Annotated in this window: 49 protein-coding genes, 2 pseudogenes and 1 riboswitch; of the genes and pseudogenes, 17 read left to right on the top strand and 34 right to left on the bottom strand. The window is 50.2% G+C overall.

Features of this window, described 5'->3' with window-relative positions; all coding sequences use genetic code 11:
- Positions 1–77 precede the first annotated feature (77 nt).
- The 6 genes from A3849_RS24200 to A3849_RS24175 form a co-directional block, all read right to left on the bottom strand.
- Positions 78–1,148 (bottom strand): ABC transporter ATP-binding protein, encoded by a 1,071-nt coding sequence (locus tag A3849_RS24200; protein ID WP_074113691.1) that lies wholly within the window; start codon positions 1,146–1,148, stop codon positions 78–80.
- 275 nt (positions 1,149–1,423) lie between these two features.
- A complete protein-coding gene (locus tag A3849_RS24195) occupies positions 1,424–2,398 on the bottom strand; it encodes a phosphotransferase family protein (protein WP_074113690.1) in 975 nt (324 codons plus the stop codon).
- A 4-nt stretch (positions 2,399–2,402) separates the two neighbouring features.
- Positions 2,403–3,371 (bottom strand): sugar phosphate isomerase/epimerase family protein, encoded by a 969-nt coding sequence (locus A3849_RS24190; RefSeq protein WP_074113689.1) that lies wholly within the window; start codon positions 3,369–3,371, stop codon positions 2,403–2,405.
- A 36-nt stretch (positions 3,372–3,407) separates the two neighbouring features.
- Positions 3,408–4,472 carry a Gfo/Idh/MocA family protein gene (locus A3849_RS24185; protein ID WP_074113688.1) on the bottom strand — a complete coding sequence of 355 codons (1,065 nt, stop codon included), beginning with the start codon at positions 4,470–4,472 and terminating at the stop codon, positions 3,408–3,410.
- Positions 4,473–4,511: 39 nt separating this feature from the next.
- The gene (locus A3849_RS24180) at positions 4,512–5,609 is read right to left on the bottom strand and encodes a Gfo/Idh/MocA family protein (protein ID WP_074113687.1); all 1,098 of its coding nucleotides are present in this window, start codon (positions 5,607–5,609) and stop codon (positions 4,512–4,514) included.
- Positions 5,602–6,369: a sugar phosphate isomerase/epimerase family protein gene (locus A3849_RS24175; protein ID WP_074113686.1), complete on the bottom strand. Its 768-nt coding sequence runs from the start codon at positions 6,367–6,369 to the stop codon at positions 5,602–5,604. The genes A3849_RS24180 and A3849_RS24175 overlap by 8 nt, the downstream gene beginning before the upstream one ends.
- A gap of 326 nt (positions 6,370–6,695) precedes the next feature.
- Here A3849_RS24175 and A3849_RS24170 point away from each other — a divergent pair, with 326 nt between their 5' ends.
- Positions 6,696–7,529, top strand: coding sequence for an AraC family transcriptional regulator (locus tag A3849_RS24170; protein ID WP_074113685.1), 834 nt, complete (start codon positions 6,696–6,698; stop codon positions 7,527–7,529).
- 40 nt (positions 7,530–7,569) lie between these two features.
- Here the strand turns inward: A3849_RS24170 and A3849_RS24165 are convergent, their stop codons facing one another.
- Positions 7,570–7,833 carry a hypothetical protein gene (locus A3849_RS24165; protein ID WP_074113684.1) on the bottom strand — a complete coding sequence of 88 codons (264 nt, stop codon included), beginning with the start codon at positions 7,831–7,833 and terminating at the stop codon, positions 7,570–7,572.
- Positions 7,834–8,034: 201 nt separating this feature from the next.
- Between A3849_RS24165 and A3849_RS24160 the strand changes: the two genes are divergently transcribed.
- Both A3849_RS24160 and A3849_RS24155 read left to right on the top strand, forming a co-directional pair.
- Positions 8,035–8,352, top strand: a complete 318-nt coding sequence (locus A3849_RS24160; protein WP_074113683.1) for a hypothetical protein — start codon at positions 8,035–8,037, stop codon at positions 8,350–8,352.
- Positions 8,353–8,373: 21 nt separating this feature from the next.
- Positions 8,374–9,054 (top strand): TIGR00266 family protein, encoded by a 681-nt coding sequence (locus A3849_RS24155; RefSeq protein ID WP_074113682.1) that lies wholly within the window; start codon positions 8,374–8,376, stop codon positions 9,052–9,054.
- Positions 9,055–9,177: 123 nt separating this feature from the next.
- Here A3849_RS24155 and fur read toward each other — a convergent pair whose 3' ends face one another.
- Positions 9,178–9,651, bottom strand: coding sequence for a ferric iron uptake transcriptional regulator (gene fur, locus A3849_RS24150; protein WP_074113681.1), 474 nt, complete (start codon positions 9,649–9,651; stop codon positions 9,178–9,180).
- A 206-nt stretch (positions 9,652–9,857) separates the two neighbouring features.
- Here fur and A3849_RS24145 point away from each other — a divergent pair, with 206 nt between their 5' ends.
- Together A3849_RS24145 and A3849_RS24140 are read left to right on the top strand one after the other, a co-directional pair.
- On the top strand, positions 9,858–10,733 hold the full coding sequence (locus A3849_RS24145) for an AraC family transcriptional regulator (protein WP_074113680.1): 876 nt from the start codon (positions 9,858–9,860) through the stop codon (positions 10,731–10,733).
- Between the two features lie 95 nt (positions 10,734–10,828).
- Positions 10,829–11,503, top strand: coding sequence for an S-layer homology domain-containing protein (locus tag A3849_RS24140; RefSeq protein ID WP_074113679.1), 675 nt, complete (start codon positions 10,829–10,831; stop codon positions 11,501–11,503).
- Positions 11,504–11,700: 197 nt separating this feature from the next.
- Here the strand turns inward: A3849_RS24140 and A3849_RS34110 are convergent.
- From A3849_RS34110 to A3849_RS24110, 6 genes and pseudogenes are all read right to left on the bottom strand, one after another.
- Positions 11,701–13,155 (bottom strand): annotated as a pseudogene (locus tag A3849_RS34110) (IS1182 family transposase); the annotation flags it as partial.
- A 249-nt stretch (positions 13,156–13,404) separates the two neighbouring features.
- On the bottom strand, positions 13,405–13,830 hold the full coding sequence (locus tag A3849_RS24130) for a GNAT family N-acetyltransferase (protein ID WP_074113678.1): 426 nt from the start codon (positions 13,828–13,830) through the stop codon (positions 13,405–13,407).
- An 815-nt stretch (positions 13,831–14,645) separates the two neighbouring features.
- Complete coding sequence (locus A3849_RS24125; RefSeq protein WP_074113677.1) at positions 14,646–15,398, bottom strand: amino acid ABC transporter ATP-binding protein; 753 nt, start codon at positions 15,396–15,398, stop codon at positions 14,646–14,648.
- 12 nt (positions 15,399–15,410) lie between these two features.
- Entirely contained in the window at positions 15,411–16,079 is a 669-nt protein-coding gene (locus A3849_RS24120; RefSeq protein ID WP_074113676.1) for an amino acid ABC transporter permease, read from the bottom strand.
- Positions 16,080–16,137: 58 nt separating this feature from the next.
- Entirely contained in the window at positions 16,138–16,989 is an 852-nt protein-coding gene (locus A3849_RS24115) for an amino acid ABC transporter substrate-binding protein (RefSeq protein WP_074113675.1), read from the bottom strand.
- A 343-nt stretch (positions 16,990–17,332) separates the two neighbouring features.
- Positions 17,333–18,853 (bottom strand): DHA2 family efflux MFS transporter permease subunit, encoded by a 1,521-nt coding sequence (locus tag A3849_RS24110; protein WP_074113674.1) that lies wholly within the window; start codon positions 18,851–18,853, stop codon positions 17,333–17,335.
- A 192-nt stretch (positions 18,854–19,045) separates the two neighbouring features.
- Here A3849_RS24110 and A3849_RS24105 point away from each other — a divergent pair, with 192 nt between their 5' ends.
- The 7 genes from A3849_RS24105 to thiE all read left to right on the top strand — a co-directional run bounded on the left by A3849_RS24105 (position 19,046) and on the right by thiE (position 25,004).
- A complete protein-coding gene (locus A3849_RS24105; protein ID WP_074113673.1) occupies positions 19,046–19,702 on the top strand; it encodes a TetR/AcrR family transcriptional regulator in 657 nt (218 codons plus the stop codon).
- Positions 19,703–19,773: 71 nt separating this feature from the next.
- Positions 19,774–19,877: riboswitch (TPP riboswitch) on the top strand.
- Positions 19,878–19,988: 111 nt separating this feature from the next.
- Positions 19,989–20,777: an ABC transporter ATP-binding protein gene (locus A3849_RS24100; protein ID WP_256700893.1), complete on the top strand. Its 789-nt coding sequence runs from the start codon at positions 19,989–19,991 to the stop codon at positions 20,775–20,777.
- Positions 20,761–21,537, top strand: a complete 777-nt coding sequence (locus A3849_RS24095) for an ABC transporter permease (RefSeq protein WP_074113672.1) — start codon at positions 20,761–20,763, stop codon at positions 21,535–21,537. Before A3849_RS24100 ends, A3849_RS24095 begins: the two co-directional genes overlap by 17 nt.
- A complete protein-coding gene (locus tag A3849_RS24090) occupies positions 21,534–22,586 on the top strand; it encodes an ABC transporter substrate-binding protein (RefSeq protein WP_074113671.1) in 1,053 nt (350 codons plus the stop codon). The genes A3849_RS24095 and A3849_RS24090 overlap by 4 nt, the downstream gene beginning before the upstream one ends.
- Before the next feature lie 90 nt (positions 22,587–22,676).
- On the top strand, positions 22,677–23,492 hold the full coding sequence (gene thiM / locus A3849_RS24085; protein WP_256700896.1) for a hydroxyethylthiazole kinase: 816 nt from the start codon (positions 22,677–22,679) through the stop codon (positions 23,490–23,492).
- Positions 23,493–23,520: 28 nt separating this feature from the next.
- Positions 23,521–24,354 (top strand): bifunctional hydroxymethylpyrimidine kinase/phosphomethylpyrimidine kinase, encoded by an 834-nt coding sequence (thiD, locus tag A3849_RS24080; RefSeq protein WP_074113669.1) that lies wholly within the window; start codon positions 23,521–23,523, stop codon positions 24,352–24,354.
- Complete coding sequence (gene thiE, locus A3849_RS24075) at positions 24,354–25,004, top strand: thiamine phosphate synthase (RefSeq protein ID WP_074113668.1); 651 nt, start codon at positions 24,354–24,356, stop codon at positions 25,002–25,004. Before thiD ends, thiE begins: the two co-directional genes overlap by 1 nt.
- Before the next feature lie 63 nt (positions 25,005–25,067).
- Here thiE and A3849_RS24070 read toward each other — a convergent pair whose 3' ends face one another.
- The gene (locus A3849_RS24070; RefSeq protein WP_074113667.1) at positions 25,068–25,610 is read right to left on the bottom strand and encodes a GNAT family N-acetyltransferase; all 543 of its coding nucleotides are present in this window, start codon (positions 25,608–25,610) and stop codon (positions 25,068–25,070) included.
- A gap of 158 nt (positions 25,611–25,768) precedes the next feature.
- Here A3849_RS24070 and A3849_RS24065 point away from each other — a divergent pair, with 158 nt between their 5' ends.
- Together A3849_RS24065 and A3849_RS24060 are read left to right on the top strand one after the other, a co-directional pair.
- On the top strand, positions 25,769–26,206 hold the full coding sequence (locus tag A3849_RS24065; RefSeq protein ID WP_074113666.1) for a MarR family winged helix-turn-helix transcriptional regulator: 438 nt from the start codon (positions 25,769–25,771) through the stop codon (positions 26,204–26,206).
- Positions 26,207–26,229: 23 nt separating this feature from the next.
- Positions 26,230–28,047, top strand: coding sequence for an ABC transporter ATP-binding protein (locus tag A3849_RS24060; protein ID WP_074113665.1), 1,818 nt, complete (start codon positions 26,230–26,232; stop codon positions 28,045–28,047).
- Between the two features lie 95 nt (positions 28,048–28,142).
- Here A3849_RS24060 and A3849_RS24055 read toward each other — a convergent pair whose 3' ends face one another.
- From A3849_RS24055 to desA, 12 genes are all read right to left on the bottom strand, one after another.
- Complete coding sequence (locus tag A3849_RS24055; RefSeq protein WP_074113664.1) at positions 28,143–29,096, bottom strand: hypothetical protein; 954 nt, start codon at positions 29,094–29,096, stop codon at positions 28,143–28,145.
- Between the two features lie 16 nt (positions 29,097–29,112).
- Entirely contained in the window at positions 29,113–29,829 is a 717-nt protein-coding gene (locus tag A3849_RS24050; protein WP_074113663.1) for a pseudouridine synthase, read from the bottom strand.
- Positions 29,830–29,936: 107 nt separating this feature from the next.
- Positions 29,937–30,119, bottom strand: coding sequence for a DUF3934 family protein (locus tag A3849_RS24045; RefSeq protein ID WP_178382789.1), 183 nt, complete (start codon positions 30,117–30,119; stop codon positions 29,937–29,939).
- A gap of 144 nt (positions 30,120–30,263) precedes the next feature.
- Complete coding sequence (gene asd, locus A3849_RS24040) at positions 30,264–31,352, bottom strand: aspartate-semialdehyde dehydrogenase (RefSeq protein ID WP_074113661.1); 1,089 nt, start codon at positions 31,350–31,352, stop codon at positions 30,264–30,266.
- Between the two features lie 126 nt (positions 31,353–31,478).
- A complete protein-coding gene (locus tag A3849_RS24035; protein WP_074113660.1) occupies positions 31,479–32,690 on the bottom strand; it encodes a VWA domain-containing protein in 1,212 nt (403 codons plus the stop codon).
- Complete coding sequence (locus A3849_RS24030) at positions 32,691–35,036, bottom strand: DUF5682 family protein (protein WP_074113659.1); 2,346 nt, start codon at positions 35,034–35,036, stop codon at positions 32,691–32,693.
- Entirely contained in the window at positions 35,033–36,136 is a 1,104-nt protein-coding gene (locus tag A3849_RS24025; RefSeq protein ID WP_074113658.1) for an AAA family ATPase, read from the bottom strand. The genes A3849_RS24030 and A3849_RS24025 overlap by 4 nt, the downstream gene beginning before the upstream one ends.
- A gap of 32 nt (positions 36,137–36,168) precedes the next feature.
- The gene (locus A3849_RS24020) at positions 36,169–38,022 is read right to left on the bottom strand and encodes a HEAT repeat domain-containing protein (protein ID WP_074113657.1); all 1,854 of its coding nucleotides are present in this window, start codon (positions 38,020–38,022) and stop codon (positions 36,169–36,171) included.
- A 51-nt stretch (positions 38,023–38,073) separates the two neighbouring features.
- Positions 38,074–39,513: an SWIM zinc finger family protein gene (locus A3849_RS24015; RefSeq protein WP_074113656.1), complete on the bottom strand. Its 1,440-nt coding sequence runs from the start codon at positions 39,511–39,513 to the stop codon at positions 38,074–38,076.
- A gap of 310 nt (positions 39,514–39,823) precedes the next feature.
- Positions 39,824–40,426: a response regulator transcription factor gene (locus A3849_RS24010; protein WP_074113655.1), complete on the bottom strand. Its 603-nt coding sequence runs from the start codon at positions 40,424–40,426 to the stop codon at positions 39,824–39,826.
- A complete protein-coding gene (locus tag A3849_RS24005) occupies positions 40,423–41,568 on the bottom strand; it encodes a sensor histidine kinase (protein WP_074113693.1) in 1,146 nt (381 codons plus the stop codon). The genes A3849_RS24010 and A3849_RS24005 overlap by 4 nt, the downstream gene beginning before the upstream one ends.
- Before the next feature lie 140 nt (positions 41,569–41,708).
- On the bottom strand, positions 41,709–42,773 hold the full coding sequence (desA, locus tag A3849_RS24000; RefSeq protein ID WP_074113654.1) for a Delta(5) desaturase DesA: 1,065 nt from the start codon (positions 42,771–42,773) through the stop codon (positions 41,709–41,711).
- A 192-nt stretch (positions 42,774–42,965) separates the two neighbouring features.
- Between desA and A3849_RS23995 the strand changes: the two genes are divergently transcribed.
- On the top strand, positions 42,966–43,769 hold the full coding sequence (locus A3849_RS23995) for a leucine-rich repeat domain-containing protein (RefSeq protein ID WP_074113653.1): 804 nt from the start codon (positions 42,966–42,968) through the stop codon (positions 43,767–43,769).
- Between the two features lie 266 nt (positions 43,770–44,035).
- Here the strand turns inward: A3849_RS23995 and A3849_RS23990 are convergent, their stop codons facing one another.
- The 6 genes from A3849_RS23990 to A3849_RS23965 form a co-directional block, all read right to left on the bottom strand.
- On the bottom strand, positions 44,036–45,634 hold the full coding sequence (locus A3849_RS23990) for a response regulator (RefSeq protein WP_074113652.1): 1,599 nt from the start codon (positions 45,632–45,634) through the stop codon (positions 44,036–44,038).
- Between the two features lie 17 nt (positions 45,635–45,651).
- The gene (locus A3849_RS23985; protein WP_083613643.1) at positions 45,652–47,022 is read right to left on the bottom strand and encodes an ABC transporter substrate-binding protein; all 1,371 of its coding nucleotides are present in this window, start codon (positions 47,020–47,022) and stop codon (positions 45,652–45,654) included.
- Between the two features lie 14 nt (positions 47,023–47,036).
- Positions 47,037–48,761, bottom strand: a complete 1,725-nt coding sequence (locus A3849_RS23980) for a cache domain-containing sensor histidine kinase (RefSeq protein WP_074113651.1) — start codon at positions 48,759–48,761, stop codon at positions 47,037–47,039.
- A gap of 65 nt (positions 48,762–48,826) precedes the next feature.
- Positions 48,827–49,675 carry a carbohydrate ABC transporter permease gene (locus tag A3849_RS23975; protein ID WP_372237794.1) on the bottom strand — a complete coding sequence of 283 codons (849 nt, stop codon included), beginning with the start codon at positions 49,673–49,675 and terminating at the stop codon, positions 48,827–48,829.
- An 11-nt stretch (positions 49,676–49,686) separates the two neighbouring features.
- Entirely contained in the window at positions 49,687–50,640 is a 954-nt protein-coding gene (locus A3849_RS23970; RefSeq protein ID WP_074113649.1) for a carbohydrate ABC transporter permease, read from the bottom strand.
- Between the two features lie 97 nt (positions 50,641–50,737).
- Complete coding sequence (locus A3849_RS23965; RefSeq protein ID WP_074113648.1) at positions 50,738–52,096, bottom strand: extracellular solute-binding protein; 1,359 nt, start codon at positions 52,094–52,096, stop codon at positions 50,738–50,740.
- A 224-nt stretch (positions 52,097–52,320) separates the two neighbouring features.
- On the opposite strand from A3849_RS23965, the gene A3849_RS23960 reads away from it, so the two are divergent.
- Positions 52,321–52,533: a hypothetical protein gene (locus A3849_RS23960; protein ID WP_074113647.1), complete on the top strand. Its 213-nt coding sequence runs from the start codon at positions 52,321–52,323 to the stop codon at positions 52,531–52,533.
- A gap of 57 nt (positions 52,534–52,590) precedes the next feature.
- On the opposite strand, the gene A3849_RS33095 is transcribed toward A3849_RS23960, so the two are convergent.
- Positions 52,591–52,758, bottom strand: a complete 168-nt coding sequence (locus A3849_RS33095; RefSeq protein WP_178382787.1) for a hypothetical protein — start codon at positions 52,756–52,758, stop codon at positions 52,591–52,593.
- A 123-nt stretch (positions 52,759–52,881) separates the two neighbouring features.
- Between A3849_RS33095 and A3849_RS23955 the strand changes: the two are divergent.
- Positions 52,882–54,436, top strand: a pseudogene (locus A3849_RS23955) (IS1182 family transposase).
- Positions 54,437–54,590 lie beyond the last annotated feature (154 nt).

Genomic DNA, 54,590 nt, shown 5'->3' with positions numbered 1-54,590 from the left:
TATATAAACTTTAAACCGTTATTTAACGCAAAAAAGCGCCAAGCCCTTAAGGGAGCTTGGCGCTTACATTTAATATATTAATATTCTCCGGCGTTCTCTACCAGAATCGGTTGCGGATAAGCATTGCTAAGGACACGCCGTCTTTTCTTCACCACTTCAGGCGGCTCAACCGCTGGCGCCATTGGATGCATAAGCCAGGATTTCACCAGATGAGAGTCGGACACCTTGTACATTGGAGGTTCTTTCTCCATATCGATCTGCATCGCATAAGTGCTGCGGAGTGCAAAAGCATCGCCCTTCGGCGGCTTGATCAGATCCGGAGGCGTTCCGGGAATCGCAGTAAGCAAAGAACCCTTACTTTCCAGACTTGGCATGGAAGCCAACAGACCCCAGGTATACGGATGTCTTGGGTCATAGAAGATTTCTTCCGCTGTGCCCATTTCAACAATCTGACCGGCATACATTACCGCAACACGGTCAGCCATTCTGGCTACAACCCCGAGATCATGGGTAATGAAGATAATTGCCGTATCAATTTTCTTCTGAAGATCCTTCATCAGATCCAGGATTTGTGCCTGAATCGTTACATCTAGCGCAGTGGTTGGCTCATCGGCAATCAGAAGCTTAGGATTGGCTGCAAGTGCCATGGCAATTACCACACGCTGGCGCATCCCACCGCTGAACTCATGCGGATATTGCTGAAAACGGCGTTCCGGTGAAGGTATCCCTACGAGATTCAGCAGTTCGACCGCGCGATTGTACGCAGCATCCTTGGAGATTTTCTCATGCTTGAACAGCACTTCGGTAATTTGCTTACCAACCTTCATCATCGGATTCAGCGAGGTCATCGGGTCCTGAAAAATCATTCCGATTTCTTTCCCGCGGATCTTCTGCATTTGCTTTTCATTTTTACCAATCAGGTCCTGCCCGTCGAACAAAATCTGTCCGCGCTTGTATTCACCCATCGGCTGGGGAACCAGCTTCATGACCGCCTGCGAAGTTACGCTCTTACCGGAACCGGATTCGCCCACGATCGCCAGTGTTTCCCCTTTATTCACATGAAAGCTTACACCACGGATCGCTTGTACTTCGCCTCCGCGTGTTCTGAATGATATAGCCAGGTCTTTTACCTCTAAAAGGCGCTCCATCCTGTCACCCTCTCGTTTCTTTTCAAATTACGATAATGATTCTCAATACGTAAAAAACACGCAATAAGTATTATTTTATCTATTTACATGTGCTTACGTCAAGAATTTTCTGAAAACCGGCGATGCCGAAGCAAACGCGTTCATCCCTAACAAAATATACACGAACCGCAACAGTATAGCAAAATTACACACGGCCCCGTTCAAGGCCGCTGCTGCATTCCACAGGCAAGAAGACCGGTGTCTCCTGTGAGAACCGGCCTTCCGCTTTTTCACATTTATACTTCCGCTGTGTTCACAAAGTCTTTCAAGGTTTCCTGCAAATTATCAAACGCCCAGCGAATATGATTCTCATCCTTATATTGCCTGGAGTAATATTCGATGACCAGAATCAGATCAAGATACAGGTCGTACAGCCTGATACGGAGCTGCTCGCCCGGACTGTCAAACACCGCACCATAACCCTCCAAGAATGCCGGAGAATTCTCAAAGTGCCGGAAGTAATATTCGAGCAGGACATCCCCCCACAGCGCGCGTTCCCAGTCAATAATCGAGACAATCGCACCGTCTTGGACAAAGATATTGCCATTCCACAGATCCCAGTGAATCAGGCGCGGTTCGGTTACCTCATCAAGTGCAGGCAGATACTTCTCCAGCCCCTGCCTAATTTCGTCATACGAAGACGGGAGCGCAGCCCCCAGTCTTTGACCATCGTCCAGCACATTATGAATCATCTTCGTGAAGGTCTCACGCCAGGTTCTTCCTGTTCCATCAGGAGACTCCCCAAAAAGCCCAAAGTGCCCGCCCTTTATCTCATTTATTAGCCTTTGATAGCGGCCCAGCTCCAGTTCAATGGAGGCCTTCACTTCATCCGTGAGGCTATCTTTGACCTCATTGTAGGGCATCCCTTCAACCTTTTCCATGAAGAAATAAGGACTTCTAATCCATTTGCAGCTCTCATCGAATCCATATACGGCCGGCACCGGAACGCTGCCTGCTGCCAGAACCAGACGAAGTGCCTCCACTTCTGCTCGCATGATGTCTTTTTCGTAGCTCAGCGTTGCTGTCTCTTCAGAGGGTGCGACCTTCAGAATCACGGATCGTCCGTCCGATAATTCAAGATCGTAGGCAGTATTAAAAAAACCTCCGGTCAACTCCTTGCTGCTGATGATCGAAGTATCCTTTCCAAACGTACCCGTTACTAAAGTTCTCAGCTGCTGATCATCCAATTTGACTTTAGTAAAACTCTCCATTTGTTTAGACCCACCACATATCGGCAAGCGGTTCCTCAATTAGTACCTGGCGGAGATTGTCTACCGCTTTGGAGAATCCTTCTTCAATAGACATCAGTCCATCCTCGTGCTCAATACTGACCACATAATCATAGCCAACCAAGCGGAGCGCACTGATGATATCCGCCCAGACCTTCACATCATGGCCATAGCCCACCGAACGGAACTGCCAGGCCCGGTCCAGCATATTTGTATAAGATTGCATGTCGGTCAAACCATACATATTCACATTTACCGGATCAATCACGGTATCTTTGGCATGGAAATGATGAATTGCACCCTGACGTCCCAGGATATGAATGGCCTGCACTGGATCAATGCCCTGCCACCACATATGGCTCGGATCAAGGTTCGCGCCGATCACTTCACCTGCTGCCTCTCTGAGACGCAGAAGAGTAGCGGGCGTATGCACAGAGAAGCCTCCATGCAGCTCAAGACCAATCTTCACATCATGCTGCGAGGCAAACGCGCCCCATTCTGTCCAATAAGGGATCACTTTGTTCTCCCACTGCCAGGTCAGAATCTCCTGGTAGTCATTCGGCCATGGAGCTACCGGCCAGTTCGGGTATTTTGCATTTTCATGATCGCCCGGGCAACCCGAAAAGGTGTTCACAACAGCAACACCAAGCTTCTGCGCCAGTTTGACCGAATTGACAAAATCCTCGTGATCCTTACGGGCAAGCTCTTTTTGCGGATGCAGTGGATTACCGTGGCAGCTCAGTGCACTAATCATCAGACCGCGAGACTCTACCGCATGCTTGAATTCTTTGAGTGCAGTCTCATTCTCCAGCAGGAGCTTGGGATCACAGTGGCTGTTACCCGGATTGCCTCCAGTGCCGATCTCTACAGCCTTAAGTCCTTTGGAAGCTACATAATCCAGCGCGTCCTCCAGCTTGCGACCGCCGAAAAGCACCATAAATACTCCAAGTTTCATTGTTCTGCCGCCTCTCATTCATGATAAGCATTCATTTCAATATACGTCAAAATCCTTAATGGTCTGATTGGTTTCAGCCGCTGCAAATATCGCCTCGATCAGCTTCAGCACCCGCATGACCTCAGCATTTTTGACAATCGGCTCTGCCGTTCCCTCAATGACATCGGCAAAATTGGTATAGAAGCTGGAGGACAGTTCCACTGCTGTCGGCAGCACATCTGTAACCGTCGCCCCTTCTGATGGTGGAGCCATGGTCTTCGTAAGGCCCACACCGGCGCGGATTGGGGTAGGCTCCCGTCTTTCGCTCTCCTGGTTGCGGGTAACGATCCGTCCCGTTAATGACCAATCTTCAATAATTCCGGTACCTTCAGTACCTTTTACATACCATCTTGGCAGCGTAATAAAGTTGGTTGTTCCTACTTCCACGACAGCCTTGATGCCATTCTCAAATTGCAGCAGCGCCTCGAAGCCGTCATCCACTTCATTGCCCAGAATGAAGCTTAAGCTGCTGCTCACGCTGGTCACTTTACTGTCAATCATGAACAACAACTGATCCAGCAGATGAACACCCCAATCCAGCAGCATGCCACCGCCCTGTGCCTTCACGTGCCGCCAGTCACCGGGGATGCCATTGGCTCCGTGCACACGCGATTCAAGCTGGAACAGAGGACCGATCGTGTTATGCTCATACATTTCCTTGATGATCCTGAAGTCTTCGTCCCACCGGCGGTTCTGATGCACCATCATGATACGTCCGGCGGCTTCAGCCGCCTCAAGCATTTCATTGAATTCATCCGAGGATAATGCCACCGGCTTCTCGCAGACCACATGCTTACCGGCTCTAAAAGCTGCAATGGCGATTTCTTTGTGTACATCATTAGGTGTGGCAATCAGTATGGTTCCAACCTTCGGATCAGCCAGAACCTCCTCATAGCTGGCATAAGCCGTATATCCCGCTTTTACCGAAGCACTGCGGCGTTCCTCCAGCAGATCGAACGTTCCGGCCACCTCCAGGCGGCCGTTCTCCTCAATCAATTGTGTGTGATAGCTTCCCATTCCGCCATAGCCAACGATGACGATTGTATGCTTCTGTGAACTCATGGTCTCCACTCCTGTTTCGATAGACGTTAACTTTGCCAGTTATTTGTCTGAACTTTCGTCAAAATACACCGCACGGCCAGTCCGTGCCGATTCATAGATTGCTTCAAGAATTTGCGTAACTACAAAAGCTTGCTCCGGTTTTACAACGGGTTCTTTGTCTTCAATTACTGCTTCCAGCCACAAGCGGGCTTCACGATCTGCTTCACTCTCCGCTTCTCCGCTGTAGAAGGCTACACCGCCGGAGGAGAGATCCACTTTGGTCTCGTACAGACGTCCCGCACGCTCTCCATTCAAACGGAGACCATCCTTCATATCTGCCCCGCCTTCTGTGCCTGCAAGTAAAGTTTGAGCTTCACGGAACTCGGACACATTCAGTGCCCAACTGGATTCCAGAGAGATAGTCGCTCCATTTTCCATAGTAATAAATCCAAAGGCGGAATCTTCTACCTTGAATTGTTCAGGATCCCAAGGACCGAAGGCATTTGCCGCGTTTTTCTTCTGTCCCAGCTTGTGGAATGTCGAACCGACTACCATCCGAGGTTTATAATTATCCATCAGCCACAGGGTCAAATCAAGCGCATGTGTCCCGATATCGATCAGCGGGCCTCCTCCCTGCTTCTCTTCATCCAGAAATACTCCCCACGTAGGAACCGCACGGCGGCGCAGCGCAATAGCCTTGCCGTAATAAATCTCACCCAGTTCTCCACTCTCACAGAGGCCCTTCAGATATTCACTGTCCGAACGGAAGCGGTTCTGGTATGCGATGGAGAGCTTTTTGCCTGTACGGCGTGCAGCATCCAGCATTTCCTGAGCCTGGGCTGTTGTCTTTGCCATTGGCTTTTCACACATTACGTGTTTGCCGGCTTCAAGCGCTGCTACCGAGATCACGGAATGACTGTCATTAGGCGTACATACATGAACGATATCAAATCCGCCTTTTGCCAGAAGCTCCCGGAAATCTGTGTAGACCGCTGCATCCTCAGTCCCATAAGTTTTCGCCGCTTCCTGTGCACGTTCCTCTACGATGTCACAAAAAGCCACCATTTCGGCATTTTTTTGACGGGACAGACTTGGCATATGTTTGCCGTTTGCGATACCACCGCAACCGATAATAGCAATTTTGAGTTTGTTAGACATGAACTTTTCCTCCTTGATTGGCATATGATTTAACCCATTTCAGGCTGTCCGCTACACTTTCAAGCGCTGAACGGCTGCAATAATCCTGTTCTACTACGGCCCATTCCGCACCCGCTGCATCAGCGGCTTCCAGAATCGCAGCCAGATTCACTTCCCCTTCGCCCAGTACAACCGTCTCTGCCGATCCGTCTTCGCGTTTTTTCATATCCTTCAGATGGATAATCGGCAGTCGTCCGGCATATTTGCTGATATATTCTACCGGGTCATAGCCGCCATAGTATACCCAGCACGTATCCATTTCCACTTTCAGCACATCGGCAGGCACTTCCTCGAAGATACCGTCAAAAGCGGTCCGTCCGCCGAATTGCTCCGTGAATTCGAAATCATGATTATGATAAGAAAGAACGGCGCCGCGAGCGCTGCACTTCTCTCCGATAATCCGCAAATTCGCTGCAACCTCTTCCCAATTGCGCTGCTCTTCAGTCAGATAAGGCACAATCAGATTGCGGTTGCCAATAGCCAGATTGAAGCTGATTTCCTGCTCCGTGTCATTCAGCATTGCATCATATGGACGATGTGCGCCGAGCGCAGTAAGACCCGTTTCCTGAAGCAGCACAACCACTTCTTCTGCCGTCCGTCCAAAGAAATGATAAAATTCCACCCCGGCATATCCAAGCTCCGCTACCTTGCGGAGTGTTCCTTCAAAATCCTGTTCCAGTTCTTCTCTCAGCGTATACAGCTGCAAGCCGATCTTCAGCATGTTTACCTCACTCCTAATGGTTTGGATTGTACTTCCATATCTATCCTGCTTCTTATCGTCCCTGTGGTGCCACATCACATGACTCACCTGAACAAAAGGGCTGCAAGCAACTGAATGCCCAATATCTGTCTCCCTTATCCCTCATGTTCCATATGCGTACCTATGTAGCTTTCAGAGCCGCTATAAAGCCCCCTCCACATTATTTATATGTTTTTTGCTCAGGTCCATAGTAATATGAAAGCGTATATAATAAAATGAAGAATATGATTAAAACATGAACAATCTGCTTATCATTTCAATACCCTATTCCATCACCAGGAGGACCTATGACACAAACAGCACCTTGCCATATCCTGTCAGCAGGATTCTCAGTGCACCGCAAGCCATTCCATATGTCGGGTGGTGACAGCGTCCAGTATTATCTCCTGCGTCTGCAGACTGAAGGACGTAGCCGGACCATGGTTGATGGTGTTCTCACCACCGTAGAGAGTGGCGATCTAATGTTGTTCGCTCCAAGCGATCCTTATTATCTGAGCATCGACAAAGAGAGCTATCCCGTGGGGAAGCCCCGCATTGAAAGCGGCGACTATCATATTTTCTGCGGAGGGCCCTGGATTGAAGAATGGTGGACCCGCAAACAGCGCCCGTTGGTTCTCCCCATGCCGCTCAGCGACTATTTCCTGGGCCTGTTCCGCCAAATCGTGCTGGAGCAGCGCCGTTTATCCAATCCTTCACCAGAGATCTCAGCTTGTTATCTGCAGATCTTATGCCTTGAAATCGACCGCCTGATGTCTGAACAGCCAGCGATTTCACCCAAAGGCTATCTGGCGTACCGCATGAAGCAATATGTCGAGGAGCATGCGGCTTATCCGTTCCGTCTTGAGGATGTGGCCGGACATGTGGATATATCGGTCTCCCGCGCGGTTCATCTGTTTAAGGAGGCTTTTGGCACCACCATTGTCAAATATGTAAACGACGTCAGGCTGGATATGGCACGGGAACGGATCACCTTCAGCCCTATGCCGCTGGAGCATGTCTCTGAGACATGCGGCTTTGCAAATTATACTTATTTCCACCGTTTATTCCGGGGACGTTTCGGGATGTCACCCAAGCAATACCGTGCCTATAGCCGGCAGACCGAAATGGCCTCACTGCCGTAATCCGAACCTGCCTGGGTCTGTACTGGCGAATCAATGGTATTTATACCTTGGATTTCGTCCAATACTTCTGAATCACAACAATGGTGAATTTAGCTATATTCTCCAGACATGCAAAAGGAGCGCCATCCTGAAAGATCCGCTCCTTGTGTTTGACTTTATTCAGTTTCTGCTGCTTGCTTGGGGTGACCCGGACATGCTGGGATATCACGCCGTACTGATCATTTTGCCTGCGGTTTCGTTCCGCGCACCAGGTGCCGGAGCGTTCTGCCCTCAGCAGAGCTTTTTGTGTTTTTGTGCGTGCCATATGCGCTTGCACTCCTTTTGAAATCTGAATGTTCAACAGTTAGGTATCTGGGCTGCTGATATTTTAACTTTAACATATTCGCTTGAGGATTTCCCTGTAAAGTTGATTATAATCATTCTGCCTGCCGGCGTCCGCTTGCACAAGCAGCTCCGGGTACAGTATTCTTGATGGTACAAGTATATCCCTAAAAAGGAAGATTCCATGAAGAATCATGAACGTCCGAGGATCATTACCTTATGCGGTTCCACCAAGTTCAAACCTCAGTTCGAGGCTGCTAATGCCGCTTTAACCCGCCAAGGCGTAATCGTGCTGAGTCTGGGATTCTTTGAACAGAGCGAAGGCATTCATATTACAGCAGATGAGGCGCATCTGTTCGAACAGCTCCATTACAGCAAAATCAAAATGTCAGATGGAATTATGGTCATTCATGTGAACGGGTATATCGGTGAAAGTACACGCAAAGAGATTGAGTACGCCCGCCGGACGGGCAAAACAGTGGAGTACTGGGAAAGCCAGTAACTACAGATGCGGAGGGAATTCATGAAATACGATGTATTGTACGAAGGTGCTTTTGCTATGCTTAAGGTGTATTTGAATCCTGGTGAAAGTGTCAAAGCAGAGATGGGTGCGATGGTCGCCATGTCCCCCACTGTGGAAATCAGAGGTACTGTCGACGGCGGCCTGATGAGGGGACTGGGAAGAATGCTGAGCGGGGAAAAGTTTTTCTTCCAGGAACTGACGGCAACAAGAGGGCAAAGTGAAGTCCTGCTCTCTCCGGGATCCATTGGTGACATTCAGGCCATAGAGCTGGACGGATCGTACAAGCTATATGTGCAAAAGGACGGATTTCTCGCCGGAACCCATGGCATTCAGGTCAATACAAAAATGCAGAATCTGACGCGGGGGCTGTTCTCCGGGGAAGGATTCTTCATCGTTGAGATCAGCGGCAGCGGCACCGTGTTCCTCTCATCATTCGGAGCGATACATGCCATTAACCTGGAACCGGGCGAGGAAATGATTATTGATAACGGACATCTGGTGGCCTGGCCGGATTATATGGAATACAAGGTGGAAAAAGCAGCCTCCGGCTGGTTAAACAGCTTAACAAGCGGGGAAGCCCTGGTCTGCCGGTTCCGCGGCGAAGGTGTTGTGCTGGTGCAGTCCCGCAATCCGGGCAGCTTCGGAACATGGATCAAATCTTTTGTACCCAACAGGCCCTAAAAAAATCAAAAACGGCATTTCAGAGCGCAATGATCAGGCTCTTGAAATGCCGTTTCCACTTGTGGGCAGAAATTCCACCAGCTATATCATTCATCTGCTAGATGCCTCATACCAGCGCCAACCTCATGAGACCGCCTGGCAATCCTTTTCTCCTTTGCAGCCGCTTCGTTTGCATGTATTGTAGGTGCCTTTGAAGTCGAGCCGGTGGTCCGTAACATTGAACCCATATTCCTGTTCCAGCCGGAGCTCCAGGTCTTGAAGCCAATCTTCCTTAATTTCCTCCAGCCTGCCGCATACATTGCAAATCAGGTGATGGTGCATATGGGCATGATCGTCACCGCGCAAATCATATCGTGCTACCCCATCGCCAAAATTCATCTTTTCCACAATATGAAGTTCACATAGCAGTTCCAGAGTCCGGTACACCGTCGCAAGACCAAGATGTGGATAGCTGGCCTTAACCAGCATATATACTTCTTCCACACTTAAATGGTCCTTCTCATTATCCAGCAGGACTTTGACAATGGCTTCTCGCTGAGGAGTCAATTTATAGTTTTGTGCAGCAAATTGCTGACTGATATTAACAATCGGGTTCACCTTGGGTCTCCCACCTTTCCGGAAGCGAGGATTGCGATTATAATTAGTAATCGTTACGAATTAAGCATAACAAAAATACCCACCAAAGAAAAGGGCCTGACATGATTATACCATTACGTATTGAATTTTCGCACAAACCATCAAAAAAAATTATTAAGAATATTCCATAATAGACTTTGTACTCTACATGTAAGGGGATGAATCGGATGAGTTATTATCACAGAATTCAGCTGTCACTGGACTACATTGAAGATCATTTGCAGGACGAACTGCAGATTGCTGAGATTGCTGGCAAAGCGTGCTTTTCACCCTTCCATTTCCAGCGTATGTTCCTGGCGGTATCCGGCTTCACCGTACACGAATATATTCGCAAGCGGCGACTTACCGAAGCGGCGAAGCTGCTGCGTCACACCAGCGAAAGTGTGCTGCAAATTTCCCTGGCCTGCCAATATCAGTCCCAGGAAGCCTTCACAAGAGCTTTTCAAAGCTACGCAGGTGTGACTCCTGGCAAGTACCGGAAATCTCTGGATCTGACCACCGAATCCCTGCACAAGATCAACTTTCTGGAGCTGCCAAAAAACACCAAAGGAGATGTAGAACGAATGGACAAACCAACCATGATTCAGCTAGATGACACCCCTATTATCGGCTATAGATACAAAACCAGCCTGGACGGAGACGGCCACTATGAAGATATTCCCGGATTCTACGATGATTTTGGACGAAACGGACGGTTTATGCCTATCCCGGATAAGGTTTCTCCGGGAATGTCCTACGGTATCTCATGTGATTATAAGGACAACGGCGACTTCTCCTTCGTCGTAGGTGAGGCAGTAACGGAAAGTGCAGAATTGCCGGACAGGAATTATGTGCGATTGGTTCTCCCCGCAGGAAAGTATGCGATGTTCAAAGCTTATGGACCCGCCTCACTCACTGCAACGACCCGCAACTATATTTATGGAACCTGGCTGCCGAATTCCGGCTATGAACGTCGGGAAGGCCCCGATTTCGAAATCACGGATGTGGTGAACTCTTCTTTTCCTGAGCACATGCGCATCACGATTTATATTCCCGTAGTCTAAATTTAGCGGTCTGCAACCTTTCCATATTCTGTCGCGTCTAAGGAGTTGAATAAGGCCAAGCGGCCTGCATCCTATAGACAAAGGTGGACAACAATATGAACTTCAAAAAGAGCGCTTTTGCAGCGATCACCAGTGTATCGCTTCTTACTTTCTCAGTCGCCGGCCCCATCTTTGCCGCTGACAGCAGCTTCAAGGATATTGACAGCGTTACCGGCAAAGACAAAATCATTTCCCTAAAGGATCAAGGCCTGATCAAGGGCATCTCTGACACCCAGTTCCTTCCGGGTTCCAAAGTAACCACCGCTCAGGGCATACAGTTCATCTCAGGCGGCCTTCAGCTAAGCCTTGCGGCTATCGACTTCAACAAGGCGCCGCTCGCAAGCAACACGTTCACCAAGGTGAAAGACAACGCCTGGTACGCGGAAGCTTTTATCAACGCCCACTACAACGGGATTGAAATTCCTGCGGATATCGACCCAGCGAAGCCAATGACCAAAGAATTATTCACTAATCTGCTGATTCAGGGTATAGAAAAAGTGGGCAATCTGCCAATGATCAACATTGTCCCAGCCGACATTTCAGATGCGGATGCCTTGAACCCGTCTTTCCAGGGCAGCATTCAGCGCTCGCTGAAATACAAGATCAACACTCTGGATGAAGGCGGCAAGTTCAATCCGAAAAGTGAAATTACACGTGCTGAAGCAGCTGTTATGCTCTATAATGCTCTGGAATACCTGAAATCCAAAACGGATATTGTTCCACAAAGCTAAATACAAAGTAGACCCTTTTGCTCGTTCTGTCCTGCTAATGGCATCCCCATTGGCGCACCAAGTGGAAACGGCTTCGCCGTCCTTTTAAAAACATATGCTTCCGAAGCGGGGGTGTCCCATAAGTAGAATTTTCTACGAATGGGACCGTTCTTTTGTTTTAAAAACCGTAAAACGATAGCAAGGCAGCGATTCTCCCGTTATTGGAGGATCGCTGCTTTGCGTTTTTGGTCATTGGCTGCTTGCTTTAGCAGATTATGGGCAAGGGCAAGCCAACCGACTTCGAGGGTCACTTTCTCCATCCCTCGAAGCAGGAAGCGCCGGAATCCCCGGTTATTCTTCAGTTGTTCAAACACACTTTCCGGTTCCGTCATCCTCCGCACAACCAAGGCGTAACCGTCTTCACTCCGTAAAATTTCCCAAGCCTGTTTCTGGTATCGCAGTCGTTCCAAACTGACGACGACTTCCCGATTTCCTGTCGACCTTGTACAACGTTCCTTCAGTAGGCAACCGTCACAACTTTCGCTACGATAATGACGTTTTCGAATTTCATATCCACTCTCTAACGTTTCCTTGCTTACCTTGCGGAAATGCAGCATTTGTCCGGCTGGGCACTTCCATGTATCCTCGGCTTCATCGTACGTCCAGTTCTCAATCTTTCCAATATTCTCTTTCCACGCTTTGCTCTTTTCTTTGTGGTAGCTACCGTATTTGACCACGGCCTTCACGTGTTCGTTTTCCAAATACGCATAGTTCTCTTCACTACCGTAGCCTGCATCCACAATCACTGTCTGCGGAAGTTTCCCCAAGATCCGCCTTGCTTTTTCCATATGCGGCCATAAACAACGGGTATCGGTAGGTCTTGGATGTAGACTGTATGTTAATATAAACTGGTATTCGGTTCCGATCTGTACATTGTAACCCGGTTTGAGCTGACCGTTTCGTATGTGATCTTCCTTCATCCGTATAAAGGTTGCATCCGGGTCTGTCTTGCTGAAGCTGTTCCGGTCACCGAGCAGTACTTGGTACTGTTCGTACTTTAACAGCCTGGGCATCAAATCCTTGCGAAGCCTCTGAACGGCTTTTTTCAGTGGTTTGTCCTTGGGCTTCTCCAGCAGTTGCGACTCTAGCGCCTAGGTCATTTGTTCGAGTTTCTCCCTGCCGATCTCGGCGGACTCGCCAAGTTCGCTCAGGTCCTGGCCACGGTGTTCCTGTTATTCTTGTTTCTCTACGGCCTCAATATCGACAAACAATGCATGTACCTTTGCTTGCAGCTTGGCCTTATGTTTACTAACAGCTTTACCCCATACGAAGGTGTAGCGATTGGCGTTCGCCTCGATTTTGGTTCCATCCACAAAATAATGCTCCAGGGAGATGTATTTCTCGTCCGCCAGAAACTGAAACACGGCGGTAAATACGGTTTCAAGGACGTCCTTCATCCGCTGAGAACGAAAGCGGTTAAGCGTGTGGAAATCCGGGCGCTGCCGTCCCACCAGCCACATAAAGGGAATGTTTTCTCGGACCGCTTTGGCGATTTGCCGGGAGGAATAAATGCGCTGGGTGTAGGCGTAGATGATTACTTTGGTGAGCATTTTGGGGTGGTAGCTGTCGCGGCCGCCGCCAGGGTAGGCAGCGTCAAAGATGGCGTCGTCTATGTTAAAAGAAAATAAAGTGTTAGACTGTATTTGTTGATTTGACACGGTTTCTGAGTTTGATAATCGTTAACTTTTAATAAATAAGTATAAGACTGACTCATTAAAAGTAGCAGCGGCAGAACAAGGACTGCCGCTATTGTTATTAAACAAATGTTTCCCGTTAGTTGAACGGCTTTTGGGTACTCTGAACCACTCGCTCTCTTTAGCTCTCTATTAAAACTTTGCTGTTTGTTTACTAAAAGTGGTCTGTCATTTGTCTAACATTTTTGAAAAGTACTTAGGAGCCTCCTTAAAACCTTGTCTCTCATAAAATTTATGAGCATCTATTCTTCTGGAATGACAATGAACTTGGATACTGTCACATCCCCTTTTTCTGGCAGAGGCAGAGGCAAATTCCTCTAATTCCTTTCCAATTCCTTTACTTCTAATAGAAGAGTCCACAACAAAATAACTAATTGATGCGATATCTCCTTTCATACCCAATTGTGGGATATAATGCAGGGAAATACAGGCAGTAACCCTTCCTTCAGCTTCATAAACCATCAATTCTTCATTGGGGTCAGCAAGAAGCCTTTCCATGTTCTCTTTAATAAAAAATTCGGTGTCCGGGTAGCCTAATTGCATCAATAATTTGGATATATCTTTTCTATCCTCCAATTTCGCAACTCTAATCATAGATTTCATCTCCATTCATTTCTCACTTTATAAGGTGTCGCTCGACATAAATCTCTATCGGTAACCCATTCATCGAAATCATAGTATTATATTAGCGAAATTACTAGAACCACGGTGTGGCTATTTCTTTGCAGGTGTGGTTTGATGTTTCTGGATTTTATTGAGCTAACGTTCTCCGTTAGAATGAAGCGTCAGCTAGTCTAATACTTTGTTTTCCCAGTCTAACACTTTATTTTTCAGTCTAATACTTTATTTTCTTTGGACAGTCTAATCGATTGACAGCAGCATTTACGACACGAACGAGGTGGTTTTCGGGAATATCTTCTTCCATATCCATTGGCAAGTAAAGTTTGTCCATGGTATATTGAATGTACAAAAGAAACCTCTCCTTGATTGAAAATGGTTGGCCGCACTTCCATTTTACCAAAGAAAGGTTTCTTTTTTTATGATTTTAGAAGGATTGTAGATACGGTTCCCACTTAAACAGCGGAGAGAACGGAATGACCTGCGGAAAAGCGGCAGCGTTCGCCTTGGTCTCCGGATTTTCACCGCTAAGGGGAATGAAAAAATCTGGAGACCACAGCGATTGGAACAACGTTTCGTTCGCGGAGCGTCCTCACCAAGCGCAACCGTCTATCCAACTCTAAAAACAAGGGGCGTCCCAGCCATTTCATGGCTTATGGGACACCCCCTCAGGTATCCGTTTCAGCGAGAAATAGAAGGATGATTTATAGTGTGAAACATGTAAATCCTTATATTTGCAAAAAGGCAGTCCCGGACTTTCTTCCGGACTGCCTTTTTTGTTAATAACCAGATTAGATGTCCTCTCCGCTAAGCCGGTTCAGGAACTGCAGCGCACGCGGATTTGTTGTATGCTCCAGCACTTCAGCCGGTGTCCCCTGCTCCAGGATCACACCGTCATCCATCAATATAATCTGATCCGCCACATCCGCGGCGAATTTCATCTCATGGGTAACAATCACCATCGTCATGCCTTCGGCGGCAAGCTGCTTGATTACCTTCAAGACCTCGCCTACCAGCTCAGGATCAAGTGCCGATGTAGGTTCATCGAACAACAGCACTTCAGGTTCCACAGCCATCGCCCGCGCAATAGCTACACGCTGCTGCTGCCCGCCTGATAATTGATGCGGGTAAGCATCCACCTTGTCTGCAAGGCCAACCTTGGTGAGCAACTCGATGCCCTTCTTGCGGGCTTCCTCTTTGGAACGTTTCTGAACGGTAACCTGGCCCTCCATCACATTCCCCAATGCGGTCATATGCGGGAACAAATTATAGGACTGAAAGACCATTCCGGTCCGCTGGCGGAGTGCAAGTATCGAACGCTGGGGGATTTTGCCGCCGGCTGTGAAATTCAGCTTCAGATCAGCCAGCGACAGGCTTCCCTGGTCTGGCTGTTCCAACAGATTGAAGCAGCGGAGCAGCGTTGTTTTTCCAGATCCGGAGGGGCCTATAATAACTAGTACTTTGCCATGTTCAATGGTGAGGTCTACACCCTTCAGCACTTGGAGGGAGCCGAACGATTTGTGCAAGTCACGAATTTCAATCACGGGTACTCCTCCTTATCTCGCCGAGTAACGGTCGAGCCGCTTCTCCAGGTAATTTTGCAGAACGGACAGCACGGAACAAAACAGCAGATAAAACAGAGCCGCTTCACAGTATAACAGCAGCGGTTCATAGGTGGTTGCCGTAATCTGCTGCGCTGTTTTGAAAATCTCAACATAAGTGATTGTCGCTGCAAGCGAAGTGTCCTTAACAAGGCTGATAAAAGAATTGGACAACGGTGGAACCGAAACACGTGCCGCCTGAGGGAGAATAACTCTGCGCAGCGCCTGTCCCCGTGTCATTCCGACAGAGAATGCTGCTTCCCATTGGCCTTTATGTATAGACAGAATCGCGGCCCGCACAATCTCGGAGGAATACGCGCCCACGCTCAGCGTGAATCCTATCGTAGCAGCAATAAAGGGATCTAGTATGATGCCTACCGCCGGCAAGCCGTAAAAAATAATAAACAGTTGCACCAGGAGAGGTGTGCCCCGGATTATCCAAACGTAAAAGCGGGCGATTAGCTTCGGCAGGGTCCATGGGGACAGACGGATCAGTGCGGTCAATACTGCCAGCAGAAGCCCCAAGATAAATGAAACGACAGCCAGCGGAATGGTAAAAGCCACCCCGGCTTTGAGCAGGGGCAGCATCGAATCAAGGAAAATTTGTATTTTGCGGTCATCCATAGTTCAGACATCCTTCTCTAGACTATGGGCGGCCTCGACCGCCCTCGTCTACCTGTTATTATTTGGAAACGTCAGCGCCAAAATACTTCTCGGAAATCTTCAGGTATGAACCGTCACTCTTCATAGCTGCCAGAGCTTCACTCACAGCGGCTACCAGTTCATCGTTGCCTTTCAGGAAGACAGCCGCACTCTGAGAGCCCTCTGCAATTTCGTCAACAACCTTTATTTTCACATCCGGTTTCTGCTTCTTCAGATCCAGATAAGACAGACCGTCATTCACAGTTGCATCAATGCGCCCAGAGGTCAGCAGGTCAATAGCTTGATTAAAACCGTCTGTTGCCACAATCTCCGCTCCGTTCTTACGGGCGATATCGGACAGATTACTGGTCATAGACTGGCCGGCTTTCTTGCCTTTCAGATCAGCGAAGGTCTTGATATCTTCATTCTTCTCGCCCACAATCAGCACAGCTTTGGAGACAATATAAGGTTCCGAGAAATCGTACTTCACCTTGCGTTCGTCAGTAATGGAAACTTCATTAAAGATAACATCAAAGCGCTTCGCGTCCATCCCGGCAAAAATGCCGTCCCACTGGGTTTCGAAAAATTCCGCTTGTACTCCCAGCCGCTTGGCCACCTCTTCAGCGATCTCTACGTCAAAGCCGGTTAGCTTGCCGGAAGCATCATGGAAGGTAAATGGTGCATAGGTGCCCTCGGTCCCAATACGCAGCTTACCGCTGGCTTTGATGGCCTCCAGGCTGTTTTGTTCCGCTGGCGCTGCAGCTCCTTCAGTGGGTGCTGCCGAAGACTCGGCTGCTGAATTTTTGCCTCCGGCATTATTGTTATTATTGCCGCAAGCAGCTACAAGCACCACAGTAAGCAGCAATAGGATAGTCAGACTAAGTTTTTTCATAAATCGATAACCCCTCTCGTCTCATTCTCTGTATGTACCGGATGTTCATCGGCAAGTTGAATAGTAACACCGTCACATCAGCGGAGTCAATAGTTTTTCCGATAATAAACATCGGAATTATGATGTAAGCGTTTGAACCGCTATTCTCCTTATCTTAAGCCTGCCGGTATTGAGATAGCTTACCCCATAACATGTTAAATTCCCCAGAGAAATCAGGTACAAAAAGTGGAAACAGCTTCGCAGTCTTAATAAAGCCTATACAATAAAAAATCCCCGCAGCACCTGAATGCTGAACGGAGAAATTCACACTAACCCATATGTTATTTAACTGTATTTACAGAAACTAACCATGCATCATTTCAGGCTGCACCTTTGACTTCGAGCCGTCTTCGCCGCCCCTGCGACCTCTCCGCAGGAGCAAGCCCAGCACAGCACCGCCCAGAGCAACAAAAATCATAATGTGAAAAGTATCATCAAATCCTCTGGCAAGAACGGTTTGTGTAGCCAACTTCAAAGCTTCAGGCGAAGCTTCTGCCGCGCTCTTGCCGGCTGCAGCGGCAGCCTCTTTCATTTCCGCCCCGCGCGCTGCCGCTCTTGAGGTCAGGATGGTTACCAGTGTGGAAACAGCCAGAGAGTTGATTACCTGCTGCATGGAATTGGTCAAGGAAGTGACGCGGTTAACCAATTGACTTGGCGCCTTATTGAGCAGATGTGTATTCATTGGCATTACCATCATTCCCATGCCTGCACCGCACATGATCAGCGGCAGAATCAGGTCCTTGCTCTGTGTCGTAAGATCCACATGAGAATATTGGTACAACGCACCTGAAACCAGGCTGAGTCCGCACACCACCAGCCAGCGAACTCCGATCTTGTCGAACAATATCCCGGCTATGGGCATCATAAGGCCAGAGGCAATCGCCTGGGGCAGCAGGGTAAGTCCCGTATCAAATGCCCCGAAGCCGCGGGCCTGCTGAAGAAACTGCGGGAGCAGAAACAGCGCACCGTACAAGCCGAACTGTGCAATCCATTGTACAACTATCCCTGTGCTGAAATCGACCGAACGCAGAATACGCAGTTCCAGCAGCGGTGTCTCCGAACGAAACTCTGTAATGACAAAAGCGATTAAGGCCACAGCACCGAGGGATAGACCGATCAGAGTTTTGTCCGAAGTCCAGCTGTCCGCTCCCTGGCTCACTCCGTAAGACAGAGAAGCAAAGGCAAGGGGCCCAAGAATGATTCCAAGCTTATCCATCCCTGGTACCTGGCTGCGTTCCGATTGAGGCAGCTTGCGGGAACCAATCAGAAGACAAATGATCCCGATGGGAATATTAATGAGGAAGATCCAGCGCCAGGAATGATACTCTACCAGCCAGCCGGACAGCACGGGACCGATAGCCGGAGCGAACAGCACCGGAATACCCATGATCCCCATGACTACGCCTACCTTACTCTTGGGTGCCAGTTTGTATACATATGCCATCCCGACAGGAAGCACACAGCCTCCGCCCAGACCCTGCAGGACGCGGAACGCAATCAGCCATTCTGCACGGCTTGGTGTTGCACAGAGAATTGAACCCATAGTGAATACGATAACTGCAGTCAGAAAAACAGTCTTGGCCCCGAAGCGGTCAGACAGCCAGCCGGACAACGGGATCACCGAGGCCTGGGCCAGCATGTACCCGGTCACAATCCATTGCAATGTATTTAAATCCGTATTAAAATCCTTGACCAGCGTTGACAAAGCCACATTCATAGCCGTACTGTCGAGCACCACCATGAATACACCTGCAATGATGGCCAGCAGCGGAACCAGAATGCTTGACAGGCGAAAATCGGCCTCCGGTTTAAGCGATTGCTCCATTCTCTGTCTCCTCCTGAATTGAACTGCGCAGATGGACTTATTGACCTCAGCACAGCTTAATCGATATAATATATCTTCGAACGGACAACTGTCCGATAATACTTTTTTCAGTCTACGGACAATTGTCCGCTCTGTCAATGGAGTTCACATATTTCCTGTAAATATATACTGTATTTCTGAAAGGAGCCTGTCATGAACCCGAGAGAACAAGGCAGCAATCCATCCTCAAACCTAACACCACCACCAAATCCATCCTCCTCCCGGAATAATCAGGACCCTTATGTCCAGCGTATTCTTGAAGCCGCCCGTGCGCTTTTTACTGAGAACGGTCTGGAAGCAGTCAGTATGTACGGCATAGCCAAGCGGGCAGGAATCGGCCAGGGTTCGCTATACCGCAGATTCACGGACAAAGGTGAAATTTGCTCTGCCCTGCTCTCCACCAGCTCCGATCGTTTTCTTGCCCGATTGGAGCAGGAGCTCCAAGCCACTGAAGGAGTGGGCAGTTCCATCGGGGAGCTTCGGAGCAGTATTGAACAGGTTGTAGAATTCATAGACCAGCATGCTGAGCTGCTGCAGATGATTAAGTCTGAGTTCACGGGCAAGAAACAGCTTACCCAGTTTGAGCATCCGATTTTCCAGCGGCTACACGCAGTTATGGCCGAGCGTCTGCGGCGGGTTGCTGATGACGGCAAGCTGATTGCTATTGATCCCCATTTTGCCGCAACTTCTCTGATCGCGGTCCTCAGCCCTGATCTTTATCTCTATCAGCAGAAGCTTCACGGGTCGGGCAAAAAGGATATCCTGGAAGGGATTCTAACCCTATTCGTAACTGGACTACAGCGGTCCTGAGCACACTTTCTTTTGACAACATTCTGGAATATGCTATATTTGTTAGCAGTTGCGAATATAATATTGACCTGCTATTTCACTAGGGGAGTCTAATGACTGAGACGAAGCCTTAAGCTTCGGACCCTTGGAACCTGATCTGGATCATACCAGCGGAGGGAAGTGGAACAGAATCGATCAGCAGTGCCGCTTCAAGCCTACTGCCTGAACCTTTCAGACCCATTTGCCTCCCCTGGAGACGGATGGGTCTTTATTGTGCTTCCGCAGTCCCGGAAGCAGATGCGTGCCAATGAAAGGAGGCTTAATACATACGAGTATGATCTCAATCACTAACCTGTCCTATGCTTTCAGCGCTTCACCGCAGACTCCGGTATTCAGTGGACTCTCGATGAACGTCCGCCGGGGCGAATTCATTTCCATTGTCGGTGCCAGCGGCTGCGGAAAAAGCACCCTGTTCAAAATCATCGCCGGTCTGCTAAGGCATACAGATGGCGAACTCAAAGTTCACGGTATGATCTCTGACGATCCAGCGTCGCGTCTGGGCCAGGTCGCCTATATGCCACAACAGGATCTGCTGCTGCCCTGGAGAACCGTGATGGACAACTGCCTGCTGCCCTGGGAGCTGAAGCGAAAGAGCAGCAAAGCAGAAGCTGTAAAAAATATCCGTGAAATGCTCGACCGGTTTGGCCTTGAAGGTACAGAGCGGCTCTACCCGCAGGAGCTGTCCGGGGGGATGCGTCAGCGGGTCGCAATGCTCCGCACCCTTGCCGCCGGAAATGAGCTGATGCTGCTGGATGAGCCTTTTGGGGCACTGGATGCCATAACCAAGCGCGAACTGCACCGCTGGCTCCTGGAATTGTGGGGCAGTCTTAAGCAAACGGTTCTGTTCATCACCCACGATCTGGAGGAGGCGCTGCTGCTCAGTGACCGGATTTACCTGATGTCTGGAGGCAGCGGTGGTGTACAGGAATTCTTGGTGGATATCCCGCGGCCCAGACATTACCGGATGAACTATGAACCGAAGTTTATTACTTTGCGGGAGAATTTGGAGCGGAGGCTGCATGAGAGTATCTATTAGCAGAACCTTTCTGCGCGAATATGGCCCCTTTGCCTTACTGGTACTGTTCACCCTAGCTTCCTGGGAGTGCGCTGCGCGGCTAAAGCTTGTTCCAGCCTTCATTCTCCCGGCTCCAACGGCTATATGGACGGCACTGATGGAGCAGAACGGGCTGCTCTTCGGTGAGCATTTACCCGCCACACTTCAGGAGGTTTTGCTCGGCTTTGTTCTGTCGGCAGCCTGCGGCATGCTACTGGGTACGGGAATGCACATGTTCACTCCGCTCGAAAAGGCGTTATACCCCTTGCTGGTGATCAGTCAGACCATTCCGCTTATCGCTCTGTCACCCATTTTTATTATGTGGTTTGGTTATACCCTTTGGAGCAAGGTTGCGGTGGTTTTTCTCACTGCCTTTTTCCCGGTGGTAGTAGGGACCTTTGACGGTCTGCGTAAAAGCGGTGCTATGTACAAAGAACTGTTGCTCACACTCGGTGCGTCCCGCTGGCAAATTCTGCGAAAGACCCAGATTCCGCCTGCACTGCCCTCTTTATTCTCTGGTCTCAAGCTCTCTATGGTCTACTGCGTCATTGGCGCGACGATCGGGGAATGGCTGGGCGGAAGCCGGGGGCTCGGTTATTTCAGCCGCCGGATGGCGGGCAATCTGCAAAGTGCGGAAATGTTCGCCGCAGTATTTCTTTTATCTGCACTCGGAATCATTCTGTTTCTATTTATTGTGCTGCTCGAAAAAATTATTTTGCAGAAAAGAGGCATTCATCGATGAAACTGTTCCCTTCTGAACCTCCCTTTAGACAAAGGAAACTCCCTGTGCTTCCGTTATTGCTGCTTCTGTGTCTGGGACTTGCTGCAGCAGGCTGCGGGAACAGCAATGATAAGTCTGAAGCCAGCTCAACAACAGCAGATCAAGGCGGGCAGCCCCACAAGCTGACGATTATGCTCGACTGGTATCCGAACGCAGTCCACTCCTTTCTGTACGCGGCCCAGCAAAACGGATATTTTGCCGACGAAGGGCTTACAGTGGATATTCAAATGCCCGCCGACAGCAATGATGCCCTGAAGCTCGTAGCTGCAGGCAAGGTTGATCTGGCCCTAAGCTACCAGCCGCAGGTGCTGATGGCACGGGGTGAGCAGATTCCGGTGAAGTCCGTTGCTGCGATCGTCAGACATCCGCTAAATCATCTGATGGTTCCGGCTGACAGCGGGCTCAAGAGCCCAAAGGACCTGGCAGGTAAAAATGCCGGATACTCCTCGATCCCGCTCTATGAAGCTATGCTGAAAACCATGGTCAAAAGCGATGGCGGAGATCCTGGAGCAGTAAACCTGACCGATGTGGGTTTTGACCTGATTCCAGCCATTACAACCGGGCGTGTCGATGGCATTATTGGCGGATTTATTAATCATGAGCAGTTGATTCTGGAAAAGGAAGGCCACCCGGTTATTTCGCTGAACCCAACCGATTACGGTGTCCCCGATTATTATGAGCTAGTCTTGGTCGCCAGCGACCAAGGCCTGCAGAATTCTGAAGGCTATATCCAGAAGTTTATCCAGGCAGCACGTAAAGGACAGCAATTCGTTGCGGATCACCCGCAAGAGGCGCTTAACCTCCTTCTGGCTCATGAGGATGCAACGGCTCCACTCGACAAAGACATCGAGTCCAAAAGCCTGGAGCTGCTGCTGCCCCTGATGGACGCCGGTAGTGAGCCGTTTGGCTATCAGGACCCTGTATCATGGGAAAAGGTACAAACCTGGCTTAGTGATAACGGGCTGCTGAATGGCGAGGTAAAGACCGGTGAGGCTTTTATTAACTTGTAAATGAGAATTCAGATGTGCTCATATAACTAAATCTACGCTTCCTGAGCGAGTTTTGGACGAAGTAATTTCATAGAAGCAAGGCTGACAAAAATTTTAGGAGGAATACTCATGTCTTACTTATCCAAAGTGCGGGATAGTAATCCGCTGGTGCATAACATTACAAATATTGTGGTCGCGAACTTCAGCGCGAACGGGCTGCTGGCACTGGGGGCTTCGCCTTTTATGGCGGATGCGCATGAAGAAGTTGCGGATATTGCCGCTATGTCTGGTGCTGTAGTGCTAAATATCGGTACACTCAATGACTACGCCATTGATTCGATGCTAATTGCCGGACAGGCGGCGAACCGTCATCATGTGCCGGTCGTACTTGACCCCGTAGGTGCCGGAGCCACTGCTTACCGCACCGAAGTAACCCATAGGCTGGTCAACCAAATGCAGATCACCGCACTGCGCGGCAATGTCGCTGAAGTTGCCCATGTGGTAGGCGAGAGCTGGAACATCAAAGGTGTGGATGCCGGCACCGGAGACGGTGATGTGGTGGCATTAGCTGTAAAAGCTGCACAGAAGCTGAACTGTGTGGTGATCATCACCGGCAAAGAGGATGTTATCACAGATGGCAGGACCACCTACGTAGTCAGCAACGGTCACCCTGTATTGACTAAGGTTACCGGCACCGGATGCCTGCTCAGTGCAGTCGTCGGCGCTTTCCTGGCAGCAAGCGGCGGCGCCTGGCTGGAAGCAGCTGTAGAAGCTATATCCTTCTATGGCGTTGCCGCTGAAATTGCAGCCAACCGTTCAAGCCACCAGGGAGTCGGCAGCTTCCAGATTGAGTTCCTGAATCAGCTGGCTCTCGTTACCCCGGAAGTATACGCAGAGCGCTCCCGCATACAGCGTCTGGAACAATGATATCAGCTTCATGGAAGGAGACCTTGCTATGACAGAATCTACAAGGAATAAAATATTCAAAGCCTTGACAATTGCCGGTTCCGACTCCGGGGGTGGGGCTGGCATTCAGGCCGATCTTAAAACCTTCCAGGAGCTGGGGGTATACGGCATGTCCGCGCTTACTGCAGTTACCGCACAGAACACCTTAGGCGTTCAAGGCGTATATCCGCTGGAAGCGGATGCCCTTGCCGCGCAGCTTGATTCCATTGGAACCGATCTTACACCGGATGCTGTCAAAACCGGTATGCTGTTCAGTAGCGGACTCATCCGTGTAGTTGCTGAAAAGGTACGCCAATATGGCTGGGACCATCTGGTCGTTGATCCGGTCATGGTCGCCAAAGGCGGTTCTCCCCTGCTTCGGCAGGAAGCCGTGCAGGCACTGATCCGCTATCTGCTGCCACTGGCCCTGGCTGTAACACCCAATATTCCTGAAGCAGAAATTCTGTGCGGAATGCAAATTTCCGGTATGACAGAACGCGAGACAGCAGCCAGGCTCATTCATGCTATGGGACCGCGTTACGTGGTGCTCAAGGGTGGCCATGATGATGAAGATAACCTCATGGTGACTGACCTTCTTTACGATGGAGAGAAGTTCACTTATTGGGAAAGTCCGCGTATTGCTACACAACATACCCATGGAACCGGCTGTACCTACTCCGCCGCCCTCACTGCCGAACTTGCCCAAAACAAAACGGTCCCTGAAGCGATACAGACAGCCAAGGCTTTTATCCACGCAGCCATTGAAGACGGCTTGAATATAGGTTCCGGACACGGGCCGACAAACCACTTCGCCTATCAGAACAGACTGAGGGGGAAACGCTGATGCAGCGGATGGACAGCGAAGATCTGCGCAAACTGTTGAAGCTGTATTTCATTATGGGCAGTGTGAACTGCCGTAAATCCCCTCTGGAGACACTCGTTGAAGCCATCGACGGCGGGATTACCTTATTCCAGTATCGCGAAAAAGGCCGGACCGCTTTTACCGGCCAGGCCTATGTCGAGCTTGCCCGGCAGCTCCAGCAGCATTGCCGGGAGCGACAGGTGCCTTTTATCGTAAATGATGACATTGAACTGGCAGTTGCCCTGGATGCGGACGGTGTTCACGTTGGTCAGGAGGATGAACCTGCGCGTTCGATCCGCGAGCGGCTGGGAGCACATAAGATCATCGGGGTATCCGCCCATACGCTGGAAGAAGGCCAACAGGCTATTGCGGACGGTGCCGATTATCTGGGCGTCGGGCCGGTCTATCCCACTTCTTCCAAGGACGATGCTGAAGCGGTCCAGGGTACCGCTGTGATAGAGACGCTGCGCCGCTGCGGACTTACCATTCCCCTGGTTGGAATCGGTGGTATCACCGTGGACAATGCAGCCCCTGTATTGAAGGCTGGAGCGGATGGAATCTCTGTGATCTCTGCGATTGCCGGAGCAGACAACATCAGCGCTGCTGTGCGGAAGTTCCTGCAGGTGATTTAACCAAAAAGCACATACGCCATTCTTCGTTGGCGTTGTGCTTTTTTACGTGGCAGAAATAAATCCTCAGTTCCATCTGCCCATTATAACGGTGTTGTAATACTTGCCGTCAGATAAAAGCTTGTCATTCTTCAAAAGACCTTCCTTCTCAAATCCCAGTTTCTGATAGAGCGTGATAGCCTTGTTGTTCGTTTCCAGGACTTTCAATGTGATTTTGCGGATACCGCTGGCTTCCGCCCAGTGGATGGAGGCGGCCAGCAGCTGGCTGCCAATGCCAACTCCCCAGTATTCCTGCAGCACACCAATGCCAAATTCCACTTGGTGAGACAAGCGTTTCAAGCTAGTTCCCTCACATCTGGAGAATCCGGCCAGCCTGCCATCTACTAATGCCACCAAAAAGAGGTTTTTGTTGTTCGAGGCATCCTCCTTAATGAGCTGTTCAAAGCCCGCTGGATCAATAACTGCTTCTCCGCGTTCCCTGTCCAGATTCTCCGTCTCTCCATCGATTTGCAGCCGAATTCCAGACAGCATCCCGGCATCTGCGGGGTCCGCTTCCCGAATTGTAATGCTTTTGCCTCCGCGTTCATATTGCCATGATTCCATTTTCATGATGGACTCCCTTTCCTGAGGACTTCAGTTGTCTGCATCTTCCAATATTAAACATGCTGGCGGTTTAGTCAATGTTGTTCATACTTGACTATACCAAATTATTAGTTTACTTTATAAACAGTTCACATTGATAACTTTTCTTCAAAGGCAGGTGCAGCATGGCTGATCGTGAGCAAACTATAGAAGTGTATCAATCTTATTTTGCGGTAGCCCGCCAGCTTAAGAAGCTGGCACATCAAAGCGCGGCGGACCTTGGGCTGACCGTGCATCAGATCGGCATCCTGAATTTCCTCCTGCAGCATCCGGGGCAGACCCAGAAGGAAGTTACGGAACGCCTGGTATTTAACAAAAGCCGGGTCAGTCTGCATATTGATGCGCTGGCGCTCAAGGGATTGGTCACCCGCACAGTTTCGGAGCTGGACCGCAGAGAGACGATGCTGTACCTCACCACCGAAGGCGAGATGCTGTGCAAGCGCTATAACGAGGAAGCTTGGTCCCATAAGGTACTGGGTGAAGCCCTGGCGCCATTCAAGGAAGATGAGCTGCGTCAGCTCATTCATATGAACAAACAGCTGCTGACGCATCTGAATTCCTAAATCAATAGAAGCTGGTGATGAGAATGTCCCGAAGTTTTGGACCGGGCGGCCCCCATGGCCGATTGAAATTCGACGACGACGCGCAAAAAGCCAATCTCAGCAAAGCTCTCCTGCTGCGCATCGTGAAATTTTTCATGCCCTACTGGAAACAAACCCTGCTCGTAATGGCGGTGCTGATTGTGACCGCTGTACTTGGAATCCTGCCTCCCCTGTTCATCCAGCAGATTATCGACCAGGCGCTTCCGGATAAAAATTTGCGGCTGCTCGTTCTGCTCGTTCTTGCTTCACTGGGTACAACTGTCGTGGCCGGCCTGCTGGGTGTGCTGCAGAATTATTTGAATTCATTTATCTCACTGCACATTGTCTACGATATGAAAAATCAAATGTACCGCCATCTGCAAAAGATGCCGCTGCAGTTCTACTCTGGGGTACAGCAGGGTGAAGTCATCACACGTATGACCAGCGACATTTCAGGCGTGCAGGGTGTATTCAGCAGTACAGTAGTCAATTTTGCCAGTAATCTGTTCATTCTCGTCTCTACTGCGGTTACGTTGTTCATCATGAACTGGAAGCTGGCGCTGGTCGGCATTCTTGTAATCCCTTTATTTATCTTCCCTACCCGCAAAATGGGCAATATCAGCTGGAAACTGGCCAAGCAGACCCAGGAAAAAATCTCAGATCAAAATCAGATCATCCAGGAGACACTCAGCATCAGCGGATATCTCCTTATGAAACTGTTCACCAAAGAACCGGCAGAGTACTCCAAATTCCAATCTATTAACTCAGAAGCCACAAGTCTGCAAATCCGGCAATCCATGGCCGGCCGCTGGTTCATGATGGTTCTGTCTACTTTTACCAGTATCGGTCCATTGATGATTTACTTATATGGCGGGTATCTGTTTATTCAGGGAGAGCTGTCCGTGGGGGCAATCGTAGCTTTTGTAGCTTTGCTTGGGAGACTATATGGACCCGTGATGCAAATGACGAATCTCTATGTGGATATCAAGCGCTCTGCGGCATTGTTTGAACGGATTTTTGACTATTTCGATATGAAGCCTCAGATTGTAGACGAGCCGGAGGCCCGGGTCATTACCGCAACCGGCAAGGATATTGGATTCCACAAAGTATCTTTCGCCTACCAGGCGGATAAAACAGCGCTGCACGAAATTTCGTTCACCGCTACTGCAGGAACCTTAACTGCACTAGTCGGTCCCAGCGGCGCCGGCAAAACAACCGTCACCAACCTTATTCCGCGCCTCTATGATACGGATTCAGGCTCGATCACGATCGGTGGCAGCAACATCCGCGACTTTACACTGGATTCCCTGCGGTCGCAGATAGGCCTTGTTACACAGGACACCTATCTGTTCAATGGAACGGTCCGGGACAACCTGATGTACGCAGAAAACGGGGCCAGCGAAGCAGAAATGATTGCCGCATGCGAGGCGGCGTATATTCACGATTTTATTCTGAGTCTGCCGGAGGGGTACGACACCGTTGTGGGTAACCGGGGCATCAAGCTGTCCGGCGGCGAAAAGCAGCGGATTTCCATCGCCCGTGTGCTGCTGAAGAATCCGCCGATCATTATCATGGATGAAGCTACCTCCTCCCTTGACACAGCGTCAGAATATTATATCCAGCAAGCCATGCATTCCCTGCTCCAGGGCAAGACCAGCATCGTAATCGCCCATCGGCTCTCTACCATCATGGCTGCGGATCAAATTCTCGTCGTTCAGGGCGGAGCTATCGTCGAGGAAGGAACGCATGAGTCCCTTCTGGAGCATAACGGAGTATACAGAGATTTATACGACAAGCAATTCGAGTCCAAGGTTTTGGCCTAACAGAAAGGAACGCAGACGCATTTCCTATATCAAAATAACAAAAATCCGTATGGCGCCATGCTATAAAAAGGCGCATACGGATTTCTTTTATATAATTATTGATGAAGGCTGGTGTGATCCAGTGGTTTGAGCTTATCCATCCATCCTTTGACCGGATCGTAGGAACCAGCTTCAATCAGCTTGTGGTAGACACTGACAAATCCGCCGTCTCCGGCAGTTTGTCCCGCCCATTTATAGTACTCGGGGAACTTTGCCTCCGCTTCATCCAGCCGGTCCAAGATCAGATAAACATCCATTAACGACTCAAAGGTGCTTTCTTCAGGTTCTGCTTTGTAATGCTGTTCCTCAATAACCAGCTGGTTCTCATAATATTGCTGCGTTCTGGCTCTATTCGGAATATATTGGTTATCCCTGAACTCATAAACAGCGAATAATGCAGGCCCAAGAGGCACCTGACCGGAATATGGACTGGCTAACAACTCCAGCTCGCCGTCTTGATCCACATCCTCATAGGTCAATAGAACCTCATCATTCACAGTGACTTGCAGCTTACCTTCTATCTCCTCCAGAACAATAGTTGCCGACTCGGGACGGTTATCTGCCAAGCTGAACAGCAGCGTGGGCCGGCCATTTTGAATAAGCGCCTTCGCCCAAATGCTCTTGGTCTGATCCAATTTGACCCCGCCTTCAAAGCTTAACCCCTTCTGCTTACTGTCAAAAAGAAGCTCACGGTTCCTCGCGACCACAAACTGGGTATAATCAAAATCTCCGCTATTCCAGTAATAGACTTCATAGGTCTGCCCGTTCAGTTCAAAAGAATCCTTATGCACAAAACCTGGATACTGTTCCTCAATCGGCGCATTCCCTGTGGTTACCGCTTCTACAGACGGCGATGTGGAAACAGCAGGTGAAGCAGACGGTGACGGCGATGCCTGTTCTACTGACGCAGGATTATCGGTGGGGATCGCTTGCCCGGCATTCCCGGTTTCCCCGGATGATGAACACCCGGCCAGGAACATTAAGATGATCATGAAACTCATAAAGCGCATGTAAGGTAGTCCTCCTCTATGGTTGTAAAGGGGCCTGAGCATTACCCAGCATTCCGTGGAGCTCTGCCAGTTCATCCTGCTCCAGATGCCTCCACTGACCTCTTCCCAGTCCGCTCAATGTTATATTCATAATCCTGATCCGCTCCAGCCGGAGCACCCTATAACCCAGTTCCTTGCACATCCGGCGGATTTGCAGATTCAGTCCTTGGGTGAGTACAATCCGAAATACAGTTACGCTGATCCGGCTGGTCTCGCATGGTTTGGTCACCGTACCCAGAATCTCCACACCAGCAGCCATGCGCTGCAGAAATTCATCCGTCACAGGTTGGTCTACACTAACCAAATATTCCTTCTCGTGACCATATTCCGAGCGCATCATCTGGTTCACGATAGCGCCGTCATTCGTCAGCAGGATCAGTCCCTCCGACTGTTTATCCAGCCGGCCAATGGCAAATATCCGGGACGGGTATCCCACAAAATCAATGATATTCCCCTCTACCTCACGTGAGGATGTACAGGTGATGCCTAATGGCTTGTTTAGCGCCAGGTATACAGGCTCTCTATCGACAGCAGCTATGGGCTCACCGTCGACGGCTACAATGTCTCCCGGCTCAACCTCCGCACCTTTTTCACAAGGAAGGCCATTAATCGTAATCCGCCCGGCCGCAATTAATCTGTCGGTTTCTCTGCGGGGGTAAATCCCTGTTTCGCTTATGTATTTGTTGATTCTCATGTCCGATTCCGCTCTCCTGAAGGGTAATAAAAAACACCTGATTGGAGTGTATACGCTACAAATTCCAAATCAGATGCCGCATGTTGATCTATGAGCATCCGGCCGTTTTACTTGCCGCTCCTAGTTGGTTTGGTTCCGCTGCCCTTGGCTGCTCCTGTGCTTTTGCCGCCAGGCCCCCCTGCGGGTCCGCCTTTGGCCGGCTTCACAGGTTTCGCCGTTTTGTTCCAGCGGGTCCAGCCCTTGCTGCCTGTTCCTCTGCCTGTGCCGCCGCCTTTACTTTTTGCCACAATATCACTCCACCCGGTATTCTGTTTTCGTCTTGCATCCATCTATCTTACCATTACCATGCGCAATATGTCAGGTAAATACGCAAACAGCCTGCCGGAACTATTCCGGCAGGTTGTTACTTACCCTAATTTATATACGTGTGTGGGTTATTTTTTCGGCAGAATGTAACCTTCCGCTTTCAGCAGTTCAGCGATTAATACGGCGCCTCCGGCTGCACCTCTGACCGTATTGTGGGACAGGCTGACGAATTTGTAGTCGTAGAGCGAATCCTCGCGGAGACGGCCGGCAGAGATACCCATACCGTTCTCGATGTCACGGTCCAGCTGCGTCTGCGGACGATTCTCCTCTGCGAAATAGGTAATGAACTGTTTAGGTGCGCTTGGAAGACCGAGCTCCTGTGGGCGGCCTTGGAAGCTGTTCCAGCGTTCAAGAATCTCTTCCTTGGATGGCTTCTGTTCAAAGGAGGCGAACACTGCAGCCATATGACCATCAGCAACAGGCACACGGATACACTGTGTCGTAATAACAGGCTGTTCGCTTTTCACAATCCCTTCATCGGTCACGTTCCCCCAGATCCGCAGCGGCTCCTGCTCGCTCTTCTCTTCTTCACCACCGATATATGGGATGACGTTGTCTATCATTTCCGGCCAATCGGTAAAGGTTTTGCCTGCCCCGGAGATCGCCTGATAGGTAGTCACTACCACCTTGGACGGCTTAAAATCATGGAGCGCATGCAGCGTAGGCATGTAACTCTGGATGGAGCAGTTAGGCTTAACCGCGATGAATCCGGTCTCCGTGCCCAGACGTTTGCGCTGCTGGGCAATGACTTCCAGATGTTCAGGATTGATTTCAGGGATCACCATAGGAACGTCAGGCGTCCAGCGGTGCGCAGAGTTATTGGAGATCACTGGCGTTCCAGTGCGCGCGTAAGCTTCTTCCAGCGCCTTGATCTCTTCTTTCTTCATATCAACGGCGCAGAAAATCAGATCTACATCCGCAGCCACTTCCTCCACCTTGGAGGCATCCTGAACCATGATGCTTTTGACAGCCTCAGGCATAGGAGTGGACAGCTTCCATCTGTTCTTGACCGATTCTTCATAAGTTTTACCTGCCGAGTTTGCACTTGCGGCAATAGCCGTTACTTGAAACCAGGGATGATTCTCAAGCAATGCGATAAAACGCTGGCCTACCATTCCAGTACCCCCGACGATACCCGCTCTCAACTTACTTGACATAAGAGTTTCATTTCCTTTCAAGCAGCGCCTTCGATAGGTGCTTTTTAATAACCGATTATAAATGATATATGCAGCTTACACAATATGTGATTGTAAAGAAGAGGCTTTTGGAAAAAATTATTGGTGTTACGAAGCTCCCAGACGTTTCGCCAGCTCGCCAAGATCCTGTCCCTTAAGCGCCCCTTCCACAAGTTGGGGCAGCAAGGCCGGAGTGCAGGCGAAGCAAGGTGTGCCATCGCGCGACAACTGTCCGGCCAGCCGCTCATCGTAAGAGGGTTTGCCTTCATCCGACAAGGCCAGCAGGGTCATTGTGCGGACCCCCGACTCGCGCAGCCCGCGCATCCGGCGTACGAGCCCAGCCTGGTTGCCGTTCTCATAGAGATCCGAGACAATAATGAACAGCGTCTTCTTGGGTTCTTCAATGAACTGCTCGCAGTACTTCACCGACTTGTGGATATCCGTTCCTCCGCCGAGCTGAATCCCGAACAGCATATCCACCGGATCATTAGCACACTGCTCAGTCAAGTCCACCACTTCAGTATCGAAAACGACTACCCGGGTGTTCAGCGCAGGAATGCTTGCAAAGATGGACCCGATGACCGAAGCCCAGATGATGGAGCTGGCCATCGAACCGCTCTGGTCAATATCCACGATAACTGTCCATTCCTTACTGCGGCGTGCCCGGTCAAAATAATAAAACCGCTCAGGAATAATAATCCGCCGCTCCTGGTCATAGTGCTTCAGATTCCGCTCAATGGTCCGCTTCCAGTCCAGCCCGCTGAGCGATGGTAGCGGAGAGTGCTGCCGCTTGTTCAGCGCCCCGGTAACGGCGCGGCGGATATCGGTCTCCAGCAGCTTGACCAGATCATCAACCAACGCCTGGACCAGCATTCTTGCAGTATCTTTCGTCTTTTCAGGAATTTTACCCTTGAGTGACAAAAGCGTGCCTACCAGCTGGATATCCGGCTTCACCGCAGCCAGCAGCTCCGGCTCGAAGAGCAGCTGCTTCCAGCCCCTGCGCTCCATGGCATCACTCTGGATGATCGATACGACATCTTCCGGGAAATAGCTGCGCACATCGCCAAGCCACTTCGAGAGATTCAGGGCGGCATGGCCCGTCCCTGCTCCTTTGCCCCTGCCGCCTGGTGCATTGCCGGAGCCGCCTCCTCCGTTCGTCTCATCATAGATGGCGGCAAGCGCTGAATCCATGATTAATTCCTCTTCAGTCAGGCTAAGCTGGCCGCCTTCACCATAGCCTGCAAGTGAGGCTTCGGCTTCCTGCCCCAAGATCAGCCGCCAACGGGTAACAGTGCTCTCCTGCTTGCTGTCGTACGTCATCTAAAAATCACCGAAGTCAAAATCATTCAAATCGTCCAGCATCTTGGCTTCATCCTCCTTCAGTTCTCCGGTAAGAATCTCTGCCGCCTGCTCTGTATCCACACCCCACAGTTCACCGAGCAGCTCGGAGATCATCGTTTTCTCTCTTGGTGAGAAGGTGCTGAATGCCCGGCGCAGAAACACCAGCGCCCGCTTGAATTCATCATCCTCGAGCGCATTGATATAATCGTTCAGCTGCTCCCATAGGCTCATCCTGGAGAGCAGTCCATACCGGTTGCGCATCGACAGGCCTTCGAACCAGCCCGCTCCGAGATCGGCCGGGATGCCGGGAGACAACCGACGTGAGACTTCCGAAGCGACTTCTTCCGCTGAGATCGCTCCACGCTCCATCAGAATGGCACAGGCGAAGCCGGATAGCCTCGGGTTGCGGTTATCCTGCTCGGACAGATGCAGCAGCTCCTGCAGCCACAGTGGTTCGTCCACCGTCTCGCTGTAATCCAGCGATATTCCGTTCAGTTCATTCATGGCCACAATCATCTGTCCGGCGGCCTCATCATTGCAGCCGCTCGCATCCAGCAGGAACAGACAGCCCCGCCGGAACAGTTCTTCCAGCAGTGGTGTAAGCGGTACGGTATCCACCTTGCGGATGTTGCCAAAGCCGATAATCGTTGCCAGCTCGCGGGCAGCAGCGGCAATGCCAACCACATCGCGGCTGTCTACAGCAAGGCTCTGAAGAACCCGGCTGGCTTCTTCCATCTGCGCTGTCAATCCGCATTCACAGGCAATCCGGATGAGCGCTGAAGCTTCAGCGATGGACCGGCAAGCCTGCAGCTTCTCGCGCAGCACATAGGCGGCAGCCACTTCAATGGTCTCCCCAAGGAGGGTCGATTCGACCACCTGTATCTCAACCTCCGGCGTCCACTGGATGATCCAGTATTCTGCCCAGGTTGCCGCATCCTGCCCGCTGGGCCTGTTCTTCGCAAAAGAAATCCCGAGCAGCCGCAGTCTATGGAACAAAATAGACCGGCTCAGGTCCAGATAGGCGGCCTCCTCGCTGGACACTCTGCGGTTCTCCCTGAGGTCCAGCGGCAGTTCGCTGGCAACGGTGGATTTATACTTCTCCAGCTTATAGCGCTTCAGCAGCCGGTTTAGATCGTCCTGGATCGGTGTCTGACTGACACCATCAGCCAGTTGCCCGATAGCTGTTCCTACATCCACCCTCGCCAGGGCATCGGCGATGACAGACAGCTCGCCGTGGCCAAGAAGCGTCTGCGCGGCATCCCGCAAATCGCGCAAGGTAGGCGCACTCCCGCTGTGCAGTGCAGCCAGCGACTCGGCCAGGCGCACCGCCTCGATCACCTCGGCTGTGGAGCGGTGTGTCCCGCTGCTGCGCAGATAGCCCGCAAGCGTGGATAAATAGAGATGTGCCAGCTCCTCCGGCCGCCCGGCGTCCATGGTCTCCCACATCATTTCAAAGTAATGAGGCGCTCCGTTCCCCGCCCCGTAGCCCGACATGGTAGAGAGCTTGTAGTACGAATACGGCATCAGCGTCAGCTTGGTGCTGCGTGAAGGCAGCCCGGCCAGTTCTTTGTCGCTCAGGGCGTCCGACAGATCGGCAAGCGCAGACGCATGGTACGCTCCGCAAATGACCACGATCTTGTCCGGTGCATGCCCCTCAGCGATTTTATCCAGGATCTGCCTCCGCATATAGGCCTCGCGCAGCGCATTATACGCGTGCTCCTTCGGCTGCTCGAGCTGCTCCCGGCCTTCCGACAGCAAGCGCATCTCGGCAGATAACGAAAGAATCGCTGCACGGTAAGCTCCGGCACTTAAATTGTGCTCGTAATTGCGCTCCCAATACATATCATAGTCATTTTCCCCGGCAAGTCTGGCAATCCGGCTGTAGACGGATTCCTGTTCCTTGACCTCTTCAGTTGACGGCTCAACCGCTTCATCCGCTTCAGGCTTCACTTCCTGTACGGAGATGCGTTCCCGTCTCATGGCATCCTGAAGGCTTAGAATGACCGAAGAAGGAAGATCAATAAACGCAGAATCTGCCCCGTGATCCCTGGCCCATTTCATGCCCTGATATTCAGGAGAATAGACCGCTAACGGCCATAAGGCCGTACGCACCGGCAATTCCTCCGTGAATGCTAATATGGCAACAGGAGGCTCCGTTGAGCGATTCGTCAAATGGCGGATTTCATCTGTCGCATCGCTTGGGCCTTCGATTAGCACCGCCGTCGGCTGAAGCTCATTCAGGTATTCCAGCAGATGCTTCGCGCCGCCCGGAGACAGGTGCCGCACTCCGAAAATATGTACCCCGGCTTCAGCAGTCGCTTTCACTCGTTCAACTCCTTACAGGCCTGGTAGAGTCCGCGCCATTCCGCTCCTTTTTTCTTCATCACATTATCCAGATATTCTTTCCAGACCAGCTTATCCTTGTCATCATCCTTGACAACCGCCCCTTGAAGCCCGGCAGCAAGATCGCGTTCCGTCAGCTCACCATCACCGAAGCTGGCTGCAAGCGCCATACTGTTCGTAAGCAGCGAGATAGCCTCAGCTGTGGAGATCACACCTGCTGGAGTCTTCACCTTCTCTTTCTTGTCCAGTGTCATGCCGCTGCGAAGTTCACGGAAGATCGTAACAACCTTGAGCAGAGCCTCATCTGCTGGAACCGAAGCCCCAAGATTATAGGATGATGCAATTTCAGCCACCCGCTTCTTCACGATTGACAGCTCGGTTTCGATATCCGTAGGTGCGGGCAGCACAATAATATTGAAGCGCCGCTTGAGCGCAGCAGACATTTCATTGACACCGCGGTCCCGGGTATTGGCAGTAGCTATAATGGAAAAACCTTTGCGTGCCCCTGCTTCCTTGCCTAGCTCCGGTACAGAAATCGTCTTCTCCGAAAGAATGGAGATCAGCGCATCCTGCACCTCTGAAGCGCACCGTGAGATCTCTTCGAACCGGGCGATCCCGCCGTCCTCCATGGCCCGCATAATCGGGCTTTTGACCAGCGCTTCAGGAGTAGGGCCGTTAGCCAGTAGCATGGCATAGTTCCATGAATAGCGCACATGCTCCTCACTGGTGCCGGCAGTGCCCTGAACCACCAGGCCCGAATTCCCGTAGATCGCCGCTGCCAGATTCTCTGACAGCCAGGATTTTGCTGTGCCCGGCTCCCCGATCAGCAGCAGTGCCCGGTCAGTAACCAATGTGGCGACCGCCATCTCGATCAGACGTGTGTTGCCGATATACTTAGGCGTAATGACTGTATTGCCAGCCTTGCCGCCTGCGATAAAGGTCAGCACCGAACGCGGGGACATCTGCCATCCAGCGGGGACAATGCCGTTATCCTCCTTGCGTAGGGCCTCAAGCTCCTCCCGGTATAAAATCTCTGCAGGCAGCCGCATATAATCCTGAAGCTGTTCTTGTTCCGTTGACATGGATATCTCTCCTTTGTATGGACCGCTCTTGATTATTCCCGGCTACGAAGCTGATGAATCACATATTCCAGCTGAGCACGGCTTTCGTAGTACCTCTGATTCGGAAGAAGGGCTTCCAGACGGCTGCTGAAGCTTGCGGGAAACCGCAGCATTTGCTGGAACTGGGCGTAATCAAATCTGTAAGGGTTATAGCTCTTTTCATTTTCCATTACAGACATCATCAGCTCAAGCAGCTCAGAATCCTGCATTCCAGAACGTTCAAGACCTGTAAATATATTAGTGAAAAAATCATGATTCCTCTGCCTTTTCTGTTGGTTGTTCTGCTCGCTCAGCTTATCCAGCAGATAGCGGCGGGATTCTTCATGACCCGGATGTGCAAAAGCGCATACCAGCTCAGGCACGTCCCTGTGAATGAACAAATCCAGCCAGCGCAGGTCCCATGCAGCCTGAATTTTTTCTGGTGAGAGCATTCCCAACTCACGGTACTGCCGCTCCCTCTGCGGGTCCCAGACCGCGTCATACAATATCTCTTCCGCAGTCATAACCTGCTCTTTGATCGTGTCCATGAGCAGTTTGTTACGCTGTGCAGAATCCTTGGTGACTACAGCTTTCAGCTTGTTAATCATCGTTCCGCCAAAATTCCTGTAGAGCTCGTCAGGTGTCATCAGCTGCTGGGCTGCCCGGAAGTAGTGCGGAAAATAACGGGAATCCAGTTTTTGCAGCTGCTGCAGCTCGTCAAAGGCTGATTCGGAAGCAGCCCTCTGCTTATACCAAGCCGCTTCATTGATGATAGTCGTGTAACCCAAGGAAGCAAACCGGGCATATTCCTGGATTACATAGCTGTAGAGCTCATCCAGCTGCGGGTTGCGTTGTCCGGAAAGAACGGTCGCAAACGGCCGGATTCTGCTCCACACTTCCTCCGTTTTCTTCTTATCCACATTCTCCTGCGGCGCTTCACGCAGCTCCTGCATATAAAGAACAGATAATCTCTCGGCAAGCGGTACGGAAGAGGAATATACCACCGCATCAGCCACCAACTCACGGTCCTTCTTCGCCGCAAAAGCTTCATACAGACGTTCTTCACCTTGCGGCGATCCGCCTGTCGCGAGCGCTTTATACGCAGCCTCGCGGATCACTTTTTTCTTATCGGTGCTCCACTCCAGCAGGGCCGGGAGGTAAGCCTCATGACTGCCAAGGCATTCGATCGCGGCCGCCCGGATATCGTCACTGCCGGTTTCAGCTGCCTGAAAGATCTCTTCAAGCACTTCTGTTCCACCCGCCTTGGCAATGGTCTTGAGCTTGCGGACTTCACTTTTACCGCCTGCGATATTCAGATTTTCAATCAGATAACCAGCGATGGCAGGACCATAGGAAGGGAGAATCTCCGTCATGCTAAATTCAGCGATCTCCGAATAGGGGTCATTTAGAGCCGCAATCGCCAGGGGAAACAGACGAAGATCCTGAAACATCCCCTCCTTAAAAGCCTCAGTCACAATCTCATACCTGCCGCTCCCGGTTGTAGTCAGCGCCTGCCGTACTACCGCAAGCTTCCGGTAAGGAAGTTTGGTATCCAGAAAGAGATTGCGGCTGCGAAGCTCGCCCGGCTTTCCTTCGGGTGCGGTGACCCCTTGGGTGTACAATACCGATTCCAGGAGCAGCGTCAGCTCTTGCAGCCGGACGGCAGCAGGCGTTCCTTGTCCGTCGCCCGGTTCCAGAAGGGACGCGATGCCTTCCCCCAGCCGCTTGAAGACTGCTGCCCTCTCACCAAGCTGCTGAAACTGCGGAAGCAGCCGTTTCAGGCGGAAATCACCGGCGGCCAGGTCACTGCCGGCTATATATAGTCTTCTGACCTCTTGATGAAGCTCTTGCAATAATGCTGTACTCATGGGCTGTCCCCCTATTGGATATATAAGAACGTATATGATATTTACAGGTAGTTAGTACAGAAGCCGGGTAATTGAACCACCTTGGATCAGGGTTAGCGGCTGGGCAATCAGGCGGCCCTGATCCAGAAGATGCTCGAACATCACCAGAATGCAGCAATCCTTCAGTGCAGTTGCAGGCAAGAACGGAAGCAGTTCAAGCGTGCCCTGAGGCAGCGAAGGAATGTCCTCCAGCACCAGCCCTGTTCCGGATTCATCCGTGATCACATACTGGCCGCCTTCCGTAATACCCACACTGGCTGCATGCAGCAGCACTACGGGTGTTTTATCGCTTAACGGGTTCTTCAATTGATTTTTGACCTTTTTGAGCGTCTCCGCATAAGAACGGCCAGCATTTGCCAGAACCTTATCAAGATCGGTATCACTTATAGCTCTCGGGGTCATTTCTTCATAACGTACTCTTACATTCATCTCTCCCGGGTAGGTGTACAGCAGCGGAATACGGGCCAGCTCAAAAAAGCTGTCTTCTTCCCGCATTAGCTTGGCAGCCTTATAAGGCCGGTAATTCACTGTCCGGTGAATCTCGCCGCCAGCCGTCTCCAGCCAGTAGCCGAGATCTACGAACTCCTGCCTAGCAGGATCATCGTAACTGTAGAACGCCAGCTGCAGAAGTTCGACATTCTCCTTCACCAGTCCATATTCCCTGAGCTCCGACAGCTGCCAGGCATGTCCCAGCCATTCATCAATCGTGGATTCATGATCAAGAGCAAGCTCAGGGTCCTCCGCTCTGGCAGTCAGATAGACCCGGCCTTTCCTGATAAAAGCATGAAGCCGCGTTAGCTGCTCCATGGCATATGTATAGCCCTCTTCCCGGTCCTCTGCCTTACCCAGCAGCAGAGCAAAATGGCGCAGCTGCGTCTGTGCTCCGGATAAATAGTAATTACCGAGCTGTTTTACATGCTCTTGTACGGTTTTAACTGTTTTGCTGTCGATCGTGGATAACCCGCCGCGGATCAGAGACAGCACCAGTTTTTCCAGCATATCGAGTCCTTCGAGCTGTGCACTGATTTTTTTCTTCAATGCTGACTTATTGACCTTCTTAGGCTTGCTCTCTATACCCTCGGCTGCCTGTTTGGCTTTGGTTTCTTCACGCTTCTCCGCCTTCTCGCGTTTGGAGGCAACATCCCCCGGCACCGTTGCCGGCGTGAAGGCCTGACCTTCCACATAGGCATAGAGAAGACCAAGTGCATGCTTGCAGGGGAACTGCCTACTGGGACAGGTACAACGGAACACCGGACTTTCCGGTGTAATAAAATCTACGGAGCACTCATAAGGGGTTTTACCGCTCCCGGCACATTGTCCAAAGAGCAGTTCCCCGTTCTCTGAAGTGTGCAGCTGTAAGAAGCTCTTCTTGCGTACCAGACCCTGGCCATTCTTGATAGCAGCGGCATTGGGTGCGAGCGAATCTACATACGATGATGTTAGTTCAGGCAAATTAGTTGTCCTCCCGACTGAATTAAATGGCAGATCAGCTGATATAACGTAAAAAATGAACACATGTACTTCATTACCCCAATCCATGGATAAGATCACATGTTTGCATTTATCTTAACAAAAATACCCTCAGGTTCCAATCCAGCACACGGCTTTACCTAAAAAACAGGAACATAGTCTTGTCAATGCAAAAATATTGACAGAAGATTATCTGAAGAAATCAGCGTCAGTTTAAACCTTGGACAGTGGGACCCGATTATAGACTTACAGCATAAAAAAAGAGACTCATCGAGTCCCATGTGATTTCCGTTTATTTAAACCAGCCTTTTTCCTTAAACCTGGTGATGGCTTCAATCCGGTTCCCTACGTCCAGCTTATCTAGAATGACCGATATATAATTGCGTACCGTTCCGGTTGTGATATAGAGCTGGCTGGCGATCTCTTTCGTATTTTTGCCATCGGCAATGAGTCCAAGCACTTCCTTCTCCCGCTGAGTCAGGGGATTGGATTCATTGCTGTAAGCCTCATCCATCAGTTCGGGCGCATAGAGCCGTTTGCCGGCCATCACACTGCGGATAGAGAGTGCTAAGTCTTCACTCGGACTGTCTTTCAACAGATAAGCATTTACACCGGCTTTGACGGCCCGTTCGAAATACCCAGCCCGGGCAAAGGTGGTCAGAATCATTATTTTACAGCCTGAATCCTTCAAGACCTCTGCAGCTTCGAGACCACTCATCGCCGGCATCTCAATATCCATGATGCAAATATTCGGCTTGTGCAGTCGTACCAGCTTGACGGCCTCCTCCCCGTTGCCTGCCCGGCCCACTACCTGCATATCTTCCTCGAGATCCAGCAGGGAAGCGAGTGCCCCCAGCAGCATGCGCTGATCCTCAGCGATAACTATTTTGATCATTGTCCCTTTACCTCCAGTTCCGGTTGCTTAAAGACGTTCGGCACCTTAATGACAAGCGTCGTTCCTTGATCTTGCAATACATCCATACTACCGTTCACAAATTCAAGCCGCTCTCTCATTCCCTGAAGTCCGTGACCCTTGTCATACAGGTTGATTCCCCGGGTTCCCGTGCCGTTGTCCTTTACCATAATCTGCAGGTCGGTCCGTGACGGTTCAATCCGCACCTGGCAGAGTGTGGCTTTGCTATGCTTTACTACATTCGTAATGGCTTCCTTAAGACACATGCTCAGCACATTCTCCGTAATCAGGGAGGTATTATTTAGCTTTGGATTGCCCTCCAGCTGGAATTCTATCTCTGCTGCCGCCAGCAGTTGACGGATACGTACCAGTTCATCCTCCAGACGGATTCCGCGCATTTGCGTTACCATCTCCCTGACTTCCTTAAGCGCACTTCTGGCGGTCTGGCGGACATCATTTATCTCTAATACAGCCTGCGCCGGATTTTTGTGAACCAATTTGCCGGCCAGATCGCTTTTGAGACCGATCAGTGACAGCTTCTGACCCAGTGTATCGTGCAGATCCCGGGCAATCCGTTGCCGCTCCTCTATGATCACCAGCTCCGAAATCCGTTTGTTGGCATCCTCCAGCTGACCCTGCAGCTTATCCTGATTGTTACGGTTGTAGGTTGTCGCGGGCAGTAGCACTACAGCGATCATACTCACCAGTACGAACGGAATCTGTGAGATGAACACAGAATTCCCAGTAATCAGCTCATAGTTGATGGCAACGATGGTGGTCAGCAGGTGAATCGAATACAGAGTGAAAAAACCGGCTCTTTTCTGAATATTCCCGATAAAAAAAGCAATGAACAAAGCAAAGTACATATATCCAAACAACAAAGTCATTGTGATCGAGACCACGATCTGCACACTGGTCCAGAAATAGACTACCCATCCCTTTGATTTGAACGAGAGGACATAACAGGTAAAAAAGACCAATATCATAACGATTCCATAGACCCACTGGTTCTGATTCACCGATGCGGAGCGGAAGATGAAATAAAACGGGAGAATATAAAATATGACCCATACATAAGGGCTAAGACCGGTACTTTTATGAAAAATATGATGCCACTTCTGCATGTCAGCCATCCTTTTTGCCAGCAAGATTGTACCCCCATTTTAGCATAAACACTTCGTTTTCCAACAATATGCGGCAAAAAAAGAGAAAGCGGAGCGTCGGCTGTGATGTTCTCCGGCTTCGTCTTTCTCTACTATATATTCTATTCGCTCTGGAATCCGGGTTTGATGACTTTCAGACCCTCCGCTGCCGACTCCGGCTGTTTCATTCTCGCCTTGATCTCCCTGAAACCGACAAAGCCTTTATTCTCTTCATCCCATAAGCGGAAATGCAGTGCCTTCAGGCTGGTTCCAATAGTAATCGTTGTAGCGTGCTGCAGAGGTGTGGATGCATTGTGTGCCAGCTCCAGATTATAGTTCGGCACCTTCGGGCTCAGATGATGAACATGGTGAAATCCGATATTGCCGGTAATCCATTGCAGCACCTTCGGCAGTTTATAATACGAACTGCCTTCCACTGCGGCTGATACATAACTCCATTCCTCTTCATGCTCAAAATAGGAATCCTCGAATTGATGCTGCACATAGAACAGCCAAATGCCGAGAAAGCCGGAAACGAATACGATCGGCAGCTGCACCATCAGAAAAGCCTGCCAACCCATCGCCCAGATGAGCGAAGCATAAAGTGCGGCAATGGAAACATTGGTCAAATAGGTGTTCATCCGTTCCTTGCGTCTTGCACCTTTGGCATTGAAACGGTATTGAATCAGGAAGACGGCGACCGGTCCGACCACGAACATGATCAGCGGATTGCGGTAAATACGGTAGTATAGGCGTTTCAACGGCTTCGCTGCGACATACTCCTCTACGGTCATAATCCAGATATCGCCGATTCCCCGTTTGTCGAGGTTGCTGCTCCCGGCATGATGGATGGAATGGCTATGCTTCCATTGGCGGTAAGGTACAAGCGTCAATACGCCCGTAATCGTCCCGATGATATCATTGGCTTTGCGGTTCTTGAAGAATGAGCCATGGCAGCAGTCATGGAAAATAATAAAAGTGCGGATCACAAACCCGGCTGCGGGGACCGCGAACACAAGCGTAAGCCAGTAGGATACGGAGAGGCTGAAATAGGCGGCCACCCATAAAAGCACAAGCGGAACGAGGGTATTGATCAATTGTCTGATACTCGCACGCTGATTTGTTTTTTCAAAGGGAGCCATACTTTTTTTCAGGCTGGAGAGCTGGGATGTCTGGTTTGTAGTCATCTAGTTCGTTTCCTCCTCGGATGTTCCAGGTAACGGATACATTCATCTATCTTCATTATAGGGTAGTATGTGTCATCCCAGAAAGGCATAAACATCAATGATACTGTATGACAAATGTCATACCTACGTTCCAATTAGTGGTATCATTGGAATAGAAATATCATTACTTTGATCAGAAATGGAGATTTAAGGATGCGAATGTATACAGACCCTAGAGACAAAGCGTATGAGCAGGTAATCGATTTGGCAATACGGAACTCGAAATGGTTTGTGCTTGGGGAGAAGATTCCGGCGGATGTAGTACATGGCCGTTACAGGGGAGTATTGGACGCGCTGAACCCTTATCTGATGAAGACAATCGTAATCCAAGATAATAATATGGATGAAGTTATTCAAATGGGAAAGTCCTATCGCAGTCGTGCCTTTTATTCTGCGGGAACCTACTATTTGTATAGATGCTGCGAAGAAAGCGGGAACCTGCTGAAGCAAATGGCAAACCGCCTGTCGGACTGGATCTATCCTAGCTTGCCGGAGGACCTGTGTTTCCTGAAAGAAGGCGGCGGAGACTATCTTTATTCGGTTGTGCATGAACATATGTATGGTATGGATGTAACGGAAGAAGAAGCCATCGGACTGATGGATCGAATTACCGGGCTTTTTTTGGAATTACAATCTCACCGGGAGCTGGATCATCTGCTAGATGACGCCATTATACATAAAACCGACTGGCTGTACATCAGTGGACATAGACTGACAGAGCTGCCTAGACGAATCCGGGAGCTGACAGAACTGCGTGATCTGGAAATTTTTGAACAGGACCTTTATCGTCTACCCGAAGAACTGTTCGAATTAAGCAAGCTGGAACGCTTGAAAATCTTGACGGCTGATTTAGAGAGTATTCCCGCGTCTATAGGTAGGCTGAAGAACCTGAGAGAGCTCTGTATCTATTGTGGAAGCTCGGACCGGCCGACTCCCGGGTATCAGGTCAAGCCGTAGGGAGAAATCAGCTTAAACTGTATCCCGCCGGAAATTGGAGAGCTGGAGCATCTGGAGCAGCTTACCATTCAATACACCACGATCCATGAGCTGCCGCCCCAGTTAGTGAAGTTGAAGTCCCTGCAAAGCTTGAACTTAGGAATGTGTCTGATCCACCGGAAACCTGATTTTCTCAATAGCATGAAGCAACTGAAATACATTAATATATCACGGGATTCGTTATGGGGAAATGATTGAATCAGGAGTGCAAACTTCCAAGACAACTTCTAATTCGCCTGCCGGGAATTCGCCTCACGGTATTCCGTCGGCGTATTGCCGGTGGCTTTTTTGAATACTTGTGTAAAGTAGCGCGGGTCCTGATAGCCGACAAGCGGCGCGACCTGATAGACCTTCACGTTGCTGTTCTGCAAAATATATTTGGCCTTCTCCATCCGGCAGTGGGTTACGAACTCCAGGAAGGTATAACCGGAGATTTGTTTGAACAGTGTGCAAAAGTGGCTGATGCTCAGATCCGCAATCTCCGCAACTTCTTCTATGCTAAGATCCTTGTGATAGTTAGCTTCAATATACCGTTTGGACTTCTCCACGATGCTCCGCCCATCCTCACGGGAAGCCGATTTATGGCTCTCCAGCATCCACTCACGGAATTCCATCTTGAGTGCAGCTATCATCGCCGACAACGTACCGAGACTATGCAGTCTGCTGAGCAAACCTTCTAATGACCAGTCGGTATGCATATTCAGGTGTTCAAATTGCCGGTACAGCACCACAATCATCTCAATGATCAGTCTCTCTGCAAGCTCCTGCGGCAATCCCTGCGCTTCAATGAACTCGGCCATTTCATCGAATAAGGATAACATCCGCTCCAGATTCACGGTACGGATACTCTCAATCAGGGCAAGCTCCAGCTCCTTCGGGTATTTCACTTCCCGGCTTCCGCCAGGTAAGGTCTCCTCATCGAGGAACACGCCTGCCTGACCCGAATAAAACCGCTGGTACAGTGCTTTGCAGGCCAAGGGGTACACAGTGCTCAATTGATTAATCCCCGTTGTAGTCCGGCTGATGCCTACCGAACATTCCAGCTTGGAATATCTTTTAATCCCGGCGGTCAGCTGCTCGCCAAGCTCTTGTCTGCCTGCACTAAGATTTCCGGGAAAGAGCAGAATCCACTCCCCGTTATAGAACGGGAACACGGACAGCACTCCATTTTCCAGCGACCATTCCTCCAGAATGTTCCTCACCGCGAACAGCCAAAGTCGCTTCTCCTCCACACTCCATTTAGCAGTCAATGAAGCATAATGATCAAGCCGGACCACCGCCATGAAATAGTCGCTTTCCAGCTCGCTATTCTCCAGCCATTTGAGATGCTGCAGGGGACGCGGATGACCGAGGGTGAATTCAGCAAACATCCGCTCACGCGCCAGCATGGACAAGGTCTGCACCGAGAGCAGCAGCTGTTCATTCTCCTTCTGGCGGTCGAGCCTCTCTCTGGCCCGTGTGAGCATCTCGGTCAATTCATCGTGATCAATCGGTTTCAGCAAATAATCAAATGCCCCCTGCCGCAGCGCCTCCCTGGCATATTCAAACTCCCCATAACCGCTGATAAAGATAAAGATCAGCTTGCCGCTGCGCGGCAGGACCTCCTTCATCAGCGCAATGCCATCAAGGACCGGCATGCGGATATCGCTGATGATGATGTTAGGTTCTGTCTCCTCAATCAAACGCAGCGCCGCTTCCCCATTCCTTGCTTCTCCCACAATCGTTAGGCCCAGTTCCTCCCAAGGGATGGCCACCTTCAAGCTTCGCAGAATGATCGGTTCGTCATCTACCAGCAGCACTTTGTAATTCACCAGTGTTGCACCCATCTCAAGACCCCCCAGGCTTATTGTATGGCCGAGCTCCGTATCAATTTCCAGTATTGCTCCGATGAGGCCTGAAGCTGCTTCAATGCCTCATCGCCCTGCAGGCCGCCATCGATCATCTCTTCTATGACACTCAGGAATGTTTTCTTGACCTCCGGTGACAGCAGATTATCATAGGGCACGAAGCTCTGCTGATTCTTCTCCATCATCTCCATGACCTGGGCGAATACCGGGCCGGTCTTATTCGGATCAATGGTAATACGCATGGACGGAATTCTTAAGCCTTCGTACACAATCCGTCTCTGTATCTCTTGGGTATAGAATCCTTTCATCAGCGCAAGTGCGGCTTCCCGTTTGGTTCCGCTCAAGCTGGAGGACAATCCGATCCCGATGGTATACCCGCCCGCGATAGAGGCTTCCTCACTGCTGTTCAGAGCCGGGAACGGAATAACCCCTACCTCGTTCTGGAAATCTGCAGGTGCTTTCTCCCCTGAGAACAGGTTAATATCCCAGTTGCCGTTCAAATACATGGCAGCCTGCCCGCTTGTGAACAGCCCGACTGCATTTTCCGGGGAGGTATCATTGGAAAGCGGGCTAAATGCCTCCTCCCCGATCCATTGGCCAAGATGCCGGAACGCCTGCTTATAATAGCTGTTCTCGAAGCTTGCTCCATCCTTACCGGTGACCAGCTTCTGGATCAGATCCGGACCGGCGAAGCGCTCCATTAAATAATGGGCAAATATCCCGGCGGGCCAGCGGTCTTCATTGCCGAGCGCAAAGGGGATGTAACCCGCCTGCTTCAATTGGAGGATTGCTGTATCCAGTTCAGCCAGTGTTTCCGGGACCTTAATGCCCAGCTTGTTGAAGATCGTCCGGTTATAATACAGCGGCTCTGCATTTCCTTCAATCGGAAGTCCGTAAATATGATTATTATTGAACGTCCAGAGGTGCAGGTCCTTGAATTGATCCTTCAAGCCATTCATCTGGGCGAAATCCGTCAAATCCATCAAACGGTTGGAACGGACATAAGGCTCGATTTCGGCTCCTCCGAATAACACAAACATATCCGGGGGGGTGCCGGTAACCATTTCACTCTTGAGCTTCTGCTCACGGTGGATGGTCTGGTCCAGTCCCTCGAAATTCACTTTGACATTGGGATGTTCCTGCTGATACTTCTCTACCACCTCTTCGAAAATAGCCAGTAATGGCCGGTCATGCTCCTTAATCCAGAAATGGCGGAAGGTAAGGGTGATTTTCTCCTGGGCATTGTCCTCAATCGGTTCCCTTCTGCCTTGCAAAATAAAGAGAACCGCTCCTGTCATCAGGCCAATATAGAGAATAATCCAGCCCCGTTTCATCAGCCATCTTTGGATAATCTGTTTTCGAGTCATTCCATCCGCTCCCGTCATGGCTGAATTCTCGGAATACGGATACAAATTGTTGACCCGAAACCAGGGGAGGAACAGACTACAATGCCGTAAGGATTGCCGAACCGGATCTTCAGGCGCTCATGCACATTTTTTAGTCCAACCCCGCTGTCGCTGTATTTTTTCGGATTCATGCGTTCCTTGTTCCACAGACTCATCAGCGTGGCAAGATCAAAGCCCGGGCCGTTGTCCTTGACTATAATAATCAGATCCTTCCCCATCTCCTCCGCAGAGATTGTAATCACTCCATGCTCCTCCATCTGTTCAATGGCATGGTACAGAGCATTCTCAACAATCGGCTGGACAATAAGCTTCTGGGTCATCAGGTATTTCAGCGAATCCGGCAGCTCCAGCGCATAAGAGAATTTGTCTTCAAAACGGAATTTCTGAATATCCAGATAGTGTCGAACATGCTCAAACTCCATTTGCAGCGGAATCAGTTCCTGATTCTGGCTGATGCTGATCCGCAGCAGCTTGCCGAGTGAGACAACCATTTTGCTGATATCCCGGTTCCCAGCCAGTACAGCCATGGAGTTGATCGATTCCAGTGAATTATAGATAAAATGCGGGTTAATCTGCGCCATCAGCGCCTGCATTTCTGCCTCCTTCTTACGGCCCTGCTCTGTCTGCACCTGCTCGATCAGTTCCACGATCTGTGCGCTCATCCGATTAAAGCCGTCAATCAGTGAATCGCTTTCATCATCGGCCCGGGGAGGTATGGTTATGGGTGTAAAAATACCCTGCTTTACCCGTTTCATGCCGTTCACTGCACTGTTGATGCTGCGCACAAGCCGGCGTACAAAATAATGGTCAAATAAAAACGCGGATATTAATGAAACCGCACCTAGTATGAGCGCAATATTGCGGATCGACACGGACTCAGAAGAAATCAGATTCATCGGTGTAATCGCTGCCAAATACCAGTCTGTATTATGTGAAGGCAGGAAAGTAATCAGTGATTTCTCCCCTTGATAATTGTCGATGTAATAGTCCTCATCCCGGGAATAGTTGTCCTGTAAAAAAGGGAAATCCGTACGTTGCCCGATATGCTCTCCGGATTTGGTAAAGACGGTATTCCCCTGCTTGTTCACCAGCAGAATATCCCCTTTTTTCAGTGTGGCGGCTTCCCAGAAAATCTGATCCAGCAAATCCGGTTTCACATACACCACCAGATAGCCGATATCCTCCAGGGAATAATAATCCTTAATTATCCTGGCCTGCACCAGCACAGGGTTACCGGATGATTCCGAGCCGTTCTCCCCAGGACCTGACCAGACGGGGCGCCCCTCCGCGCTCTCCATGGCCCCGTACCAGACCTGCTTCCGCATGTCAGCGAAGGACATTGGTGCGTTGTATTGATACAATAGACGGTCTTTGCCATACAAACTAAAGGAAGTTATCATCGGATGGTTGATCAGCAGATTGTTAATCTCCTGCTTGCGGTCATAGGTCAACACAAAATCCGGCTGCTTCAGTGACTGCTGAATCGCCGGCTGCGTTATGGCCGAATTAGTTATGGATGAAATTTCACTAAGTGCGAACTTCAGCTTGCGGTCCGTCTCCAGAAGCGAGATCCAGTAGAAATTGCTGGATTTCTTCTCCATGGCATTCGAAAAATTAACGTAAGTCACACTCCCCATCACAATGACGGGGATGAACACGAGAAGAATAATAGCGAACAATATTTTGCGGCGGAGCTTCATAGATCCTTCCCTTCCTCCTGCGGTCCTATGTCCTTATTATTCTTCACGGCAATCCTTATTTCCTGTTAGCTCTTGATTGCACCCGAAGTCAGTCCGGCAATGACCCAGCGGCTAAAGAGCAGGAACACAACCAGCAGCGGTAGCGTTGCGGTGAAAGTGGCGGACATAATCATTCCATAATCCAGACCGTCACGTGTGGTAAACAGCTGCTGGAGGGCAATCTGAATGGTATAATGCTCTTTATTCTTCAGAACGACGAGAGGCCAGAAGAAATCATTCCACACAGTCATGAAGTTCAGAATGCCAAGTGTAGCCATGGCAGGAGTAATGACCGGAATCGCAATGTTCCAAAAGATGCGGAAATGTCCTCCGCCGTCTATTCGGCCGGCTTCAATCAGCTCCGTATGTACGGCTGTAGAAATGTATTGGCGCATCCAGAAGATCCCGAACGCATTAACCATCGCCGGCACAATCAGGGCTTTGAAACTGTCGATCCAGTGCAGCTTTGCCATAATCACATAGGTTGGCAGTACACCCAGCTGCTGCGGTACAAACAGGGTAGCAATGACAAAATAGAACAGAACATTTTTGAACGGAAACTCATATTTAGCAAATGCATAGCCAGCCAGTGTGCAGAAGAACACGACCGAGATCGTCACCATCGACGAAACAAACAGAGAGTTACCCAGTGCCTGGAAGAAATCCGCTTTATCCAGTACACGCTTGAAGTTGTCGACGAACTGATCTCCGATAGTCAGCAGCGGAGGCACATGAAAGACAGCACCTTTGTCATTGGTACCCACCACAAACATCCAGTAAAACGGAAAGATGGAAACCAGCGCCCCGAGAATTAACAAAACATAGAACCAGAATTTGCCGAAAATACCCAGATCGTCCGGATTTTTTTTGAACATACGCAGTGTACTCACGCTTTTTTCCCTCCTGTATCTCCACCCATGCGGCTTGAGACCAGCATATTAAGCAAGGAGAAAATAATCGTGACGAGGAACAGCAGAACTGCCGTAGCCGCCGCCGTACCAAAGAATCCATTACGGAAGGCTTCACTATACAGATAGGTCACCATTGTAATCCCTTCCTGCCGTGTCGAGCCGGTTCCGGATTGGCCCAGGAATACATATGGCTCCGTGAAGAGCTGCAGGGCGCCAATCGTAGAGAGCAGGGTAACAAAAATAATGAACGGTCGCAGCAGCGGCAGAGTAATGAACGTAAGCTGCTGTCTTCTGCTGGCTCCGTCGATGCGGGCCGCTTCATACAGATCCATCGGAATACTCTGTAGACCCGAGAGGAAGATAATCGCGTTGTAGCCCGTCCAGCGCCACATAACCATCGAGGAGATGGCAATTTTGACGCCCCACCACCCGGAGTTGAAGGCTACACTGTCTAGGCCCAGTCCATTCAGCATCCAATTGATCATCCCGTTGTTGCCGAACAGCGTGCTGAATACCAGCGTAACGGCAACGATAGAAGTGATATTCGGCATAAAATAGAGAATGCGGAATGTTTTTTTGAACCGGGTCATCCCGGAATGCAGGAGTACCGCCAGCAGCAGCGCCAGAATAATCTGCGGTACCGTTCCCATAAGGCCCATAATGAGCGTATTGGTGAAAGAGATCCAGAAGGTGGGGTCGCTCGTCACCAGATCATAGTTTTTCATGCCGACATACTTCATGGGACCCAGTGCATCCCACTTGAAAAAGGATAAATAAATCGTGAAAAAGATCGGGTACAGTCCAAATATCGAGAACAGAATAAAGAAAGGAGAAATAAAGGTATATGCAGTAATACGGCTCCGTCTTTGTTCAGTTAAAAAAGGGCGTTTGCTCTCGGCATGTGAACTCGCGAGTACGGGCTCAGCCATGTCACACCTCCAGGGAATATAACGTTTTTAAATCCGGATTCAAGGAGGATACTGCACTCCATGAATCCGGACGGTCATAACAACTTCATTGAAAGACTTAGCCGCGTTCTGCCAGAGTCTTCGCCTGTTTCACAGCTTCATCCCACTCTTTGGCCGGATCGGCTTTCTTCTCCAGCACGTTTTTCAGGGCGTTCTTGAAGAATGTATCGGTCTGGTCATGCAGAGGACCGTAGTATACAGGTTTTACGCGGTTTGCTGATTTACCGAATTCGACTGCAGTCTGCTGGCCACCGAAGAAATCATCTTTGAAGTCCTTAAATGCAGGATCTTCATACAGTGCAGGAATGGAAGGCATCAGCCCCTTGGTCTTAAACGATTCGAGCTGATTGTCTTTATTGACCAGCCATTGGATAAAGTCATAAGCTTCCTTAGGATGCTTGCCTTCCTTTGGCAGGGTGATGAACGATCCGCCCCAGTTACCGGCGCCTTCAGGAAGCTGGGCAATTTTCCATTTGCCGGAGGAATCCGGTGCATTGCTCTTAATGTTGCCAGCCATCCATGCAGGTCCCATAACCACGGCAAAGGAACCGTCACTCATGCCTTGACCCCACTCAGGGGACCACAGCATTACATTGCTGATCCAACCTTCCTGAATACCCTTAACCGTGAAATCATAAGCTTTCTTCACCTGCGGGTTCGTGTCGCCGATGAATTTGCCATCAGCTTTGCTGAAGTAAATTTCGTCAGCGGATTGGTCGCGCAGAGCGTTGTAGGTCAGATCCGTCAGATCCACAAACGGCTTGCCAGTTTTTTCTTTGAACGCTTTAGCTACTGTAGCGAATTTATCCCAGGTATCAATAGCAGCGCCGAAGCCGTCAGGATCATCCGGTAATCCGGCATCCTTAGCCAAGTCCGTGCGGTAATATACAACGGTAGGTCCGATATCTGTTGGAAGACCCAGTTGGAAGCTGCCATCTACAGAAGAGGCTTGTTTCCATTTCCAGTCCAGATAATTGGCTTGAATATCTTTCGCGCCATAATCGTTCAGGTTGTAGAATTTATCCTGAGCTCCCAGGAAACGTTCCATGAAACCGATTTCAAGTTGGAAAATATCAGGTGCTCCCGAACCCGCGGACAATGCAGTCGTCAGGTTGTTATGGTGAGCCGTCTGGTCACCGGTGTTCTGAACCTTAATCGTAATGTTCGGATGATCCTTCGTATATTGGTTCGCCAACTCTTCATAGTTGACATTGCCAAGTGTCCAGAAGGAGAGCTCAATTTTTCCAGCAGGATCTGCAGCCTTTTCGGTTGCCGGAGCATTTGTACTTGCCGCGTTGTTACCCGCATTTTCTTTTTTAGTGTCGTTCCCGGCATTGTTGTTTCCTCCGCATCCTGCCAGTGAACCTACGAGCAGAACGGCGGCAAGTGACACTGCCAGGTGATTTGCTTTTCTCATTCCTCTGTACCCCTTTCAAAGGTTTCTCTTACAAGACTTAGTGTACAGTAGGCAATCCGATTTTTTGAGGAGGCAAACTTCCGATTTATGGTGGAAATATTTACGATAGTGGTTAACCACCTGTGTGTTCACTCTGGATTTATGTGCTGCACACAGGTATACTATTTTTATTTCCATCCTCCACCCATCCAGATCCTTATATTTTACAAAAGGAGAGTATTATCATGCCTATCAACCGCCCTTTGCTGACCGACAGCGATCTCCAGGAAGCCGTTGACCGCAAACTGCCGGTTCGGGTCTTCGAGGATGACCATCTGGTGAATTCCGGAGCGACCGTCGTCCGCTTCACGGATTCGGATGTCGTGATTCAATCCCGGGTTAGCGACTTAACCTATTATTCCCGCAGCAGATGCCAGTTCTTTGAAGTTAGACCTTAGCCGCTTTAACCCATTCACATTTGATCATGCACAAAAGAGCTGTCCCAAGCAGCCATTTCATGGCTTATGGGACAGCTCTTTTTTTGGAGTCAGATAGACGGTTTCGCTTGTGAGGACGCTACGCGAACGGACCGTTGTTCCAATCGCTGTGCTCTCCAGATTTTTTTCATTCCCCTTAGCGGTGAAAATCCGGAGACCAAGGCGACCGCTGCCGCTTTTCCACAATCGTTCCGTCCTCTCCGCTGTTTAAGCGGGAAATGTACGACAATCCTTCTAAAAATCATAAAAAAAGAAACCTTTCTTTGGTAAAATGGAAGTGCGACCAACCATTTCAAAGGAAAGGTTTCTTTGTACATTCAATATACCATGGACCAACTTTGCTTGCCAATGGATCTGGAAGAAGACATTCCGGAACATCACCTCGTTCGTGTCGTTAACGCAGCCGTCAATCGGCTGGACGACACCCTCTTTGACGCTGCCTATCCCGGTGGCGGCCGTGACAGCTACCATCCTAAAATGCTCACCACAGTTATGATCTACGCTTACACTCAGCGAATATATTCATCTCGTCAAATCGCCAAAGCGGTACGGGAGAACATTCCCTTCATGTGGCTGGCCGGACGGCAGCGACCAGACTTCCGTACCCTTAATCGCTTCCGTTCCCTGCGAATGAAAGATGTCCTCGAAACGGTATTTACCGCCGTGCTTCAGTTTTTGGCTGACGAAAAATACGTTTCTCTGGAGCAGTACTTTGTGGACGGAACCAAAATTGAGGCTAACGCCAATCGCTATACCTTCGTGTGGGGCAAAGCCGTTAGTAAGCATAAGGCCAAGCTGCAAGAAAAGGTACATGCATTGTTTGAGGGCATTGAGGCTACAGAGAAACAAGAAGAACAGGAGCACCGCGGCCAGGACCTGAGCGAACTTGGCGAGTCCGCCGAGATGAGTAGTGAGAAACTCGAACAAATGACTCAGGCGCTAGAGTCGCAACTGCTGGAGAAGCCCAAAAACAAACCACTGAAAAAAGCGGTTCGGAGCCTCCGTAAGGATCTGTTGCCGAGACTGCTGAAATATGAGCAATACCAAACCCTGCTTGGGGACCGAAACAGCTTTAGTCAGACAGACCCGGATGCAACCTTCATGCGGATGAAGGAAGACCCCATGCGTAATGGTCAACTCAAACCTGGCTACAATGTACAAATCGGAACGGAAAACCAGTTATTCTGGCCTACAGCCTCCATCCAAGACCGACCGACACCCGCGGCTTCCAGCCGCACATGGAAAAAGCGCGGCAGATCTTCGGGAGACTACCGCAAACAGTAATTGCGGACGCAGGTTATGGGAGTGAAGAAAACTACGCCTATCTGGAAAAGAAAAAGATTCAGGCGGTAGTGAAATACGGCAGCTACCATAAAGAAAAGAGCAAAGCGTGGAAAGAAAACATCGGAAAGATTGAGAACTGGACGTACACCGAAACGGAGGATACATGGACATGTCCAGCCGGACAAACGCTGCATTTTCGCAAAGAAAGCAAGGAAATCCTAGAGAGTGGATATGAAATTCGGAAACGTCATTACCGAAGTCACTCCTGTGAGGGCTGCCCCCTGAAGAATGTACGAAGGCAGCAGGAAATCGGGAAGTGGTGGTTAGTCTGGAACGGCTGCGGTACCAGAAGCAAGCTCGGGAAACCCAGCGAAGCGAGGAAGGCTATGCGTTGTCCGTACGCCGAATGACAGAACCAGAAAGTGTATTTGGACAACTGAAGAACAACCGGGGCTTGCGGCGGTTTCTGCTTCGCGGCATGGAGAAAGTGACGCTTGAGGTCGGTTGGCTTTCCCTTGCTCACCATCTGCTGAAGCAAGCCACTAATGACCAAAAACGCAGAGCAGCGATCCTCCAATAACGGGAGAATCGCTGCTCTGCTCACTTAATGTGGTTTTAAGAATGAAGAGAACCGTCTTCCGCCATAGAAAACCTACTTTTGGGACAGCCCCGTTCCCTGTTAAACTAAGATATGCATATTGTCGTTAACGATAGTTGCGTGTAGTCGGAGGATT

It is taken from the genome of Paenibacillus sp. P46E, assembly GCF_001909095.1.
Classification (GTDB): Bacteria; Bacillota; Bacilli; order Paenibacillales; family Paenibacillaceae; genus Paenibacillus_AQ; species Paenibacillus_AQ helianthi.
Note: the sequence above shows the minus strand (reverse complement) of the source record. Positions and strands in the feature narration are given on the sequence as shown.

Excerpts from the sequence above, each read along its gene's own strand:
- A3849_RS24200 (WP_074113691.1), bottom strand. The coding sequence starts at position 1,148 with ATGGAGCGCCTTTTAGAGGTAAAAGACCTGGCTATATCATTCAGAACA.
- A3849_RS24195 (WP_074113690.1), bottom strand. The coding sequence starts at position 2,398 with ATGGAGAGTTTTACTAAAGTCAAATTGGATGATCAGCAGCTGAGAACT.
- A3849_RS24190 (WP_074113689.1), bottom strand. The coding sequence starts at position 3,371 with ATGAAACTTGGAGTATTTATGGTGCTTTTCGGCGGTCGCAAGCTGGAG.
- A3849_RS24185 (WP_074113688.1), bottom strand. The coding sequence starts at position 4,472 with ATGAGTTCACAGAAGCATACAATCGTCATCGTTGGCTATGGCGGAATG.
- A3849_RS24180 (WP_074113687.1), bottom strand. The coding sequence starts at position 5,609 with ATGTCTAACAAACTCAAAATTGCTATTATCGGTTGCGGTGGTATCGCA.
- A3849_RS24175 (WP_074113686.1), bottom strand. The coding sequence starts at position 6,369 with ATGCTGAAGATCGGCTTGCAGCTGTATACGCTGAGAGAAGAACTGGAA.
- A3849_RS24170 (WP_074113685.1), top strand. The coding sequence starts at position 6,696 with ATGACACAAACAGCACCTTGCCATATCCTGTCAGCAGGATTCTCAGTG.
- A3849_RS24165 (WP_074113684.1), bottom strand. The coding sequence starts at position 7,833 with ATGGCACGCACAAAAACACAAAAAGCTCTGCTGAGGGCAGAACGCTCC.
- A3849_RS24160 (WP_074113683.1), top strand. The coding sequence starts at position 8,035 with ATGAAGAATCATGAACGTCCGAGGATCATTACCTTATGCGGTTCCACC.
- A3849_RS24155 (WP_074113682.1), top strand. The coding sequence starts at position 8,374 with ATGAAATACGATGTATTGTACGAAGGTGCTTTTGCTATGCTTAAGGTG.
- A3849_RS24145 (WP_074113680.1), top strand. The coding sequence starts at position 9,858 with ATGAGTTATTATCACAGAATTCAGCTGTCACTGGACTACATTGAAGAT.
- A3849_RS24140 (WP_074113679.1), top strand. The coding sequence starts at position 10,829 with ATGAACTTCAAAAAGAGCGCTTTTGCAGCGATCACCAGTGTATCGCTT.
- A3849_RS24130 (WP_074113678.1), bottom strand. The coding sequence starts at position 13,830 with ATGATTAGAGTTGCGAAATTGGAGGATAGAAAAGATATATCCAAATTA.
- A3849_RS24120 (WP_074113676.1), bottom strand. The coding sequence starts at position 16,079 with ATGGATGACCGCAAAATACAAATTTTCCTTGATTCGATGCTGCCCCTG.
- A3849_RS24115 (WP_074113675.1), bottom strand. The coding sequence starts at position 16,989 with ATGAAAAAACTTAGTCTGACTATCCTATTGCTGCTTACTGTGGTGCTT.
- A3849_RS24110 (WP_074113674.1), bottom strand. The coding sequence starts at position 18,853 with ATGGAGCAATCGCTTAAACCGGAGGCCGATTTTCGCCTGTCAAGCATT.
- A3849_RS24105 (WP_074113673.1), top strand. The coding sequence starts at position 19,046 with ATGAACCCGAGAGAACAAGGCAGCAATCCATCCTCAAACCTAACACCA.
- A3849_RS24100 (WP_256700893.1), top strand. The coding sequence starts at position 19,989 with ATGAAAGGAGGCTTAATACATACGAGTATGATCTCAATCACTAACCTG.
- A3849_RS24095 (WP_074113672.1), top strand. The coding sequence starts at position 20,761 with ATGAGAGTATCTATTAGCAGAACCTTTCTGCGCGAATATGGCCCCTTT.
- A3849_RS24090 (WP_074113671.1), top strand. The coding sequence starts at position 21,534 with ATGAAACTGTTCCCTTCTGAACCTCCCTTTAGACAAAGGAAACTCCCT.
- thiD (WP_074113669.1), top strand. The coding sequence starts at position 23,521 with ATGACAGAATCTACAAGGAATAAAATATTCAAAGCCTTGACAATTGCC.
- thiE (WP_074113668.1), top strand. The coding sequence starts at position 24,354 with ATGCAGCGGATGGACAGCGAAGATCTGCGCAAACTGTTGAAGCTGTAT.
- A3849_RS24070 (WP_074113667.1), bottom strand. The coding sequence starts at position 25,610 with ATGAAAATGGAATCATGGCAATATGAACGCGGAGGCAAAAGCATTACA.
- A3849_RS24065 (WP_074113666.1), top strand. The coding sequence starts at position 25,769 with ATGGCTGATCGTGAGCAAACTATAGAAGTGTATCAATCTTATTTTGCG.
- A3849_RS24060 (WP_074113665.1), top strand. The coding sequence starts at position 26,230 with ATGTCCCGAAGTTTTGGACCGGGCGGCCCCCATGGCCGATTGAAATTC.
- A3849_RS24055 (WP_074113664.1), bottom strand. The coding sequence starts at position 29,096 with ATGCGCTTTATGAGTTTCATGATCATCTTAATGTTCCTGGCCGGGTGT.
- A3849_RS24050 (WP_074113663.1), bottom strand. The coding sequence starts at position 29,829 with ATGAGAATCAACAAATACATAAGCGAAACAGGGATTTACCCCCGCAGA.
- asd (WP_074113661.1), bottom strand. The coding sequence starts at position 31,352 with ATGTCAAGTAAGTTGAGAGCGGGTATCGTCGGGGGTACTGGAATGGTA.
- A3849_RS24035 (WP_074113660.1), bottom strand. The coding sequence starts at position 32,690 with ATGACGTACGACAGCAAGCAGGAGAGCACTGTTACCCGTTGGCGGCTG.
- A3849_RS24025 (WP_074113658.1), bottom strand. The coding sequence starts at position 36,136 with ATGTCAACGGAACAAGAACAGCTTCAGGATTATATGCGGCTGCCTGCA.
- A3849_RS24020 (WP_074113657.1), bottom strand. The coding sequence starts at position 38,022 with ATGAGTACAGCATTATTGCAAGAGCTTCATCAAGAGGTCAGAAGACTA.
- A3849_RS24010 (WP_074113655.1), bottom strand. The coding sequence starts at position 40,426 with ATGATCAAAATAGTTATCGCTGAGGATCAGCGCATGCTGCTGGGGGCA.
- A3849_RS24005 (WP_074113693.1), bottom strand. The coding sequence starts at position 41,568 with ATGCAGAAGTGGCATCATATTTTTCATAAAAGTACCGGTCTTAGCCCT.
- desA (WP_074113654.1), bottom strand. The coding sequence starts at position 42,773 with ATGACTACAAACCAGACATCCCAGCTCTCCAGCCTGAAAAAAAGTATG.
- A3849_RS23995 (WP_074113653.1), top strand. The coding sequence starts at position 42,966 with ATGCGAATGTATACAGACCCTAGAGACAAAGCGTATGAGCAGGTAATC.
- A3849_RS23990 (WP_074113652.1), bottom strand. The coding sequence starts at position 45,634 with ATGGGTGCAACACTGGTGAATTACAAAGTGCTGCTGGTAGATGACGAA.
- A3849_RS23985 (WP_083613643.1), bottom strand. The coding sequence starts at position 47,022 with ATGACTCGAAAACAGATTATCCAAAGATGGCTGATGAAACGGGGCTGG.
- A3849_RS23980 (WP_074113651.1), bottom strand. The coding sequence starts at position 48,761 with ATGAAGCTCCGCCGCAAAATATTGTTCGCTATTATTCTTCTCGTGTTC.
- A3849_RS23975 (WP_372237794.1), bottom strand. The coding sequence starts at position 49,675 with ATGTTCAAAAAAAATCCGGACGATCTGGGTATTTTCGGCAAATTCTGG.
- A3849_RS23970 (WP_074113649.1), bottom strand. The coding sequence starts at position 50,640 with ATGGCTGAGCCCGTACTCGCGAGTTCACATGCCGAGAGCAAACGCCCT.
- A3849_RS23965 (WP_074113648.1), bottom strand. The coding sequence starts at position 52,096 with ATGAGAAAAGCAAATCACCTGGCAGTGTCACTTGCCGCCGTTCTGCTC.
- A3849_RS23960 (WP_074113647.1), top strand. The coding sequence starts at position 52,321 with ATGCCTATCAACCGCCCTTTGCTGACCGACAGCGATCTCCAGGAAGCC.